Below are 56,691 nucleotides of genomic sequence, written 5' to 3'. Positions count from 1 at the left end.
CCTTGGTCTCCTTGACCCAGCGCAGGACGAACAGCAGCGACAGCACCGCGCACACGGCGTAGAAGCCGTACGACAGCCCCAGCGACAGTTCCTTCATGGCAGGGAAGCTCACGGTGATGACCCAGTTGGCCGCCCACTGCGCGCCGGCGGCGAGCGACAGTGCCGCCGCGCGGATCCGGTTGGGGAAGGCCTCGCCGAGCAGGACCCACACGACCGGTCCCCACGACATGCCGAACGCGACGACGAACAGGTTCGCGGCGATCAGCGCGATCGGTCCCTGCAGTCCGGTCAGGTGCGGGGTGGTCACACCGTCGACGACGGTGGTGGAGGCGGTGGCGAAGACGACGGCCATCGTGGTGAGGGTGACGGCCATGCCGGCCGAGCCGATGATCAGCAGGGGCCGGCGTCCGATGCGGTCGACGAACGCGATGGCCACGAGGGTGGTGGCGATGTTGACCACGGACGTGACGACGGTGATGACGAGGGAGCTGTTCTCGTCGAATCCCACTGCCTGCCAGAGGATGCTGGAGTAGTAGAAGATCACGTTGATGCCGACGAACTGCTGGAACACCGACAGCCCGATGCCGATCCACACGATGGGCAGCAGGCCCAGCGCGGGTCCCCTCAGGTCGCGCAGCGACGGGGTGCGCTCGTGGCCGAGGGTGGCGCGGATCGATTCGATGCGCAGGTCGATGCCCTGCTCGCCGAGCAGCGTGCCGAGGATGCCGCGGGCCTCCCCGATGCGGCCCTTCGCGACGAGATAGCGCGGGGACTCCGGGATGGTGAGCGTCAGGAATCCGTACACGAGGGCGGGAACGGTCATGGACAGGAACATCCAGCGCCACGCCTCGAGCCCGAACCACAGTTCCTCGCGGGAGCCACCCGCGAGGGCGGCGAGGGCGTAGTCGACGAGCAGGGCGGCGAAGATGCCGACGACGATCGCGAGCTGCTGCAGCGATCCCAGGCGACCGCGTACCCGGGCGGGGGAGATCTCGGCGATGTAGGCGGGGGCGATGACGGAGGCGAGTCCGACGCCGACACCGCCGACGATGCGGAACAGGACGAGAGTTTCGACGTTGAAGGCGAATCCGGTGCCCAGCGCGCTGACCAGGAACATCGCGGCGGCGACCTGCATGGTGGTGAGCCGGCCGTAGCGGTCCGCGATGCGGCCGGCGAGGACGGCGCCGCCGGCCGCGCCGAGCAGGGCCGAGGCGACCGCGAAGCCGAGGACGGCGGACGAGACGGCGAACCGGGATTCGATGGCCGACACGGCACCGTTGATGACGGCGCTGTCGAAGCCGAACAACAGGCCGCCGAGCGCGGCGATGGCGGCGATGCGGACCGGCACCGGGGCGCCGGCGGTGTCCGGTCCGGTGTCGGGGACGGTCGGGAGCGCGACGTGGTTGCTCATGGGACTCCTCGTGGGCGGCGGGACCCGGCCGCGGCGGTCCCGTTCCGGGAGGCGAGTGGCGGCGGTCACGCGAACTGTGTGCTGGACCACAGTAGGACGAAGCGGCGTCAGTCGTCAAGAAATGAATGAAAAAAGCGTCTTGAGACGCTACTTATGTTCGAATTTGAATCTAGTTCTGGACGTGAGTCGGCGCCGAAGCCTCGAAGATGATCTTCAGCGGGGGCTGGCCGCCCGCAGTCCGAGGGCGACCGCCCCGAGTACCTGGGCCCGGGCGCCGAGCGCCGCCGTCCGTACCTGCACGGTGCGCGCGGCGCTGGGCACCGCGTACCGCTCGATCGCGCGACGCAGGGGCTCGAGCAGCAGCTCTCCCGCCAGGGCGAGTTCGCCGCCGATCAGGAGGAGCTGCGGATTGAGCAGGTTGCACAGGCTCGCCGCCGCGACCCCGACGTGGCGGCCGGTGTCCGCGAGCACCCGGGCACACCCGGCGTCGCCGGCCTCGGCGAGTGCCACCACGTCCGCGATCGTCAGGCCGGGCCCCCGGCTCGGCTCGAGCAGCCCGATCACCACGTGCGAGGCCACCATCGTCTCTAGGCAGCCGCGGTTGCCGCACCGGCACACCTGGCCGAACTCGTCGAGGGATGTGTGGCCGATCTCGCCGGCCGTGCCGGCGCGGCCCCGGTACAGCCGCCCGTCCAGCACCAGTCCGGCGCCGACGCCGTCGGACAGCTTGATGTAGGCCAGGTCGTCCACGCCGCACCCGGCACCCCAGATGTGCTCGGCCAGCGCACCGAGATTGGCGTCGTTGTCGACGTGGACGGGAAGCGCGAGCCGCTCGGCGGCCAGTGCGGCCGGGTCGACGCCCACCCAGCCCGGCAGGATCGACGGCCCGCCGATCCGGTGCGTGGCGGACTCGACCGGCGCGGGCAGGCCCATACCGACGGCCGCGACGGCGTCGCGTCCGCACCCGAGTTCGACGAGGGCGTCGTCGAGAAGCGCACCGGCCCTTGTTATCCCGTCCTCGGCACGATGTCCGGTCGCCAGCTCGACCCGCTTCTCGGCGAGGATCTCGTGCGACAGGTCGGCGACGGCGACGGTGAGATGCCGGTGCCCGAAATCGATTCCGACGGCCAGGCCTGCCGACCGGGTGAGCTTCACGGCCCGCCCCCGCTGGCCCGGGCGCTCGGCCGCGGCCACCTCCACCAGGCCGCTGGTGGTCAGTTCCCGCACCAGATTCGACACCGTGGCCGGGGCCAGACCGGTGCGCCGGGCGATCTCCGCCTGGGTGAGTTCGCCACCGGACTGCAGAACCCGAACCACCCGTTGCTGATTGGCCGACCGCAGCGACGACTGCGAGCCGGGGTGGTCGGTGTCCTCACGCATCCGCCCAGGGTACCGTCCCTCGGCGCTCCGCTCGCTCCGGCCGGCGCGGAAGATCTGCGACCGGCCTGGTCGGATGCGCGCGTCACGCGCGCTGGTCGCGGCTGACGGCGAAACGCGCGCATCCAGCAACGCACGAGGGCTCGCCCCCGTCGCGTCCGAGTAGGACGGGGGCGAGCCCGGTCGGCCTACGCCTCGGCCAGGCGTAGTTTCGTGGTCACCTGCGCGAGGCGGGTGATCCGGGCCCAGTCCCGGGTCTGCACCGCATCGGCGGGGGTGAGCCACGAGCCCCCCACGCAGCCGACGTTGGGCAGCGCGAGGTAGTCGGGGGCGGTTGCGACCGAGATCCCGCCGGTGGGGCAGAACCGGGCCGCGGGCACGGGGGAGTGGACGGACGCGAGGAACCGGGTGCCCCCCGCGGCCTCCGCGGGAAAGAACTTCATCTCGCGGTAGCCGCGTTCGAGGAGCAGCAGCACCTCCGAGACGGTCGCGGCACCCGGCAGGTGGGGCAGTCCCGTGTCGGTCATGGCCTTCAGCAGCGACTCCGTCGCGCCCGGCGACACCAGGAAGCGCGCGCCGGCCGCCGCGGCCTGCGCGGCCTGGCCGGGTTCGACGATCGTGCCGGCACCGACGGTGATCTCGGGAACCTCGGCGGCGATCCGCTCGATCGCCTCGAGGGCGCACGGGGTGCGCAGAGTCAGCTCGATCATCGGCACACCGCCGTCGACGAGGGCCCGGGCGATCGGGACCGCGTCCGCGGCATCGTCTATCACGACGACGGGAACGACGGGGGTCACGTCCAGCAGGCTCATCGGGGTCTCCTTCACGCGGGGTTGGGTTGGAAGACGCTGGCGCCGAGGGTGGCCGGGCCCACGGCGGCCCGCAGGCCCGCGAACAGTTCCCGGCCCGTGCCCGTCCAGGCGTCGTCGGTGGGGGCGTGGCCGGTCGCCACGCGGTCGGCGAGTGTGGCGTCGGACAGGTGCACGGACAGCGAGCCGGCGACGGCGTCGACGGTGATCAGGTCGCCGTCGCGGACGCGGGCGAGCGGGCCGCCGGCCGCGGCCTCGGGCGTGACGTGGATGGCGGCGGGAACCTTGCCGGACGCGCCCGACATCCGGCCGTCGGTCACCAGCGCGACCCGGCGCCCGCGGTCCTGCAGCACCCCCAGCGCGGGGGTGAGCTTGTGCAGCTCCGGCATTCCGTTCGCGCGCGGACCCTGGTAACGCAGCACCGCCACGACGTCGCGGTCGAGTTCGCCCGCCTCGAAGGCCGCGAGGAAGTCGGCCTGGTCGTCGAACACCCGGGCCGGCGCGGTGACGATGTGGTGCTCCGGGGCGACCGCGGACACCTTGAGCACGGCCTCGCCGAGGTTGCCGTCGAGCACCTTGAGCCCGCCGTCCACGGCGAACGGGTCCACGACGCCGCGCAGCACGGTGCGGTCCAGGCTCTCGGACGGCCCGGTCTCCCACTGCAGCGTCCCGTCGCGCAGCCGCGGCTCCTGCGTGTACCGGTGCAGACCGGGGCCGGCGACGGTGGTGACGTCGTCGTGCAGCAGGCCCGCCGAGAGCAGTTCCGAGACGACGACACCGAGCCCGCCGGCGGCGTGGAAGTGGTTCACGTCGGCCGCGCCGTTGGGGTAGATCCGGGCGAGCAGCGGCACGACGGCCGACAGGTCCGCCAGGTCGCGCCACGTGAGCGTGATGCCCGCGGCTCGCGCGATCGCCACCAGGTGCATCGTGTGATTGGTGGAGCCGCCGGTGGCGAGCAGTGCGACGCAGCCGTTGACGACGGCCCGCTCGTCGACGACCTCCCCGACCGGGGTGAAGGCGGAGCCGAGCGCGGTGAGGCCGGTGACGCGGCGCGCGGCCTCGTCGGTGAGCGCGTCCCGCAGCTCGGTGCCCGGGTTGACGAAGCTCGCGCCGGGCAGGTGCAGGCCCATCACCTCCATCAGCAGCTGATTGGAGTTCGCGGTGCCGAAGAACGTGCACGTGCCGGCGCCGTGATAGGACGCGGCCTCGGCCTCGAGCAGGTCTTCGCGTCGGGCGCGGCCCTCCGCGTAGAGCTGCCGCACCCGGGCCTTCTCGCCGTTGGGCAGCCCCGACGTCATCGGCCCGGCCGGGACGAACACCGTCGGCAGGTGCCCGAAGCCCAGGGCGCCGATCAGCATGCCGGGGACGATCTTGTCGCAGACCCCGAGCATGAGCGCGCCGTCGAACATGTCGTGCGACAACGCGATAGCGGTGGACATCGCGATGACGTCGCGGCTGAACAGCGACAGCTGCATGCCGTCGCGGCCCTGGGTGATGCCGTCGCACATGGCCGGGACGCCGCCGGCGAACTGTGCGATGCCGCCTGCCTCGAGGACCGCGGCCTTCAGCCGCGCCGGGTACTCCTCGAAGGGCCGGTGCGCCGAGAGCATGTCGTTGTAGGACGAGACGATCGCGATGTTCGGCTTCACCAGCCCGCGCAGCGCGGACTTGTCGGCGGGCTCGGCCGCGGCGAATCCGTGGGCCAGGTTGGCGCACGCGAGGCGCCCGCGGGCAGGCCCCTTGTCGGCGGCGGCGCGCAGCCGCTCGAGGTAGGCGGCACGCTCGGCCCGGCTGCGCCGGACGATGCGGTCGGTGACCCGGGCGAGAACGGGATGGACGTGGCTCATGAGGAAGGTCCTTCGTACCAGGCGCGGCCGTCGCGCTCGATGAGGGTGATCGCGTCGGTGGGGCCGGACGTACCCGCCGGGTAGCGGCGCGGCACCCGGCCGGTGCGGTCCCAGGTCTGCAGGATCGGCTCGACCCATGCCCACGCGGTCTCGACCTCGTCGCGGCGCATGAACAGGGTCGGGTCACCCCGCACCACGTCCATCAGCAGCCGCTCGTACGCGTCGGGGGACGGACGGTCGAACGCGTCCACGTAGTTCAGATCCAGCGACACCGGACGCAGGCGGATCCCGCCGGGCCCGGGTTCCTTGGCGGTCATGTGCAGGCAGATGCCCTCGTCGGGCTGCAGCCGGATCACCAGGCGATTGGGTTCGGTGGCGCCCTCGGCCCGGGGGAACATCGGGTGCGGAACGTCCTTGAACTGCACCACGATCTCGGAACTGCGCTTCTCGAGACGCTTGCCGGTGCGCAGGTAGAACGGCACGCCGGCCCAGCGCCAGTTGCGCACCTCCGCGCGCACCGCGACGAAGGTCTCGGTGCGGCTGTCCGGGTTCTCCACCTCGTCGCGATACCCGGGCACGGCACCGCCGTCGACCAATCCGGGTCCGTATTGCCCGGTGACGGTGAATCTTTCGACGTCGTCGGGCGTCATCGGCCGCAGTGCCTGCAGCACCTTGAGTTTCTCGTCGCGCACGGTCTCGCGGTCGACGACCGTCGGCGGTTCCATCGCCACCAGGCACAGCACCTGCAGCAGGTGGTTCTGCAGCATGTCGCGCAGCGCCCCGGAGGTGTCGTAGTAGCCACCGCGGGTGCCCACGCCGAGGGATTCGGAGACGGTGATCTGCACGTGGTCGATCCACGTCGAGTTCCACAGCGGCTCGAGCAGGGTGTTGGCGAACCGGGTGACCAGCAGGTTCTGGACACTCTCCTTGCCGAGGTAGTGGTCGATGCGGAAGATCTGCGACTCGTCGAACACCTCGCCGACCGCGTCGTTGATCGCGCGGGCGGACGCGAGGTCGCGGCCGATGGGCTTCTCGAGCACCACCCGCGACGTCGGCTCGACGAGTCCGTGCCGGGCGAGGTGATGGGAGATCGGCCCGAACAGCGAAGGGGCGCAAGCGAGGTAGAACACGCGCACGGAGTCCGGGGCCAGGACGTCGCGCAGGGCGGACCAGTCGTCCCCGCCTGCGAAGTCGACGCTCACGTAGTCGAGGCGGTCCAGGAACCGCGTGAGGGTGCCGGCATCCAGCAGGTGGGCGGGTACGAAGCGCGCGAGCTCGCCGCGGACCTTGTCGCGGTAGCCGTCGGTGTCGAGGCCGGCGCGCGCGGCGCCGACGATCCGGCTGCCGGGCGGCAACTGGCCGTCGTGATCGCGCAGGTAGAGGGCGGGCAGGAGCTTACGGACGGCGAGGTCGCCGGTGCCGCCGAAGACGACGACGGTACAGGGAGCGGCGGGTGACATGGCTTGTCCTCCCGAATGAGGGGGTGAGGGCTGTCACTGGCAACCGTAGAACATCTTCCGCACTGAAACAACAAACTTACGCATTTCTAAGAACAAAGTCCGGTTCGACGCAGCACGCCGCGGCTGCACGAGGCGCTCTCGGGTGCGGTTCCTTGGTTCAATGGCGGTATGAGCCGATCCTCCAGCGCGCCCGCCACAGCGGGCGAGGTCTTCGCCCTCGTCCGCGCCGGCGCCGCGACCACCCGAAGCGAGATCGGGCACCACACCGGGCTCTCCCGCACCGCCGTCGCCGCCCGGGTCGCGGCACTCCAGGACCTCGGCCTCGTCGTCGAAACGGAGGAGGGGCCCTCCACCGGTGGGCGGCCACCGCTCACCCTCACCTTCGGGGCCGGCGCGGGCATCGTGCTCGTCGGCGCGATCGGCCGCAGCCGCACCCAGCTCGCCGTCTGCGATCTCGCCGGGGAACTGCTCCGGACCGAGGACCTCGAGCAGGAGATCGGGGCGAGCCCGGGCGAGCTGATGCCGAAGATCGCCGCGCACCTCGCCGACCTGCGCGACGCGCTCGGTCCCGGCGCGCCCCGCACCGTCGGCATCGGGGTGAGCCTGCCGGGCACGGTGGACACGGTCCGCGGCTGCAGCCTCGACTCGCCGATGATGGCCGGCTGGGACGGTGTCGAGCTGCAGCCCTTCCTCGCCGGCCTCGGTGCGGCGCCGGTGTTCGTCGACAACGACGCGAACGTCATGGTGCTCGCCGAAAGGCTCGGCGAACGACGGAAATTCGATGACATGCTCCTCATCAAGGCGTCCACGGGCCTCGGTGCGGGCATCGTGTCGGGCGGTGTGCTGCAGCGCGGCGCGGTGGGCGCGGCCGGCGAGATCGGGCACACCAAGACCGCCGCCGCGCAGGGCGTCCTGTGCCGCTGCGGCGACGTCGGCTGCGTCGAGGCGATCGCCGGGGGCTGGGCCCTGGTCCGCGACCTGCAGGAGCAGGGCCGGGACGTGACCCACATCCGCGACGTCGTAGCCCTCGCCGTCGGCGGGGATGCGGAGGCGCGCCGCATGATCCGGGACAGCGGCCGGCGGATCGGTGAGGTGATCGCCGGTGCCGTCAACCTCCTCGACCCGGCGGTGCTCGTCGTGGGTGGCGACATGGCCGAGGCCTACGACGTGTTCGTCGCCGGACTGCGCGAAACCCTCTATCGCGACGCGGTGTCCGTGGCCACCCGCGCCCTGCAGATCCTGCCCTGGTCGCACGGCGATCGCTCCGGGATGATCGGCTGCGCCTCCATGGCTCTCGACCAGGTGCTCAGCGTGCGCGCCGTGGACCGGATGGTGGCCGAGCGGGGCCGCTGATCCGGCTACTCCGCCGGTTGACGGCGGATGAAGTCGGCCATACCCGGGACGGTGAAGGCGATGCGACCGTGCTCCGGTGCCCAGATCAGGCCCTTGCGGATGGCCGAGTTGCGGACGTCGCTGACGCCGGTGGCGGTCGAGCCCATCAGCTGGGCGACCTTCCCGGACCGCGGGGTCTCCTCGCCGGTGGCGGCGAGCGCGGTGAGGTAACGGCGCTCGCGGTCGGTCGCCCGGTTCCAGCGGGACGGGAAGAATCCCTCGTCGAGGTGACGCCGGCCCACCTCGACGGCGAGTTCGGCATCCTCGAGCTGAAAGGGGCTGTGCGGAGCGATGTTCCAGATCGCCTTCCCGTACTCCTGGAGGAAGTACGGGTAACCGCCGCTGGCCTGGACGAGCACGGCGAGCGCGTCGTCGGTGAAGTCCCCGCCCTGACGGCGTACCGGGATGCGCAGGGCGTCGGCTGCGGCCGCCGGGGTGAGGGGGCCGATGGTGCTGTAGAGGAACTGTCGCTCCGCGTACGAGCGGTTGCCGGCCAGCACCGCGGGAAGATTGGGTAGTCCGGCGCCGATGAGGAAGAACGGCCATTCGCGCTGGCTCGCCCGGTGCTGGACGGCGAGCAGCGCCGACAGCAGATCGGAGTCGAGGTCCTGCATCTCGTCGATGAACAACCCGAATGCGCTGGATCTGGGCCGCAGTTCGGCGGTGATCGCTTCGACGAGTTCCTCGAGGTCGAGATCGATGTCGCCACTGGCTGCCGGACGCTGGTCGAGGGAGAAGCTTGCGGTCGCCGGGCCGAGGCCGAGGCCGAGGGAGAAGCCGCGGGCGAGGTCGATGAGCGGGTCGATCGCGTGCTGGATCCGGTGCTTGCGGCTGTAGCGGCGCAGTCCGACCGTCAGCTCCTGGGAGAGCTTGGCGCGGACCGCGGTGGTGCCGGCCTCGCTGGGGCGGGCCTCGATGGCGATGGTGAGCCATCCCTGCCGGTCGGCGTGCTCGACGAGGGTGTTGAGCAGGGTCGTCTTCCCGACCCCGCGCAGTCCCGACAGGATCGGGCCACGGTCGTAGTTCTGCCGTTTGCTGCGGGCGACCAGGAGTTCGAACGCCCCGATCTGCTCGTCGCGCCCCTCGAGCGCCGGCGGCCGGAGTCCGGAGCCGGGCTTGAACGGATTGAACTCGAGGTCCATGGGGCGAGTATAGAGACTTATGGAGTTCTATCTGAAGTTCTCCATAAATGACCATAACGTCCCATAGTCGCCCGCAGACACCAGGCTTCTTTGCACTCTCGGGACAATGGTGCAATCATGCACTCTATGGATGAAAGTGCAACAACTCCGTCCGGGCGGCGGAACCGCCGGATGGAGCGCACCAGAGCCGCACTCGTCGGCGAGGCGCGCGCGCTCACCGCCCGACATGGTCTTGCCGGGTTCACCGTGGAGGAACTCTGCGAGCGGGTGGAGATCTCCCGGCGCACCTTCTTCAACTACTTCCCGTCCAAGGAGGACGCGGTCCTCGGCGAGCCCCCGCTCAGCCTGACCCCCGAGGCGGAGAACGCCTTCGTGGCCGCCGGGCGGCACGACGGGGACGGCATCTCCCCCACGCTGCTCCAGGACCTCGTCGCGGTGATCCTCGCCCAGATCGGGCGCACCGACTTCACCCGCGAGCACGCGAAGCAGTACCACGACATCATCCACCGCGAGCCGCAGCTGCTGCCCCGCATCCTGCACAACGGCGAGGCCCAGCTCCGGCGGTTCGCCGAGGTCGTCGCCCGGAGAGAGAACCTGCCTCCCGACGATCCGCTGCCGCGGACCGTCGTCTACGCGCTCGCCGACATCACCCGGCACACCGCCGACGAGTTCTTCGGCGACGACACCGATCGACCCTTCGCGGAGCTGCTGCTCCGCAATCTCGACATCGTCCGGCGACTGTTCGGACAGCGACTCGACCCCATCGAAACGGCAGGAAACCCGTGACCGCAACGTCGTCCCGGCCCGCGGCACCACCGTTGGTGCTCACGCAGCGCCGGATCTGGCTCATCTTCTCCGCGCTGATCGCCGGCATGCTGCTGTCGAGCCTCGACCAGACCATCGTCTCCACCGCGATGCCGACCATCGTCGGGCAGCTCGGCGGCGTCGAACACCAGGCCTGGATCACCACCGCCTACCTGCTGGCGACCACCATCGTGATGCCGATCTACGGAAAGTTCGGCGACGTGTTCGGCCGCCGCACCCTCTTCCTCGTAGCCATCGCGGTGTTCACCCTCGCCTCCGCCGGCTGTGCCTTCGCCACCGACTTCTGGTGGTTCGTGATCTTCCGCGCGATGCAGGGCCTCGGCGGCGGCGGCCTGATGATCCTCTCCCAGGCCATCATCGCCGACATCGTCCCGGCCGACCAGCGTGGCAAGTACCTGGGTCCGCTCGGTGCGGTCTTCGGTGTGGCCGCCGTCGCCGGCCCCCTGCTCGGCGGCTTCTTCGTCGACCACCTGACCTGGCACTGGGCCTTCTACATCAACCTGCCCGTCGGCGTGCTCGCCTTCGCGATCGCCTGGTTCACCCTCACGCTGCCCACGAAGCGGCCCGAGAAGAAGGTCGACTTCCTCGGCGTGCTCACCCTCTCGGCCGCCACCACGTGCCTGATCCTGTTCACGGACTTCGGTGGCGACCGGGGCTGGACCGACCCGCTGACCCTCGCGCTCGCCGTCGGAGTGCTCGTCGCGGCAAGCCTTTTCGTCCTCGTCGAGTCCCGCGCCGAGGATCCGATCATTCCGCTGTCGCTGTTCCGCAATCCGATCTTCGTCAATGCCACCGCGATCGGCTTCACCGTGGGCCTCGGCATGTTCGCGGCGCTGGCCTTCATGCCGACGTTCCTGCAGATGTCGTCCGGCACCTCGGCCGCGGTCTCCGGCCTGCTGATGATCCCGATGATGGCCGGCCTGATGGCCACCTCGATCGCCTCCGGCATCGCGATCACGAAAACCGGTCACTACAAGGCGTATCCCATCGCCGGTGCCCTCGTCACGGCCGCCGCGATGTTGTGGCTGACCACCCTCGAAGGCAGCACGCCGCTGTGGCTGATCTGCACGATGCTGTTCACCCTCGGCCTCGGCCTGGGTCTGATCATGCAGGTGGTCGTTCTCGTGGTGCAGAACGCCGTGCCGCCCACCGAGATCGGGACCGCGACCAGCACCAACAACTACTTCCGGGAGGTGGGCGCGTCCCTCGGCGTGGCGGTCTTCGGCACGATCTTCACCAACCGGCTGGCCGAGCAGCTCACCGCCGTATTCACCGGAGCCGGGGCCTCCCCGGAGCAGGCTGGCCAGGCGACGGCGACGCTCGATCCCGCGGCCCTGAACCAGCTGCCGGACTCCGTGCGCACCGGCGTGGTCGACGCCTACGCCGACTCCCTCGCACCGGTGTTCTGGTACCTGATCCCATTCCTGTTGGTGGCCTTCGTCATCGCGTGCTTCCTGCGGCAGATCCCGCTGTCGCACGAGGCGGGCATGGTCGCCCGCGGTGAGGCGGTCACGGAGGAACAGCTGACGCACGCGGCAGGCGCGCGACCGCACCCCGCCGAGGCCGAGGCCGGGAGTCGCCCGGCCCCGTGACGGCGCCCATGCGCGCGGGGTCGGCCAGCGCCGCCCGAAGGCGGGACAACGCGCGATGCTGACCCACACGAACGGCGCCGGGCGTCGTCCGCAGGACGGCGGCGGACTCCTCCACAGACAACCCCTCGACCACCCGCAGGCGCAGGATTTCGCGTTGCCTGAGGGTGAGCGTCGAGAGCAGCGCGTCGACGTGCTGCCGCTCGCAGCGCAGCACGCGCAGCTCCGGACCGTCCCTCTCGCATACGGAGTCCGGCCGATTCCCGCGGGCGGTTGCGGTGTCGACGGCCTGGGTGGGAGTTGTCATCGAGTCGTGCCTTCCTTGCTGGGGCATGACGCATCGCGTCCGTTCACGCACCCACACAACCGGACGACCCTCGGGCGTCCATGGGAGTGAGCCGTGGATCTGCTGGGAAGTGCGCCTTCGGTGAACCCGACACGTGTCGGGGACACCGGTCACCGAGGTGTCGATGCCACTGCGGTGCCGGAGATCGTCACTGCGGTGCCGGAGATCGTCACTGCGGTGCCGGAGATCGTCACTGCGTACCGGAGATCGTCACTGCGCGCACGGGGATCCGCCGCCGAGTGCGCAGCGGTCCGTCCCGTCCTGCGTCAGCAATCCGAACACCCGGCTCTTCGCATCGTCGCGAGTGGTGACGACGACGTGGTCCCACGGACCCCCGGCCGGGGCGTCGTCCTCGCGGGTGAGGTGCGGTCGCAGAGCCGTCCACCGATGCCAGTGCCGCGCGAACGACGACTCGTTCACCACGCGCCCGCGAGCGTGCTGTCCGGCCCGCGCGACATCGCGGGGCACGTCGAGGAAGACCAGCACCGGCGTCCAGCCTCGTCGCCGTGCCAGGCGGGCCGTCCAGTCGCGTCGGCGCCTGCGCGTGGCGGTGTCGTGAACGGCCACAGGCCCTTCGCTCCGGTGCGGTCCGGCCAGGAGGGTGCGCACCACGTCGAGGGTGTGCATGAGATGGACCAGTGGCCGGTACCAGCGATACGGCAGGCCCGGCGGAAGCGCGGCGGCGAGGCGTTCGGCCCGGCGCTCCGGATCGAGAACGGTCAGACCCGGGATGTCGTGCTCGATCCGGCGAAGCAGGGTGCTCTTACCCGCTCCGGGAACGCCACCGGCCATCAGGAAGACGGCACCGGTGTCGCGCCCGGACGGGTGTCCCGGGTGGGGGACCGTCGGAGCTGAGGTGGTTATGACGATTCCTTTCCCTGCGGGCAGATTCGTGATCGATTCTGCCGTCTCCAGGATGCCGGCAGGGACTGGGCCGACGCTGAGTCCTTCCTGAGGTCCGGCTGTGAAACCGGGCCGCACCTCGCGCCCGGCGCTCGCGCCTCGTCCGGTCGACTGTCACGCAGCTCAGCTGTCACGCAGCTCCGCGAGCGCAGCGGTGCGCTGTTCGATCCAGGACCGCATCGAGTCCGCGCTCGACTGGAGGGAAGCGGCCGGGAGTGCGTCGCTGACAGGGACGGTCGAGACCAGGGTGTCGAGCACCTCGATGGCGCGTCCGCTGCCGTACATCTGTTCGTGGAGGTCCCGGTAGGCGTCCTCGTAGACCTGGGTGAAGGCGTCGGATTCGAGGAACCGTGTCTTCAGGCTGTTGCCGGACTGCACCCGGCCTGCCCCCTGCCCGCCCTGCGGTGCAGCTGCGCCCGGAGGCAGCATCCCACGCGGCTGGGGCATGGTGCCGGGGTCGGCCGCCGCGGTGCCGGCCTCGCCCTGCCCGGGGCCGCCCATCGCGCCGGGTGTCATCGAGACGGTGTCGTGCGGGCCGGTGGTGACATCGCCTTGCATGGCCAGGTTCAGGTCCCAGGACACGACGGAGAGCTTGCCCGTCTGCAGGTCGTACCAGAGGTAGTAGTTCTGGCCCGGCCCGCTCATGTCGTCACCGTTGACGAGCAGGTTCTGCGTGGCGACGTACCGCGCGAACGAGTCCACGTCCACCCACTCCGACAGGTGTGCGCCGAACTCCTCGTCGCTCGCCGAGTCCAGCCATTTCAGGAAGCTGACGACCGGCTGCAGGTTCCCCGTCCCGACCGCATTGATCTGCTCGAACTGGTCGGCGTAGTCCGACTGGTCGTCGCCGATGTACTCGAACCGCGACGACGCGTCCGCCTTGTACAGGTAGCCGTCGGAGTCGAACAGGGAGTTCGCATACGTGTCGTCGGGGTGTTCGAGCAGCAGGCGCGTGGTGGTGGCGCTGTCGTTGACCGAATAGACCGTGTACGCGTAGCGCTGCGTCGGCTGCCCGGTCTCCGCGGTCAGCGACAGGGCCATCGCCTCGTTGAGCACGGGCGAGCCGGGACGCACCGAGATTTCGGTCATGCCCTGGTAGGCGCGGCCGCCGGCGTTCTCGTCGAAGCTGATGAGCAGCGGCAGCGACGTCGGATCGTCCTCGGACGCCTGCGACATGCCGCCCGGGCCGCCCATGGCCGCCGGATCGAATCCGTCGGGCAGCTCCATCCCCTCCGGGGGCTCGAAGCCCTCGCCGCCGGGCCCGGCGTCCTCGCCGCGCACGCCCATGAGGGTGGAGTTGCCCTTCAACCGCACCGAGACGTCGGTGATCAGCGTGCCGTCGATGGTGACATCGGCGGTGACCCACTTCTTCTCGCCGGTGCTCTGGAAGGCGGTGATCATCTCGTCGTATTCCGCGTCGGTGATCTCGACCGACAGTTCGTGCGGGACCGAGGCGTCGAACAGGTCCACCGTGCCGGTGATGTTGTCGGTGATCTCCGAGGCGATGATCGTCGGGTCGCCGGTGATGTACGGGCGGATGCGGGTCGCCCCGAACACGGTCGCCAGGATCGTCACGAACACGACGAACACAGCCAGGAGTTTCCAGTGCCGGCGCAGCGACGTCGGGACCCGGTGCCGGAGCCGGCGCCGCGGCGGCGACTGCCCGGCGGTGGGTGTGTCGTCCATCAGATGTCCGTCTGGTCGTATCCGGTCAGGACGGTCACCCGCTGGCCGGTGTTGACCGCACTCAGGGCCGAGATCAGCTCGTTCGGCTTCGTGCCCTTCTTCAGCTGCGCGGTGTAGTACAGCTCGGTCAGCGCACCGGAGCGAACGGATTCGGTGGAGACCAGTTCGAACTCGGAGCAGTACCGGATGAGCACGTCCTCGACCAGCGCGTTGTACTCCTGCTCCGGCGGCACCTGCACCTTCACGACCTGACGCTGGACGTCGAGCTTGAACCAGTTGAACTTGTTCATGATCAGCAGCACCAGGCAGATCGCGATCGTCGCGGCGATCGCCAGCAGGTAGAAGCGGGTGCCGGTCGTCATGCCGACGGCCATCACCAGGAAGATGAAGCCTACATCGCGAGTTTCCTTGATGGCGTTGCGGAATCGAACCACCGACAGGGCGCCGACGAGTGCGAACGCGCGGGCGATGTTGGAGCCGACGACCAGCATGATCAGCGAGATCACCATGCCGACCAGCACGAGGGTCTGCACGTAGGACTGGCTGTAGGAGACGTTCCTGTGGGTGTGGCGGTAGACCCAGCCGATGATCGAGGCGAGCACGAACGACAGCGACAGCGACACGATGATGTCGAACGTCGTGAACGTCCCGCTGAGGTCTTGCAGGTCGAAATTCATGATGGTCCTGGTTCGGTGTAGGGACGGGAACGGCGCCCGTGCGGGGGACGCGGGCAGACGGTGCGGCGGTCAGCGCGCCATCGTCGAGGTCTCGAAGAGACCGGTCGGCACACGGTCGTCGAAGCCTTGCGGCAGAACGAGTTCGGGGGCGCCCATCCGGGAGCGCGGAGCGAGGCCGAACGCCTCGACGGACTGGCAGTACTTCGAGACGCGGACGACCGACATGTCCAGCCGGGCGGTCAGATCGGTCGCCCAGTACGGAACGCGTTCGTTGGCCTTCAGTTCGACGATCGCCAGCCTCGGCGGGACGACGAACCGGTTCTGTGCTCCCGAGGCGAAGTGGAAGTCGCGGTCGCGGCCGTGCACCTTGTGGTCGATCGTCACTCGCAGGCCGAGGTCGGCCTCGCGGCCGACGAACGCCTCCCGCAGGTAGCCGGTGGTCACGATCGGCCGCAGGTCGAGGTTGCCGATCAGCGTCGTCACCTCGTGGACGAACGGGCGTTGCGAGGGTTCGCAGTCGATCTCCTGCCGTCCGTCGAGCCAGCGTCGCGCGTTCCCGTACGGCACTGCGATGCGCCGTTTCTGGGTGACGCGGTTGACGCGCTGCTTGATCTCGATGTGCACCGGCGTGTCGTCGGTGCATTCGGAAGGGTTGCCGTACAGGCGCATCCGCAGCTTGCGCCGGAACCGCAGGCCCTCGATCTTCTCCCAGTAGAACCGCAGGTCCGGCGTGTCGTAGTAGAGCGAGGTGACCGGATACCCGCCGTGGGGCGAATACGGATCGGTGTCCATCCGCGCCGCGAGTTCCCGCCGCAGTTCGGGGACCTTCATCTCGTCGACGAAGTATTTGATCTCGTAGCGGTTGAAGGCGTGCAGCCTGCCGGCGGTCTGCTGGTAGCCGGTCGGTGCGGTGGGGACGTCCTCCGCCCGGTGCGTACCCTTCGCGGAGGACGTGCGGAATCGGTCGAACACTCCCATGGAACCGGCCTCTCGTCGGCGAACCGCTGTGCGGTGAACGCGATGCGAACGACACCAGTACAGCCGGTGACGCTCGAGGAACCTTGGGACGTTCCTGGCAGTCTGCTGGCAACGGGTACGCCGACCGGGACTGCACTTTCGTCTCCGCGACACGAACCGACGAACGCCCCGACAATCAGCGAATGGTGGTCGCGGACGGCTGTGGACCGCGCGGCTGTGCGGTCGTGCGGATTCGGGGGAGCGAACTCGTCGCCGCTCTGCGCCTCAGGTTCCGGCGGACCGGATTCCCAGGACTCGGTGCCACCAGCGCCGACGCGGCGGCTCGGGGGCGTACTCGCGCAGCACGGCGGCCGCTGCCGCGGCCCGCTCGGCGCGTTTCGACCGCAGTTCCGCCCGGTCCGCGGCCCACTGCCGGACCACCTCCTCCGGGTCGACCCTGTGGATGGGGACCAGGGGGCCGCTCGGTGCGCGCAGGCAGTCCACGATCCGCCGGTTCAGCTCCCGGACGATCTGCCGCACCGCCGGCTCGGAGGGTACGTCGAGCACGGTGCCGCGCAACCGCTCGATCTCCTTGCGCAGTTGCAGCGGGGGCGGCAGCAACGCCTCGGTCGACAGTCCTTCCCGGCGCAGATAGTCCTTCACCCACCACAGCTCGTCGTCGCTGCGATGCGGGATGGGTTTGCCGGCTCCCCTGAGGTTGTCGAAGTCGCCCCGCTCCTGCGCGACGCGGATCTGACGTTCGATCCACGACTCGAAGGTGATGTCCGGCCGCTTGCGCTCGGTCATGGAGGCGATTGTCCTCCGCGGGGCGCCGGGTTTCACGGTCGCGGGGTGACCGGGACCGTCGCCGACACGCCGATCGGATCGGCGACGAGGGGCGTCGCGACCATGTGCCAGCGGCCGCACGCGCAGCGCTGGTAGCGCACCACGCCTTCGCTCGTCGGGTGGCGGGAGACCTCGGTCCAGTGGTGGCGATGGGATGTCTGCATGCCACCCAGCGTGATGTAATGGCATTGTGCATCTCAACCCTTACGGCGAGTATGCCGTGCGGCTCGCCGCGGATCTGGTGAACGACCCGCCCGTGACCGTCGACGCGCTGGTGCAGCGCTGCGTCGAGGCGGGCCTGGTGATCGACTTCCCGGTCGGTGCCGACGACCTGCTCGGCGTCGGCGCGATGCTCGGACGCTGGTGCCGCGTCGTCGACGCGACCGGGGACGCCGAGCGCGCCGCGCTGGTCAACGAGATGCTTGCCGCCGCATCGGCGTACCCGCGCATGACGAACCACGCCGGCGACGGCTGGCACCTGCACTACCGGGACGACCAGCATTCCCTCGCCGGTGTCGTCGAGGCCCTCGTCTCCGTGGGAACGGCCCTGCACCTGGTGGGCCGGGGCATGCACCGCCTCGGCCGCTGCGCCCTCGACGAGTGCGACCACGTCTACGCGGACACCTCCCGCAACGGGCGGCAGCGGTACTGCTCGCCGCGGTGCGCGAACCGCGACGCCGTGCGCCGGCACCGGGCCGCGCACGTCGGGTGAGCCCGGACGATCAGCGCGGAGCGGTGCCGACGACGACGGTCGCGAACGCGTCGTCGCTGTGTACCACCTGCGGGATCAGCCCGCTGCGGGCGAAGCACTCGGCGATCCCGGCGGCCTGCCGCTCGCTCGATTCGACCAGCAGGTGCCCGCCCGGTGCCAGCCATCGCCCGGCCGTCGCGGCCACCCGCCGCAGCACGTCGAGGCCGTCGGCGCCCCCGTCGAGGGCGATGCGGTCCTCGTGGTCCCGGGCCTCGGCGGGCAGCAGCGCCAGGTCCGCGGTCGGTACGTACGGCACGTTCGCCAGCAGGAGGTGGACGCGTCCGCGCAGCACCTCGGGGAGCGGGTCGTAGAGGTCGCCCTCGTACACCCGGCCGCCGAGCGCGGCGACGTTGCGGCCCGCGCACCGCACCGCGGCGGGATCGAGGTCCGTCGCATGCAGGTCCACCCCGGCAACGGCCGTCGCCACCGCGGCACCCAGGGCCCCCGAGCCGCAGCACAGGTCGACGACGACGGCGCCGGGCACGGCGAGAGCGACGGCGCGATCGACGAGGAACTCGCTGCGCCGGCGCGGCACGAACACCCGGGGGTCCAGGAGGATGCGCAGGCCGTGGAACTCGGTCCAGCCGAGGATGTGCTCGAGCGGCTCGCCGGCGGCGCGCCGGTCCACCATGCCGGCGAGCTCGCCGGGCGTGCCGGCGGCCTCGACGAGCAGCCGCGCCTCCTCCTCCGCGAACACGCAACCCGCGCGCCGCAGGGTGGCCGCGACGGCGGAGGGATCCGGCGGAGTCGGCATGCGGCCGTGTCCCGGTCTCAGTCGGCGAGATCCTTGTATTCGGGGTGCTTGTCGATGAAGCCGTCGACGAACGGGCAGATCGCCACCACCCGCTTGCCGCGGGCACGCACGTCGTCGAGCGCGAACCGCACCAGCGTGCTCGACAGGCCCTGGCCCGAGTAGGCGCGGTCGACCTCGGTGTGGTCGAACACGAGTTGAACGTCGCCGTCGGGGTGGTACTGGGTGTAGCCGACGACGGTGTCGCCGTCGCGCAGTTCGTAGCGCTGTTGCTGCGGATTGTGGACGGCGACGACGGACGGGTCGCTCATGGCATTCCTCCGGCTGTTCAGGTGTTGTCGAGCAGGTGCGCGCGCATCGCGGTGTACGTGTCACCGAAGCGGGTCACGTCCTGAGGGCTGAGCAGGTCGAACACGTAGGAGCGTACGGCCTCGACGTGTCCGGGGCTGGCCTGGGCCAGCTTCGCGGCGCCGGCCTCGGTGAGTTCGGCCAGCATGCCGCGCTTGTCCTCGTCGCATTCGACGCGTTGCACCCAGCCGGCGTCGACGAGGCGGCTGATCGCGCGGGTGACGCCGCTGCGGGTCGTGACGACGGCGTCGGCGAGGGCGCGCATGCGCAGCCGCCGGCCGGGGGCCTCCGAGAGGGCGACCAGCAGTTCGTAGTCGGTGAGGGACATCCCGGAGTCCTGGGTGAGCTGCTTGTCCAGGGCGCTCATCAGCAGCCGGGTGCTGTCGAGGTAGGCGCGCCAGGTGCGCTGCTCGTCGTCGCTGAGCCACCGGGTCTTCGTCATCCGTCGAGAATAACCGGGTGGTTGCTCAGGAAATCAATTCGGCCGTCACTGTTGCGGGGGACGTACCGGGTGCCGGCTGACGATGGAGATCCGGTTGAACGCGTTCATCGCCACGGCAACCCACGCGATCGCGGAGAGTTCGTCCTCGGTGAGCCGGGCGCGCGCGAAGTCGTAGTCCCGGTCCTGCAGGTGACTGTCGGGCAGCGTGGTGATCGACTCGGCGAGAGCGGCCTGCTCCTGCTCGGTGAACAGGTCCGTCTCCCGCCAGGCCCGCAGCACCGCGAGTCGCTGGGTGGTCTCGCCCTCGCGCAGGGCGTCCCGGACGTGCACGTCCAGGCAGTAGGCGCAGCCGTTCATCTGGGAGACGCGTACGTTCACCAGCTCCACGAGCCGACGCTCGAGTCCGGCGTCGGCCGTGGCCTGGCGGATCGCTTTGGCTACCTCGATCTGCGCCCGGTACACCGGGCGGGTCTGCTTGTCGATCGGGACGCGCGCCTCGCTCACTCCGGCGGCGATACGTGCACGGAGATGTAGAGGGCTTCGCCGAGCTGCTCGAGCAGGCCCAGCTGGGTCTCCAGGTAGTCGATGTGTTCTTCCTCGTTCGCGAGGATCTCCTCGAAGATGCGGGCCGAGGTGATGTCGCTGACCGAGCGCATGTACTCGGAGCCCTTGCGGAGGCGGTCGCGGGCCTCGATCTCGACCTGCAGGTCGGCCTCGAACATCTCCTTGACCGTCTCGCCGAGCCGCAGCGTGCCGAGCCGCTGGTAGTTGGGCAGGCCCTCGAGGAACAGGATCCGGTCGGTGAGGGTTTCGGCGTGCCGCATCTCCTCGAAGGATTCGGCGCGGGTGTGCGCGGCGAGCTTGGTCCAGCCGTTGTTGTCCTGCATCTTCGAGTGCAGGAAATACTGGTTGATCGCCGTGAGCTCGGCGGTGAGCTGCTCGTTGAGGTACTCGATGACCTTCTTGTCGCCCTTCATGGCGCCTCCCGGGGACCGAACGCGGATCGACCGCCGGGTAGGGGTCTAGACGGCGGTCTCGAGTTCGATCCTCTCATCCCGCTCGCGGGATGCGCGAACGATCGCCGAGATATTTCGGACGCACCGTCCGCAGTCGGTGCCGGCGCGGCAGGCCGCGCCGATCTCGCGGGTGCAGCGCGCCCCGGCAGCGATGTGGGCCTCGATGTGCCGGTGCGAGAGAGCGTGGCAGCTGCAGACGATCATCGAGACCCTCCTGGACGTACTACTTAGGTTCACCAAACCTTACCTCAATGAGGTGTGGCTTACCTGTGAGCGTAGTCACAATCCGGCCTCGGGCGCCCCGGGCAAGTGCCCAGTCCCGGCCCGGGGTGCCCTGAGGCCGGTGCTGCCGGGCTCAGGGCTGCCGAGTTCAGTGCTGCTGTGACTGCAACTGCGACGCCACCACCTGGTTGATCCGCTGCAGACCGCCGGGGGTCAGACCCGGTAGCTGTCCCTCGATGGTCCGGACGATCGCGCTGTCGTCGATCACCTTCTCGCTGGACTGGATGAGCACGGTCCCGGCGCCCGTGAAGTCGAACTGCCGCTCCTCCCCGGACTGCACACCGAACATGCGCGCCCCCGCCGCCACGAAGCCGTTGACCCACGCCTCGTCGTAGTGGTGGCTCGGCGACGGGCAGTCCGCCCACCCGACGAGCGCCTCGGGATCGACCCGCAGCGGCGGCTCGGCGAACATCACGGGCCCGTTCGACGACGCGAGGAACTTGCCCGTCCCGATCAGCGTGAGGAAGCCCGGCACGATCGACTGGTTCAGCGACAGCCCGGGCTCGAACGCGAGCAGGTTCGCGGCCCGGATGGTGAGGTTGCCGTCGTCGAGGTCGTAGGAGTTGATGTCGTACCCACGGTCACCGAGGATCAGCTTCCCGTACCCCTCGGCGACGACGTAGTCGCCCATGTACAGCGGGGCCGAGAACTGGTGCGCCACCATCTGCAGCAGCTGCCCCTGCAGTCCGTGGGTGAGCGAGGTGAACTGCACCTGCCCGTAGTAGGCGATCATCGCGCCCTTGGACAGGAACCACGGGCTCTGCAGGTCGATGCAGAAGGCGTAGTGGTTGCCGGGCAGGTTGTCGCTGCCGACGAGGTGGGACGGGTTCAGGACGACGCTCACAGTTTCTCCTCCGACGCTTGCACGTAGACGATGCCCTGACCGGTGCATTCGAGCTGGAGGCCCTCGCCGCCGCTGCGCCCCGCGGTGCGCCAGCTCATCGCGGACTTCAGTTCCGTCCGCACCGGTCCGTGGGCGGCGATGAAGGACTGCGGGTCGACGACGACCGGGGCCGGCCCGCCGACCTGCAGCTCGAGGAATCCACCGTGCCCGAGCAGCACCGCGGCCCCGCGCCCGGACAGCTGGGTGGTGAACATGCCGGTGCCGGTCACCATGCCGGTGGCGGCGCTGCGCAGCGCGCCCAGGAAGCCGCCACCGCCCCCGCCGCCCCCGGCCGGGGGCGCCGACATCGACACCACCGAGCTCTGCAGGCTCGCGGTGTATCCCAGCAGCCGCGACGCCTCCACCCGCAGCTCGCCGCCCGCGGACAGGTCCACCACGTGCACCTCGAGGCCGCGGAAGCCGTAGTGCACCACGCCGTTGCCCTGCGCGAGCATCGTGCGTTCGTGCTCGCCCTGCATCATCCGTCCCGCCATCCCGGCGATCCCGCCCATGCCCGGCATCCCACCGGCCCCGGGTACCTGGTGCGGAGCGAACTGCACCATGCCGGTGTAGAACAGCATTGCGCCGCGACGGGCGACGACCGGCCCGGACTGGTTCAGATCGACCTTGACGACCTTGCCGTTGATCTTCGAGAACACCGCTGTCTCCGTCATCGCTGCCTCCCTCACCGCTCCGCCGGCTGGATGGACACGACGCCCATGCCGTCCCACCGCAGCGAGAACGCCTCGCCGCTGCCCTGACCGACGAACGTGCGCCACGAGACGTCGGTGACGAACGACTGGCTCAACTGTCCCTTCGCGCACACGAACGCGTCCGGGTCGACGACGAGCGGGTACTGCGGCGAGACCTCGAGGTGGATCAGTGGGCCACCGGCCGACAGCAGCGCGACCTGCCCGCTGCCGGTGACCGTCGTGGTGAACAGGCCCTGGCCGCTCATGTTGCCGCGCACCCCGGCGAACGTGACGTTCGTGGTGAGGTTGCCGTTCAGGGCGAGCAGTTGCTCCGACTCGACCTGCAGGGTCTCGTTGTTCAACTCGAGCACGGTGACGTCCTGCCCCTGGTGGGCGAGATAGACCACGCCGTTGCCGGCGCACTCCATCAGCGACAGGCCCTCACCCGTGGCCCGCTGCCGCAGGCCGGCCAGCACGCCCTCGCCGCCGCCGAATCCGGCCGACTTGAACTGCACCTGGCCCTCGTACGCCACCATCGACCCCGACAGTGCCCGGATGCTGGTGTTGTTCAGGTGCGCCTCTATGACCCGTTTCGATCTCTCGACCAGTCGCATGCGCGAACACGATAGACGCTCGGCCGCCGGTGTGCCCTTCCGGCTCGCGCCCGCCCGATGCGGACACCCCACAATGGGTGCGTGCCCGATGTTCCCGACCGGACCCTGCTCGGCCGCGCCTTCGCCGTGCTGGGCGCGTTCACCGCCGAGCGCCCGCGCCTGACCCAGTCGGAACTGAGCCGCCGGACCGGGCTGCCCCTGCCGACGGTGTTCCGGCTGTGCGGCCAGCTCGTCGACGCCGGGGCACTCGAACGCCGTGCGGACGGCAGCTATCAGGTCGGGGTGCGGGTGTGGGAGCTCGGCGCCCTCGCGCCCCGCGCGCACGGCCTGCGCCAGGTGGCGATGCCCTATCTCGAGGACCTGTTCGATGCGACCCGGGAGAACGTGCAGCTGGTCGTCCGGGAGGGGCTCGAGGCGCTCTACGTCGAGCGGTTGTCGGCGCGCGGTGCCGTGGCCGTGGTCGGCCGGGCGGGCGGCCGGCTGCCGCTGCACGCGTCGAGCGGTGGGCTGGTGCTGCTCGCCCACGGCGGGCCCGAGCTGCTGCAGGAGGTGCTCGATGCCGGGCTCGAACGGTTCACCCCCGCCACGATCACCGACGAGGCCCGGTTACGGCGCGTGCTCGACGGCGTCCGCCGCACCGGCATCGTGATCTGCCGCGAATACCTGAACGTGGGCACGATGGCGATGGCGGCACCGATCCGGGAGCGTTCCGGCCGGGTCGTCGCGGCGATATCGGTGGTGGTGTCGATCGATGCGGATCCCGCGCCGTTGATCCCGGCCATGCGAGCGGCGGCGAGCGGCATCTCCCGGCGGCTGACCTGAAAGCTGTCTTTCACTGAGTGAAAGTGGGGGGTGACGACGTGGACCTTCCTTCGGGACAGTGAGGGTCGTCACCGCTTCCCGATCCCGAGGAGTCCCCCATGAGCGAATCCCGCACCCAGGTCGCCGTCGTCGGCGCCGGCCCCGCCGGGCTGATGCTGTCGCACCTGCTGCACCTGCGCGGCATCGAGTCCGTCGTGCTCGAGGCGCGCTCGCGGGAGGACATCGAGGCCACCATCCGCGCCGGCGTGCTCGAGCAGAACACCGTCGACCTCATGGTCGAGACCGGCGTCGGCGACCGGCTGAAGGCCGAGGGTTACGAGCACCACGGCGTGGAGTTCCGTTTCGGCGGCAGGGGTCACCGCATCGCGTTCGACGAACTCGTCGGGCGCGCGGTCACCGTCTACCCGCAGCACGAGGTCAACAAGGACCTCATCGCCCGCCGTCTCGCCGACGGTGGCGACCTCCGCTTCGGTGTCTCCGACGTGCAGGTCCACGACCACCTCACCGATCGGCCGTACCTGACCTACACCGACGCGCAGGGCAACCCGCAGCGCCTCGACGCGCTGCTCGTCGCCGGCTGCGACGGCTCGCGCACCGGCACCCGCGGTCTGATTCCGGCCCCGCAGGTGCGTACCGACCACTTCCGGCAGTACCCGTTCGCCTGGCTCGGCATCCTCGCCGAGGCGCCCCGCTCGTCGGAGGAACTGATCTACGCCCGGCACGAGCGGGGCTTCGCACTGATCTCCACCCGCACCGCCGACGTGCAGCGGCACTACCTGCAGGTGGACCCGGACGACGACGTCGCCAACTGGTCCGACGACCGCATCTGGAGCGAACTGCACGCCCGGGTCGACGGGGAGGGTGCCGAGATCAAGGACGGCCGGATCTTCGAGAAGTCGATCCTGCAGTTCCGCAGCTTCGTGTGCGAGCCCATGCAGCACGGCAACCTGTTCCTCGCCGGCGATGCCGCGCACACCGTCCCGCCGACCGGCGCCAAGGGGCTCAACCTCGCGGTCGCGGACGTGTTCGTGCTGGCCCGTTCGATGGACGAGTACCTCACCCGCGGTGAACGCGGCCGGCTCGACGGTTACACCGCGGAAGTTCTGCCGCGCGTGTGGCGGGCCCAGCACTTCTCGTGGTGGATGTCGTCGATGCTGCACGCCCACCCGGGCAGCAGCCCGTTCGACAACAAGCGCCAGGACGCCGAGCTCGACGCGATCACCCGTTCCGTCGCCGGACGCACCCTGATCGCCGAGCAGTACACCGGGTGGCCCCTGGTCTGACGCGTCGACGCCCTCCGCGCGCAGCCTGCTCCGGGTCGAACGGGAGCTTGTCGCGCCGAGCGGGCCGGGACGGCGGCGTCGGCCGAGTAGCTCCGACGACAAGTTCCCGCTGGACGCGGAAACCTCCCGCTCGTCGGCCGAGTGCGGACCGTCAGTACGACGCGCGGCCGCCGCTCGCGTCGTACACGGCGCCGGTCGAGAAGCTCAGCGCGTCCGAGGAGAGCCAGGCGACGAGTTCGGCGATCTCGTCCGGCCGGCCCATCCGGGCCATCGGCGTCAGGCTCTGCGACCGCGCCAGGATCGCCGGATCCGTTCCGGCGTTCATCGGGCTCTCCACCGCCGCGGGCGCAACCACGTTGGCGAGCACCCCGGTCGTCGCGATCTCCTTGCCGAGCGACTTCGTCAGCGCGATCACCGCGGCCTTGGACGCCGAGTAGGCGCTCTGCTTCGGATTGCCGTCCTTGGCCGCGATGCTCGCCAGGTTCACGACCCGGCCCCAGCCGGCGCCGATCATCGCGGGAACGAAGGCGCGGCACGCGAGGAACGTGCCGTCGACGTTGATGCGGAACGTGCGGTGCCAGTCGGACAGCTCGGTGTCGACCAGCGGCGCCGACGGTCCCACGACGCCGGCGCTGTTGACGAGGATGTCGACCCGGCCCAGGCGTTCTCGCAGCCGTTCGACGGCGACGGGGTCGGTGACGTCGATGCGTTCGTCGGCGCCGTCCGCGATGTCGGCGGTGACGACCCGGACGCCCGCGGCGGACAGCCGCCTCGCGCAGGCCGCGCCGATTCCGCTCGCCCCGCCGGTGACGAGCGCGGTCGCGCCCGAGGGATAGGTCACCATACGGCTGCTCCTCGCCGGTGTGTGGATAGTAGTCTGAATCCATGTGCGAAATCGAAACAATCGGAGACGCACCATGTATGAATCTGGATATACGGCTGTAGGTGCAGTCGTCAAGTCCCCGAAGGGATCGACATGGAGATCCGCTGGCTTCAGGCCTTCGTCGCCGTCGCGGAGGAGCTGCACTTCGGCCGGGCCGCCGCCCGCTTGCAGATGGCGCAGTCACCCCTGAGTCAGACGGTGCGCAAGCTCGAGAAGGACCTCGGTGTGCCGTTGTTCGAGCGCAATACGCGCAGCGTCGCCCTCACGGCGGGCGGTCACGCCTTCCTGCCCCACGCCTACCACATCCTCGAAAGCGTCGAGACGGCACGGCAGGCCACGCGCGCGTCCGCCGGCGGCGTGTACGGCCGCATCAAGATCGGGTTCACCGGTGTGCTGAACCATCTTTCGCTCCCGCCGCTGACCCGGGCGCTGCGACAGCGTTACCCGGACATCGAGCTCGACCTCGTCGGCCGCATCATGACCCGCGACGCGGTCACCCAATTAGAGAGTGGCGCATTGGATCTCGCGTTCGTCGGGCTGCCGGTCCAGTCCACGGCGGTGGCCACCCGGCTGATCCGCCGCGAGTCGTTCGGTGCCGTGCTGCCCTCCGACCACCCGCTCGCCGGAGAGCCGGAGATCGACCTGCACGAACTCGCGGACGACGGCTTCATCACCACCCCGTTGTCGGCGGGGTCGGCCCTGCAGGAGAGCGCCATGCGTGCGTGCCTCGACGCGGGGTTCCGCCCGCGCGTGGTCCAGGAGATCACCGACCCGTACATGATCCTGGTGCTCGTCTCGGCCGGCGTGGGGGTGGCGTTGATGACGTCGAGCATCGCGACGATCACGCCGCCGGGCACGGTCTTCGTCCCCCTCGCCGGAGAATCCGTCTACATGCACCACGGGATCGGCTGGTCGCCCCGGCGCGTGTCGCCGGCGCTCGAGGTGGCCTTGAAGGTCGCCGAGGAGATTCTTCCGACGCCCGATTGAGATGATAAGGGTCTTTATCTGAGACTTTTTCAGTGTTGGACGCTGCATAGTGCGGCGTGTCACGCTCGTCTCGTTCCGGCGACTGTGAGGGCCATCACCGAATGGCCGACTCGGCGTCCGTCGGATCCTGGGACGAAAGGAACGCCATGGCGAACACGCACGCTGCCGGCCCCGACGGACGACCGAACGAGAACGCCCGCCGGGCGGCCATCTCCGGTTTCCTGGGCAGCACCCTGGAGTACTACGACTTCTTCATCTACGGCTCCGCCGCAGCCCTCGTCTTCGGGAAGATCTTCTTTCCCGGCGACGGAGCCACCTCGACGCTGCTGTCGATCAGCACCCTCGGCGTCGCATACATCGCCCGCCCGCTCGGCGCCGTGCTGTGGGGGCACTGGGGCGACAAGTTCGGCCGGCGCAACGCCCTCCTGGCCTGCCTGATGCTGATGGGCATCGCCACGTTCGTCATCGGCTGCCTGCCCACCTACGAGCAGATCGGCATCGCCGCGCCGGTGATCCTGGTGCTGCTGCGCCTGCTGCAGGGCCTGTCGGCCGGTGGTGAATCCCCGGGCTCGTCGTCCCTGACGCTCGAGCACGCCCCGGCGCACCGGCGCTCGTTCTTCACGTCGTTCACCATGAGCGGCATCATGTTCGGCATCGTCATCTCGAGCCTCGTGTTCATTCCGGTGGCATCGCTGCCCGACGAGGCGCTGTACTCGTGGGGCTGGCGGGTGCCGTTCTGGCTCAGCATCGTCGTCACGGTGGTCGCGGTGTGGCTGCGCCGCAAGCTCGACGAGCCCGAGGTGTTCGAGGAACTCCAGGAGAACGGCGAGACCGCCACCCTGCCGGTCGTCGAGATGTTCCGCTCGCACTGGCGCACCGTCCTGCGGATCAGCCTCAGCGCCACGTTCGCCATGATCAACACGATCGTCAATGTCTTCGCACTCGCCTACGCCGTGCAGGTCGAAGGCTTCGAGCGCTCCACGATGCTGTGGGCGATCGCCGCCGCCAACTTCGTGGCGGTACTCAGCCAGCCCGTGGCCGGGCTCCTCGCGGACCGGATCGGCCGCAAGCCGGTGTTCGTGTTCGGTGCCCTCGGCTCGGGCGCGATGGTGTTCGCCTTCTTCCACGCCATCGGAACCGGCAGCACGCCACTGGTGTTCGCCTCGGGGATCGTGCTGATCGGCTTCTTCTACGCCATGCCGAACGGTGTCTACCCGGCCTACTTCCCGGAGCAGTTCCCGGCCCGGGTCCGGTACACGGGCATGGCCGTGAGCCTCATGCTCGGTCTGCTCGTCGCCGGATTCACACCCGCCGTCGCGCAGATGCTCTCGGCGGGGGACACCAGCAACTGGGCCCCGGTCGCCTGGATGTGCCTGGGCTTCGCGGTGCTGTCGTCGATCGCCGCCCTCACCGGTCCGGAGACCTACCGCACCCCCACCGAGGACCTGGGCGAGCGTCGCCCGGCGCCGGCGGCGCGACCGGCGCAGGAACTCGTCCGCAGCGACGTCTGACCGGCCACCGAGCCCCGGCGCCCGACGCGCCGGGGCCACGGCCCGTCCCACCCCGTAGGAGTAACCGTGACCCCGTCCACCGCCCGCCACCGCATCCGGCTCGTGGGGGCAGGCATCGCCTCGTCCCTGTCGCCGGCCCTCCACGAGCGCGAGGCCGCCGCACTCGGTGTGAGCGACTACCGCTACGAACTGCTCGACCTCGAGGCGGAGAACGTTCCCGTCGAACGCACCGGCGACCTGGTGCGCGCCGTCGTCGCCGGCGGCTGCACCGGCCTGAACATCACCCACCCGTGCAAGCAGGTCGTCATCCCGGCCCTCGACGGCCTGTCCGACAACGCCCGCCTGCTCGGCGCGGTCAACACCGTCGTCGTCCGGGACGGGCGCCTGATCGGCCACAACACGGACCACAGCGGATTCCTCACGGCGCTGCGCCGCGGGCTGCCCGATGCCGCCCTGGATGCGGTCGTGCTGGTCGGTGCGGGCGGTGCGGGCTCGGCGGTGGCCTACGCGCTCGCCGCCGCGGGTGTGGCGGACCTGCGGATCGCCGACGTGGACACCGCCCGCGCCGCGGACGTCTGCGCGCGACTGTCCACCGCCTTCCCCGCGACACGGGCCACGGCTCTGCCGGCGGAGGCGATCCCCGCCGCCCTGCGCACGTGCACCGGGGTGGTCAACGCCTCGCCGATCGGCATGGTCGGCCACCCCGGAACGCCGTTCGACACCGGCGCCCTGCACCCCGGGCTGTGGGTCGCGGACATCGTCTACCGGCCGATCCGAACCGAGCTGATCGCGGCCGCAGCGGTTCTCGGCTGCGACGTGCTCGACGGCGGGCAGATGCTCGTCGCCCAGGCCGCCGACACGTTCGCGCTGCTGACCGGGATCCGTCCGGACGTCGACCGCATGCGGAAGCACCTCGACGAGGTGATCTCGGACCGGGTTCTCGTGGCCGCGCCGGTGGACCGTGCGCCGGCCGGACGTCCCGATGCCCACCAGGAGATGGAATGAACACCACCGCGTCCTTCGCGCAACCGCTGGACATGGGTTCGGTCCGTTTGCGCAACCGCTTCGTGTCCGCGCCCATGGAACGCAACTACTGCGAACTCGACGGCACGATGACCGACCGCTACATCGCCTACCTCGAGCGACGTGCCGCCGGAGGCGCCGCGCTCGTCTTCACCGAGGCGAGCTACGTGCGGGCCGACGGCAAGGGCCGCATCCGCCAGATGGGTGTGGACGTCGACGAACGCATCCCCGGCATCGCCCGGATGGCGGAGGCGGTGCACGCCCACGGCGCGCTCGTCGGTGTCGAACTCAACCACGGGGGCCGCACCGCGCAGGGCGCGGTGAGCGGATTCGTCCCGGTCGCCCCCACCCCGATCCCGTGCGCGGTCGTCGGCGGCGAGATGCCCGAGCAGCTCGACAGCGACGACATCGAGCACCTCGTCGAGTGCTTCGGTGAGGCTGCGGCACGCTGCGCGGAGGCCGGCGTCGACGTGATCTCCCTGCACGGCGGGCACGGTTATCTCATCCACCAGTTCCTTTCGCCCGCATACAACCACCGCGACGACGAGTGGGCCGAGCCGACGCTGTTCGTCAACCGGGTCATCGACGCGGTCCGCACCATGGCGCCGGGTATCACTCTGGGACTGCGCTTCTCGGCCTTCGAGGCGGTCGACGGCGGGCTCGACGCGGAGACGACGCGCGAGCGCATCGACGCGATCGACACGCACCGGCTGGACTTCCTCGACGTTTCGGCGGGCAACTACGAGTCGGGGCAGTGGATCATCCAGCCGGGGGAGTGGCAGCGCGGTCTGCTCGCCCCGTACGCCGAACCGTATGCCCGCGACTTCGACATCCCGGTGGGCGTCGCCGGCCGGATCAGCTCACCCGAGACGGCGGAGCAGATCATCGCCTCCGGCCGGGCCGACTTCGTGAGCATGGCCCGGACCCTGCACGCCGACCCGGACTTCCCGAACCGTGCCCTCGACGGGGGCCGGTACCGGCCCTGCATCGCCTGCAACTACTGCATCGACAGCCTGGCGGCCGGGCCGATCCCGTGTTCGGTCAACCCGTGGGTCGGTCGCGAACTCGAGCAGCCCTCGAAGCCGGCCGGGACCGCGGTGCGCGTCGCCGTCGTGGGCGGCGGACCGGCCGGCACGGCGGCCGCACGTGAGCTCGTGCTGGCGGGCCACAGCGTCGACCTGTACGACGAACGCGGCAGTCTGGGTGGCGATTTCGCGTTGGCCTCCCGGCTGCACGAGTACCCGGAATACCACCGGATCGTCGACTGGTACCGCGACGAACTCGCGGACCTGAATGTCACCTGCCACACCGGTACGAGAGTCGATGCCGCCACGCTGGCCCCGCTCGACTTCGACGCGATCGTCCTCGCGACCGGCGGGCGCGGACCGGCGATCGACCTTCCCGGTGCCGGCACGCGACGGATCCGCGACGTGCGGGAGTTCCTCGCCTCCGGGGACCCCGCGCCCGAGTCGATCACGATCTTCGGTGCCGACCGGGAGGCCGCGGCGGTGGCCGACGACCTGCTCCAGCACGGCACGAGGGTGGTGATGATCGGTCCGCAGGAGACGATCGCGCACGATGTCGGCCGTCGCGGCAAGATCGTCCTGCTGCCCCGGCTGGCGGCGAGCGAGAACCTCACCACGTACCTGTCGTCCGTCGTCACGCACATCGAGGCCGACCGGGTGGTCATCTCGACGAACGGGCAACAGCGCACCGTGCCCGCGCCCGGGGAACTGCTCGTCTCGCACGGCGTCGAGCCACGCGCCGGCCTGCTGACCGAGCTGCGGCGGCTCGCGCCGCGGCTCGGCGTCCATTCCGTCGGGGACGCGAGCGGCGACGGCGGCTCCCTTCATGCCGCGCTCGTCACGGCCGCCGACGTCGCCGTCCGCATCACCGCGGCCGCCGATTCGCGCGTGGGGGCCGACGCGTGAACCCGGAGACCACCGCGCCGGCACCGGATTCCGTGCGCACCGCGCTGCCGCGCCTCGGCCTGGGCACTTGGCCCCTCGTCGGGCCCGACGCCACGCGCGCCGTGCTCGCCGGTATCGAGGCCGGATACCGGTTGATCGACACGGCAGCGATCTACGGGAACGAGGACGCCGTCGGCGCCGCCCTCGCCACCTGCGGCGTGCCCCGCGACGACCTGTTCGTCACCACCAAACTCCGCGGCAGCGACCATGTTTCCGGCGACGTTCGCGGTGCCGTGGAGCGGAGCCTCGAGCGCCTCGGCCTCGAGCGGCTCGACCTGTTCCTCATCCACTGGCCGCTGCCGCGGTTCGACCGGTACGCCGCGGCTTTCGAGGCCATGCTCGAGTGCCGCGACGCCGGGCTCGTCCGCTACGTGGGGGTTTCCAACTTCCTCGGCCACCATCTGCGCAAGGTGGTGGCCGAGACCGGGGAGGCTCCCGCCGTCAACCAGATCCAGATGGACCCGTCGCTGGCCCGCCTGCCCGTCCGCCGCGCGAACGACGAGCTCGGGGTGTTCACCCAGTCGTGGAGCCCGCTCGGCCGCGGCGAGGTGCTCGGCGCCCCCGTGGTCGCCTCGATCGCGGACCGCGTCGGCTGCACGCGCGCGCAGGTCGTGCTGGCCTGGCACCTCGCGCAGGGCGTCGTGCCGGTCGCGCGGTCGGCGAACCCGGCGCGCCAGTCCGAGAATCTGGCCGCCGTCGACGTGGAACTCACGGCGGCGGACGTCGCCGCGCTGAACCGTCTCGACCGCGGCGAAGCCGCGGCCCGGGACGTCGAACGAGAGGAACACTTCTGATGCCCCTTCGTGCAGGCATCGTCGGATGCGGAAAGATCGCGGGCAACCACGCGCACGCACTGCAGCAGGTGCCCGGCGTCGAGGTCGTCGCGTGCTGCGACCCCGACCTGGAGCGCGCTCGCGCATTCGCCGCCCGGCACGGCATCGCCCACGCCGTCGGATCGGTGGCGGAGTTGTTCGCTCTCGGCCTCGACGCCTGCACCGTCTGCACACCACACCCCGTGCACGAACAGATCGTCCTCGCCGCCGCCGAGGCCGGGATCCACGTGCTGTGCGAGAAGCCGATCGCGGTGGACGTGGCCGCGGCCGACCGGATGATCGCGGCCGCCGACCGCGCGGGCATCACCTTCGGGGTGTTGTTCCAGCGCCGATTCTGGCCCGCGGCGCGCCGCATCAAGGCGGCGATCGACGACGGCCGCCTCGGCGTTCCCGTCCTCGGGGAGGTGTCGGTGATCCTGCACCGCCCGTCGACCTACTACTCGGCCGACGCGTGGCGCGGGCGGTGGGACACCGACGGCGGGGGCGTCCTCATGACGCAGGCCGTACACCAGATCGACATGCTGCAGTGGTTCATGGGTGCGCCGGTCCGCGTCAGTGGCTTCGTCGGCACCCGCTTCCACGGCGAGCACATCGAAACCGAGGACAGCGCCTCGGCCGTCGTCTCGTTCGCCTCCGGTGGCACCGCGACGATCACCGCCACCACCGGCGCCAACCACAACCTCGGCAACCGCGTGACGGTGATCGGCGCAACCGGGGCGATCGCGAGCGTCCTCGAGTTCCCCGAGGGGCGTGAGGGCGTCAACGAGCTGTGGACCGCGCCGGGCGAGGTGGAGCTGCGAACCCCGTATTCCCCCGAGGTCGACGCCAATCTCGACGTCCGCGACGTCAATGCCGGCCTCGCCGACTTCCACACCCTGCAGGTCCAGGACTTCGCCGAGTCCGTGCTGACCGGCCGCCGGCCCGCGGTGACCGGGCGGGACGCCCGCGCCTCCCTGGCCGTCGTCGCCGCGATCTACGAATCCTCCCGCACCGGCCGGGTCGTCGACCTCGCGCCCGCACCCACCCTCGTCTCGTCCGGCAAGGAGCTCCGATGACCCCCGACACAGTGTCCGAATCCCTCACCTACGACGTGGTTGTCGTCGGGTCCGGCGCGGGCGGCCTGTCCACGGCCGTGGCTGCCGCCCACGGGGGCGCCTCCGTGCTCGTCGTCGAGAAGGCGGACGTGTGCGGCGGCGCCACCGCCTGGTCGGGCGGGTGGATGTGGACGCCGCGGACCCTGTTCGCCCACGCCGACGGGGTGCACGAGGACCGCTCGGAGCCGCGCCGCTACCTCGAACACCGGCTCGGGGACAACTTCGATGCCGCCAAGGTGGACGCGCTCCTCGACGGTGCCCCCGAGATGGTCGAGTTCTTCGAACACCACACGGCGCTGCAGTTCGTCCCCGGCGCCGCCATCGCCGACATCCACGGTGACACCCCCGGCGCCGGCACGGGACACCGCTCCGTCGCGCCGAAGCCCGTGAGCCTGCGCCGCCTCGGACCCGACGTCGCCGCGCTGCTGCGTCGGCAGCTGTACGAGACCTCGTTCCTCGGCATGGGCATCATGGCCGGCCCGGACCTGCAGGCCTTCCTGCACTCGACCCGCTCGGGCCGGGCGTTCCTGCACTGCGCGCGCCGCGTCTCGACCCACATGTTCGACCTCGCCACCAGGCGTCGGGGCCAGCAACTGGTCAACGGGACGGCGCTCGTGGGCCGGCTGCTGCGCTCCGCACTCGATGCCGGCGCCGACATCCGCGTCGCCACCGCCGCCACCGCACTCGTCACCGACCCGTCCGGCCGTGTCGTCGGTGTCCGGCTCGACGGCCCCGACGGCGCCTACACGGTGTCCGCCCGCCGGGGTGTCGTCCTCGCGACCGGCGGGTTCACCCGCGACCTCGACCGGCGGCGAGAGCTGTTCCCCCGCACCCCGACCGGACGCGAACACTGGACGCTCACGCCGTCGACGACGACCGGTGACGGCATCTCGCTGGGCGAATCCGTCGGTGGCCGCCTCGACCGTTCGCTCGCCTCGCCGGTGGCATACTGTCCCGTATCCCTCGTCCGGTACCGCAACGGCAGGCAAGGCGTGTTCCCGCACATCCTGGACCGCGGAAAGCCCGGTGTCATCGGGGTGCTGGCCGACGGACGCCGTTTCGTCAACGAGGCGCTCGGATATCACGACTACACACTGGCAATGGTCGAACAGGTGCCGGACGGCGAGGAGATCTGCTCCTGGCTGATCGCCGACCAGCAGTACCTGCGGTACTTCCCGCTCGGCATGGCCAAGCCCTTCCCGATCCCGACGTGGCCCTACCTGCGATCCGGATACCTCTCGAAGGGCCGGACGCTCCGCGAACTCGCGGAGCGGATCGGCGTCGACCCGGACGGGCTCGAGAAGACCGTCACCGCGTTCAACGAGAGCGCACGCCTCGGGGAGGATCCCGAATTCGGTCGCGGCACCACCCCGTTCAACGTCAAGTCCGGGGATGCGGACAACCCGTGGCCCAACCCGTCCCTCGCGCCGCTCGAGCGCGGACCGTTCTACGCCGTCAAGGTCGTCCCCGGCAGTTTCGGCACGTTCGCCGGCCTGGTCACCGACTCGTCGTCCCGGGTGCTGAACCGCGAGGACCGGCCGATCGACGGGCTGTTCGCGGTCGGCGTCGACCAGTCCAGCGTGATGGGCGGTCACTACCCCTCCGGCGGAATCAATCTGGGCCCGGCAATGACCTTCGGGTACCTGACCGGACGCCGCCTCGCATCGACCACAGGAGCCACCCGATGAGCACCCCGCTCGGCCTCGCCGCCCTCACCGTCCTCGACACACCGCCGCTGCAGCACGTCGATCTCGCCGAACGGCACGGATTCGACACGATCGGACTGCGTCTGCTGCCCGCGGCGCCCGGCACCACGGCTTACCCGCTGCATGAGGACGACGCCGCGCTCTCCGCGCTCGTCCGCCGTCTCGCCGATTCCCCGGTCCAGGTGTTCGATCTCGAGATCATCCGTCTCGGTCCGGATTTCGACCCGTCCGACTACGCTCCGCTGCTCGAGGCGGGCGCGCGGCTCGGGGCGCGGGCCGTCCTGGTCGGCGGCGACGACCCCGACCGGGCCCGTCTCACCGACTCCTACGCGCGGCTGGCGGAGCTGTGCGCCTCCTACGGCATCGTTGCGAGCCTCGAATTCATGCCGTGGACAGCGGTTCCCGACGCGAAGACGGCCGTCGAGATCGTCGCCGGGGCCGACGGTCCGGCCCGCAGCGTGCTCGTCGACGCGCTGCACGTCGCGCGCTCTTCCACGACCGTCGCCGACCTGGCGGCCATCCCGCGCGAGTGGTTGCACTACGCCCAGATGTGCGACGGCGCCACCCCCGCCCCGCGCGATCACGCCGAACTGATCCGGCACGCCCGGGAGGAAAGGCTCGTGCCCGGCACGGGCGGCATCGACCTCCCGGCGATCTGGTCCGCCCTGCCGGAGGGGCTGCCGGTGAGCATCGAGCTGCCGAACGAGCCGCTGCGCCAGGCGATCGGCACGGACGCCTGGCTCGAGCAGCTGGTCACCGCCACCGGGGCCGTGCTCGGACGTGTCCCGGCCACCGCGATCGTCGAGTGAATCCGGAGCGCAACCGAATTCGCTCGCAGTACCGGAATCCGCCCACGCCGTGGCATGGGCGGATTCCGGTTCGCCGCACGGATCCTGTGCGGGCGGCGGTCAGAGCCCGAGATCCTTGGCGATGATCGTCTTCATGACCTCGCTGGTGCCGCCGTAGATGCGGGTGACGCGGGTGTCGGCGTAGAGCCGCGCGATCGGGTACTCGGTGATGTAGCCGTAGCCGCCGTGCAGCTGCAGGCACTTGTCGATGACCCGGCCGGCGGCCTCGGTGCAGAACAGCTTGGCCTTCGCCGCGTCCGCGACGGTCAGTTCGCCGGCGTCGTGCAGGTCGAGGGCACGGTCGACCATGAGCCGGATCGCCTCGACCTCGGTGGCGCACTCGGCGAGGACGAACTTGGTGTTCTGGAACGACGCGACCGGCTTGCCGAACACCTTGCGGTCCTTGACGTACGCGATCGCGTGCGAGAGCGCCGCGGCCGAGGACGCCGATGCGCCGAATGCGATGGTCAGCCGCTCCTGCGCGAGATTGTGCGTCAGGTACGAGAATCCGGATCCCTCCTCGCCGAGCCGGTCCGTCACGGGCACCTTCACGTCGGTGAAGGACAGCTCGGCGGTGTCGGACGCCTTGAGGCCGATCTTCTCGATCTTGCGGCCCACGGCAAAGCCCTCGGAGGTGGTGTCGACGACGAGAATGCTCAGCCCCGCGCGGCGGTCCTCCGGCGTGGCGGGCGCCGTGCGGCACACCACGAGGATGCGGTCGGCGAGCGCACCACCGGTGATGAAGGTCTTCGCGCCGTTGACGACGTAGTGGCTGCCGTCGGCCGACAGCTTCGCCGTCGTCGAGATGTTCGCCAGGTCCGACCCGGTGCCGGGCTCGGTCATCGCGATCGCGAACATCAGTTCACCCGAGGCGAATCCGGGCAGCCAGCGCTGCTTCTGCTCCTCGGAAGCGTACTCGAGCAGGTACGGCAGGATCAGGTTGGAATGCACCGAGTAGCTGCCGAAGGACACGCCCGCGGCGGCCGTCTCCTCGGCGACGACGGCGTTGAACTTGATGGACTTCTCGCCGCCCCCGCCGAACTCCTCGGGCACCTGGATGCCGAGCACGCCGAGCTCACCGAGACGGCGGTAGAAGTCGCGCGGCGGATGCCCCTCGACCTCCCAGTCGTGGTGGACCGGCGCGACCTCCTTGGCGATGAAGTCGCGGACGAGCTTGCGGAAGGCCTCGTGGTCCTCGTTGAACACGGTTCGCTGCACGGAAAGGTTCTCCTTCGAATGGGGTCGATGCGGATCAGAGTGCGTAGCTGCGCAGTACGCCCTTGCTGATGATCGTCTTCTGGATCTCGCTGGTGCCCTCGCCGATGAGCAGGAACGGTGCCTCGCGCATGAGCCGCTCGATCTCGTACTCCTTGGAATAGCCGTAGCCGCCGTGGATGCGGAAGCTGGCCTGGGTGACCTCCGAGCAGTACTCGCTGGTGAGGTATTTCGCCATGCCGGCGGCGACGTCGTTGCGCTCGCCGGAGTCCTTCAGCCGCGCGGCGTTGACCATCATCAGATGAGCGGCCTCGACCTTCGTCGCCATCTCCGCGAGGGAGAAGGAGATCGCCTGGTGCTGCGCGATGGGCTTGCCGAAGGTGGTGCGCTGCTGCGCGTACCGGGCGGCGAGTTCGAACGCGCGGATGGCGACGCCGCAGGCGCGGGCGGAGACGTTCACGCGGCCGACCTCGACGCCGTCCATCATCTGGTAGAAGCCGCGGCCGGGAGTGCCACCGAGGACATCGGTCGCCTTGGCGCGGTAGTTGTCGAAGATCAGCTCGGTGGTGTCGATCCCCTTGTAGCCCATCTTGTCGATCTTGCCGGGGATGGTGACGCCGGGGACGACCTCGCCGAAGCCGGCGGGCTTCTCCACGAGGAACGTAGTGAGATTCTCGTGGGGCTTGGCGGCACCCTCCTCGGTGCGCACCAGCGCGGCCACGAGGGTCGAGCTGCCGCCGTTGGTCAGCCACATCTTCTGGCCGTTGATCACGTAGTCGCCGTCGGCGTCACGCTTGGCCTTCGTGCGGATCGCGGCGACGTCCGAGCCCAGTTCCGGCTCGGACATCGAGAAGGCGCCGCGGGTCTCGCCGGTCGCCATCTTCGGCAGGTAGTAGTTCTTCTGCTCGTCGGTGCCGTGCTGGCGCAGCATGTAGGCGACGATGAAGTGGGTGTTGATCACGCCGGACACGCTCATCCAGCCGCGGGCGAGTTCCTCGACGCACAGGGCATAGGTGAGCAGCGACTCGCCGAGCCCGCCGTACTCCTCGGGGATCATCAGCCCGAACAGGCCCATCTCCCGCATCTGATCGACGATGGCCTGCGGGTAGGTGTCCGAGTGCTCGAGTTCCTGCGCGTTCGGGATGATCTCCCGGTCGACGAACTGCCGGACGGTGGCGAGGATCTCGGTCTGGAACTCGGTGAGGCCGAGGGTCTGGGCGAGACGGGTCATGCGAAGTCCTTCTCGAGGGCGGGGAGGGTGCCGGCGGGGACACCGACGGTCCCGTCGGTGGCGAGACGATCGATCTCTTCGGGCGTCAGGCCGAGGTGTTCGCTGAGGACGGCGGCGGTGTCGTCGCCGTTGGCCGGCGCCGGCCGGGGTGCGGGGTGGAGGCCGTCGAACGACATCGGCAGGCTGGGGGCCAGGTGCCCGCCGACGCGGGGCTGCTCGACGTACTGGAACATCGGATTGGCGGTGACGCGAGGGTCTTTCGCGATCTCGGCGAAGGTGCGGTACCGCTCGTGCAGGATCGAGGTGCCCGACAGGGCGGTCTCCACCTCGGCGGCGGTGTGCTCGCGGAACCACACGGCGAACAACGCGTCGAGTACCTCGCGGTGGCGGTAGCGGGCGCCCTCGTCGCGGAAGTCGGCGCCGAGGGCGGCTTCGAGCGCGTCGACCGCGGCCGTCGTGCCGGTCAGTTCGGTCAGGTCGCGGAAGTGGCGCGGGGTCAGCGCGACGACCATGAAGGACGCGCCGTCGGAGGTGGTGAAATCGCGACCGTAGGTGCCGTAGACGGCGTTGCCGATGCGGTCGCGGTCGGGCCCGCCGAGCTGGGCCTCGGCGAGGTAGCCGAGGTTGCCGACGGTGGCGAGGGCGACGTCTTCGAGGGGGAGCACGATCTTCGCGCCCGCACCCGTGACCTCGCGGCGGTGCACCGCGGACGCGACCGAGAGCGCGGCGTAGAGACCGCATGCGACGTCCCACGCCGGCAACAGGTGATTGACCGGTCCGGCGTGGCCGACGGGGCCGGTGGCGAGCGGGAAGCCCGCGGCGGCGTTGACGGTGTAGTCGACGGCGGAACCGCCGTCCGCACGGCCCAGGACCTGCACGTGGATCAGATCGGGGCGGATCGTGGCGAGCTCGTCGTAGTCGAGCCAGTCGCGTCCCGCGGCGTTGGTGACGAGCACCCCGGCGTCGGTGATGAGGTCCCGGATCAGCTTGTGCGCGTTCGGGTCCCGGAAATCCGCCGCGAGGGAGCGCTTGCCCTTGTTCAGTCCCGCCCAGTAGATGGACTCGCCGTCCTCGGTGACGGGCCACCGGTGGTAGTCGGCAGCGCCGCCGATCGGGTCGACGCGGACGACCTCGGCGCCGAGCTGCGCGAGCGTCATGCCGCACAGTGGGGCTGCGATGAAACTCGAGACCTCGATGACCCGCACACCGGCCAGGGGCGCGGTGGACGAGGGAAGCTCGTCGATGGAAGCAGTGGAGTTCATATCGCCTGTCCTCATCCGGGCGGACGCCGGAGCCCAGGGCGCGCCGGCGAAGCTGTCCGAGCAAATATGCAGCACCGCCGGGCCACAGGGCCAACACCGTTCGGCTATAGGTCGGTTAGCGCCGATCAATGGCCCTCGCATTGGAGGGCCGGAAGTCCATAGGTTTCGACGATCGATCGATTCGTCGACGGGACATTGCCTCAGTGACCTAGACCACGTTGAATGGATCCCGAGCGCCTGATCGGTGCATCTCCTTCGATCGCCGACGCACCGTCCGATCGATATATCCCTTCGAGCCATTAAGGGGACACTCCGGTGACCACTGGCGAAATCTCGCACGACGCAGCGCACGGCGCCCCGCCGAAGGGGGCGGCACCACTCGTCAGCGGCAAGCAGGCATGGGGCATGACCGGCCTCGTGATCTTCTTGTACGTCGTCAACTACGCCGACAAGGCGGTGCTGGGCATCATCGCGCAGCCGCTGGCTCGCGAGCTGGGACTGTCCTCGTCCCAGATCGGCCTCGTCGGATCCCTGTTCTTCGTGACCTTCACACTCGGCGGCTTCCTGGCCGGCCCGCTCAACAAGTACCTCACCCTGCGGTGGGCGCTGCTTGCGCTGGGCGCGATGTGGTCGGTGGTCATGCTGCCGCTGGTCGTCTCGGCGAGCCTGGTGATGCTGATCGTCACCCGCATGCTGCTCGGCCTGGCCGAAGGCCCCAGCTCGGCGCTCATGCACACCGCCGCGTACTCCTGGCATCCCCCGGCCAAGCGCGGCCTGCCCGGCGCCTTCCTCGCCGGCTCGGCGTCGGTTGCCAAGATCGCTCTCGCCCCGATCCTCGCCTACATCACGGTCGAGTGGGGCTGGCGGGCCGCCCTGGTCTCCCTGTCGATCCTCGGCGCCGTGTGGATGGCCTCGTGGCTGACCGGCTGGAAGGAAGGCCCGTTCACCGCGACGGCCGTGAAGAAGGGGACCGGCACCGCATCCACCGAACCGTCGGTGCCGTGGAAGAAGATCTTCCTCACCCGCACGTTCATCAGCTGCGCTGTCCTGATCATGGTCGTCTACGCGCTCACCACCGTCGTGCTGACCTGGCTGCCCTCCTACTTCGAGGTGGGCCTCGGCTACAGCGCCCTGCAGGCCGGTTCGATGTTCGCCCTGCCGTCGATCGTCGGTCTCGTCCTCATGGTCACCTCCGGTTCGGTCACCGACCGGCTCGCCCAGCGCGGCTACCGCTCCCGGGTCGTGCGGATCATCGTTCCCGGCATCGGCGTCCTCGTCTGCGGTTCGGTCCTGGTCTTCCTGCCCAGCATCGGCACCCCCGGCCTCGCCGTCGCGGCCGTGTCCATCGGCTACGGCTTCGGCGCGATCGTCTTCCCCCTGATCAACGCCGCCATCTCGGAGCTGTGCCCGCCGCAGCAGACCGCAGGCACGATGGGCGTGTTCCTCGCACTGATGGCGGTCGGCGGCCTGGTCGCCCCCTACGGCACCGGCGTGCTCGTCGACAACGCGGCCACCCCGGCCGAGGGCTACGCGACCGCCTTCCAGGTCATCGGTGCACTCGGCATCGTCGCGGCGATCCTCGTCCTGATCTTCGCGAACCCGGAGCGCGACCGCGCCGTCATCCGGGGCGAGTCGGACGCCACCGCGAAGGCATAGCTTCCGCCTAACGGAGTCATCCACCGAATGTCCTTTCCCCACCGGCCGGGTGCGTGATCGACTCGATATCGAGGACCACCACCCGGCCGGTCGTCGTCTCCGCTCCTCGCTCTTCTACTGCAGTAAGGAATCCCCATGCGCGATGCCGTGATCGTCGATGCCGTCCGTACTCCGATCGGGCGCCGTGGCGGTGCCCTGTCCGAGATCCATCCCGCCAACCTGTCGGCACACGTGCTCGGGGCCCTCGCCGACCGCACCGGGCTCGATCCCGCGTCGGTCGAGGATGTCGTGTGGGGTTGCGTGAGCCAGGTCGGCGAGCAGGCCGGAATCGTCTCACGCAGTGCCGTGTTCGCCGCCGGCTGGCCCGAGACGGTTCCGGCCACCACCGTGAACCGCGCCTGCGGGTCGAGCCAGCAGGCCGTCTCGTTCGCCGCGGCTACCGTGATCTCCGGTCAGAGCGACGTGGTCGTCGCCGGTGGCGTGGAGTCGATGAGCCGCGTCCCGATGGGCAGCGCGAGCAAGAACGGTGAGCACTTCCCGGCCGAGGTTCTCGAGCGGTTCGGTGTCGAGGGCTTCAGCCAGGGCACCGGCGCGGAGATGATGGCCGAGAAGTGGGGCCTGTCCCGCACCGCGCTCGACGAGTACTCGCTGCGCTCGCACGAGCTGTCCGCGGCCGCGGCCGACGCCGGCGCCTTCGCCGGGCAACTCGCCCCGATCGCCGGCCTGAGCGCCGACGAGGGCATCCGCCGCGGGGGCAGCCTCGAGTCCCTGGCCAAGCTGAAGACCGTGTTCAAGGAGGACGGCGTGATCCACGCCGGCAACTCCTCGCAGATCTCCGACGGCGCCGGTGCCCTGCTGATCACCACGAGCGAGTACGCCGCGGCGCAGGGCTGGACCCCGATGGCCCGCATCCACACCGCCGTCGTCGCCGCCGACGATCCGGTCATCATGCTCACCGGTCCCATCGCGGCCACCGAGAAGGCGCTGAAGCGGTCGGGCCTGTCCATCGATGAGATCGGCGCCTTCGAGATCAACGAGGCGTTCGCCCCGGTGCCGCTCGCGTGGCAGATCGAGACCGGCGCCGCGATGGACCGGCTCAACCCCCTCGGTGGCGCCATCGGCGTCGGCCACCCGCTCGGCGGCTCCGGCGCGATCCTCATGACCCGTCTCGTGCACCACATGCGCGACAACGGCATCCGTTACGGCTTGCAGTCGATGTGCGAGGCCGGCGGCATGGCGAACGCCACCATCCTCGAACTGCTCTGACACCCCGCTTCGCATTTCACGAAAAGGAACGAAAGATATGGAACTGAAGGGTCTTTCCGTCGCGATCACCGGCGGCGCCTCCGGTCTCGGCCTGGCCACCGCCCGCCGCGTCCTCGACGCCGGCGGCACCGTCACCCTCATCGACCTGCCTGGCTCGCCGGGTGCCGACGTCGCGAGCTCCCTCGGTGACGGCGCGGCCTTCGCCGCCGCCGACGTCACCGACGCCGAGCAGTTCGCCGCCGCCCTCGACGTCGCGCACGAGCGCGGCGGCCTGCGCGGACTCGTGCACTGCGCCGGCGCCGGCCGGAAGATGCGCGTCCTCGACAAGGAGGGCAAGGCCGGTTCGCTCGAGGACTTCGAGTTCGTGATCCGGCTGAACCTGATCGGCTCGTTCAACGCGCTGCGTCTCGGTGCCGAGCGCATGGCCGCGCTCGAGCCGGTCGACGGCGAGCGTGGCGCCATCGTCATGACCGCGTCGGTCGCCGCCTTCGAGGGGCAGATCGGCCAGATCAACTACTCGGCGTCCAAGGCCGGCATCGTCGGCATGACCGTCGTCGCCGCCCGCGATCTGGCCAGCAAGAACATCCGCGTCAACACCATCGCGCCGGGCATCATGGACACCCCGCTGCTCGCGCGCCTGCGCGACGATGTGCGTGCCTCGCTCGAGAAGACCGTGCCGAACCCGGCGCGCCTGGGCCGCCCCGACGAGTTCGGCCGGCTGGCCACCAACATCCTCGAGAACGGCTACCTCAACGGTGAGACCATCCGTCTCGACGGTGCCATCCGCATGGCCCCGCGCTGAGGTGGGACGGATGACCATGAACCTGCCGGATCCGTCGACGATGTCGCTGTCCTACCCGGACGTGACGATGGGCGTGTGGGCGCCGAGCATGGCCGCCCTCTACGGCGACCGCCCGGCGATCGTCGACGGGGAACGGGTGTGCACGTACCGCGAGCTCGACGAGCGCTCCGCGCAGTTCGCCTCCGCCCTGCAGGGAGCCGGTGTCGCCCCGCGCGACGTGGTGCTGCTGCACGTGGGCAACTGCATCGAGTTCATCGTGGCCTACTACGGTGCGCTGCGGGCCGGCGCCACCGTGACGCTGGTCAACCCGCTGCAACCGGAACCGGGCCTGCGCAAGCAGATCGAGGAGACGGGCGCCGTGGCGGCGGTGACCCAGCCGCAGCAGCTCGGTGTCCTCCTCGGCGCCGCGGCGGGCACCACGGCCGTGACGATCGTGGTGGTCTCCGACGAGCCGGTGGAGGTGGCCCCCACCTCCGCGGCCGTCGTGCGGTACGACGAGTTCCTCGCCGGGCAGCCCACGGCGTTCACGCCGGCGGAGGTCGCCGGAACGGACGTCGCGCACCTGGCCTTCACCGGCGGTACCACCGGCATCTCCAAGGGCGTGCGCGTGCTGCACCGCAACGTGGTCGCCAACGTGACCCAGATGTGCGGGTGGCGGGCCGCCCACCAGGTCGTCACCACCGACGACGGGCTGGTCGCGCTGCGCCCGATCGAGGGTCTCGATGTGCACGGGGTGATCCCCGGCGAGGGCGCCACCGTCGTCGTGTCGCCCCTGTTCCATGCCCACGCGCTGATCAACACGTCGTTCCTGCTGCTGTGCGGCCTCACCCAGGTGCTCGCGGGCCGCTTCGACCCCGCCCGCATGCTCGAGCTCGTGGAGCGGCACCGCGCCAGCTACATCACCGGCAGCCCGGCCATGTGGCATGCGCTGGCCACCCACCCCGACGTCGCCCGCCGTGACACCACGTCGGTGCGGGTCGTGTCGTCGGGGGCGGCGCCGATCGACCACGTCACGCTCGAGGCGCTCGGTGCGGCGTTCCCGAACGCCCGCGTGGCCGAGGGCTACGGCCTGACCGAGGGCACGTGTGTGGTCACCGCCATGCCGCTGATCATCGGGTCCACCTATCGTCTCGGCAGTGTGGGCCTGCCCGTCTTCGACACCGAGATCGAGATCCGGGTCCAGGACGATCCGAGCGTCGTCCTCGGCGAGGGCGAGCGCGGCGAACTGTGGGTCCGTGGGCCTCAGGTGACCGACGGCTACCTCGGCCATCCCGAGATCACGGCCCAGCAGTACGTGGACGGCTGGCTCGACACCGGCGACATCGCCTACCGCGACGCCGACGGCTACGTCTATATCTGCGACCGCGCCAAGGACATGCTGATCTACAAGGGCTACAACGTGTATCCGCGTGAGCTCGAGGAGATCCTGGTGTCCCATCCTGCGGTGTCGACGGCGGCGGTGGTCGGCCGCGAGGCCGGCAACGTCGGGCAGGAACCGGTCGCCTTCGTGGTGCCGGTGCCGGGCGCGCAGCCCGACCCTGCCGAGCTGATGGCATTCGTTGCCGAGCAGGTCCTGCCCTACAAGAAGATTCGCGAGGTCGTGCTCGTGGACGCGCTGCCCACCTCCGCGGCGGGCAAGGTGCTCAAGACGGATCTGCGGGCCCGGATCGAGCAGGCCGCGGCCTCACGCTGAACCGGCAGCCGGGTACCGCGACGGTGCCCGGCTGTCGCCCTGTCGCCCTGTCGCCGTGTCGCCGTGTCGCCGTGTCGCCGTGTCGCCGTGTCGCCGCGTCGCCGCGTCGCCGCGTCGCCGAGCGAATGGACCATGCTGTCGGTCTGACGAGGTGAGCGATACATTCGCTCGGACGAACAGACGAAAAGGGGCGGTGCCTTCGACAGGCACCGCCCCTCGTCGCGTTCCGGGGTCAGCCGCGCTGGGCCTGCTTGACCAGTCCGCCGCCGATGATCAGACGCTGGATCTCGCTGGTGCCCTCGTACAGGCGCAGCAGCCGCACGTCCCGGTAGATCCGCTCGACCGGCACCTCCCGCATGTACCCGGTGCCGCCGTGGATCTGCACCGCCAGGTCGGCGACCTTGCCGACCATCTCGGTGCAGAACAGCTTCGCCACCGACGGCGCGATCCGCCGGTCGGTGCCCTCCACCCACGCCCGCGCCGCGTCGCGCACCAGCGCCCGCCCGGCCATCACCCCGGTCTGCTGATCGGCGAGCATCGCCTGCACCAGCTGGAAGTTGCCGATCGCGGTGCCGCCCTGCGTCGCGGTCGCCGCATACGCCACCGACTCGTCCAGCGCGCGCTGCGCCTGCCCCACCGACAGCGCCGCGATGTGCACCCGGCCGCGGGCCAGGGAGGTCATCGCGGCCTTGTAGCCGACGTCCTCGCTGCCGCCGACCAGCGCCGCGGCCGGCACCCGCACGTCGGTGAAGTGCACGTCCGCCGTCCAGGACCCCTCCTGGCCCATCTTGCGGTCCTTGGCGCCGACCTGCACCCCGTCGGTGTCGGCCGGGACCAGGAACACCGCGATGCCGGTGCCGTTCTCGTCGGCGGGGCGGGTGCGGGCGAAGACGACGAACAGGTCCGCGAGCGGGGCGTTGGTGATGAACCGCTTCTCGCCGGTGATGATCCAGTCGTCGCCGTCGCGCACCGCCTTGGTGCGCAGCCCGGCCGGGTTCGAGCCGGCGCCGGGCTCGGTCAGCGCGAAGGACGCGACGACCTCGCCGGAGGCGATCTTCTCGAGCCACTGCGCCTTCTGCTCGTCGGTGCCGAACCCGACGAGGACCTGCCCGGCGATGCCGTTGTTGGTGCCGAACATCGACCGCAGCGACAGCGTGGTGTAGCCCAGCTCCATCGCCAGCTCGGCGTCCTGCGCCAGGTTCAGGCCCAGCCCACCCCACTCCTGCGGGATGGCGTACCCGAACAGGCCCATCTCCTTGGCAGCGGTGCGGATGTCGTCCGGAATCGCGTTGGTGTCGGCGATCTCCTGCTCGCGCGGCACCACCACGCCGCGCACGAACGCGCGGGTCTGGGCGAGGATTTCCTGGAAGTCGTCGTCGTCGACCTGGGCAGCCGGCGTCGCAGTCGAGGTTGTCATGAATCCACCATCGGTTTCCGGGGCGGCGGGTGTCCAATACGAATCACCCCATCGCCACATAGGCACTGTCGATGAATGGGGCGGGGTCGAATCACCGGTCCTCTCGGTATATTCGGAGCATCAGCCGACGGGCGTCGCCCGCGTCCTCGATTCATCGGTGCCTTCCCACCGTCCCCGGACCGGGTGGGCTCGTGCGAAAGGAACCTCATGTCACTGCTGGAGAACCGAACCGCCGTCATCACCGGAGGCGCTCAGGGCATCGGTTTCGCGATCGCACAGGAGTTCGTCGACGCCGGCGCCCGGGTCGTCCTCGGCGACCTCGACCTCGATGCCGCGACAGCCGCCGCCGAGAAGCTCGGTGGCCGCGAGGTGGCCCGGGCGGTGCGGTGCAACGTGGTGAACGCGGAGGAGTGGGACACGCTCCTCGCGGAGGCCGTCGACGGGTTCGGCTCGCTCGACGTCGTCGTCAACAACGCCGGCATCACCCGCGACGCGACGATGCGCACCATGACCGAGGAGGACTTCGATCTGGTGATCGCCGTCCACCTCAAGGGCACCTGGCACGGCACCCGCAAGGCGTCGGCGATCATGCGCGATTCCAAGCGTGGCGCCATCGTCAACATCTCCTCGCTCTCCGGCAAGGTCGGCATGGTCGGCCAGACCAACTACTCGGCCGCGAAGGCGGGCATCGTCGGCCTCACCAAGGCGGCCGCGAAGGAGATGGCGCACCACGGCGTGCGGGTCAACGCGATCCAGCCGGGCCTGATCCGTTCCGCGATGACCGAGGCGATGCCGCAGAAGGCCTGGGATCAGAAGATGAGCGAGATCCCCATGGGCCGGCCCGGCGAGGTGTCCGAGATCGCGTCCGTGGCCCTCTTCCTCGCGTCCGACATGTCCTCGTACATGACCGGTACGGTACTCGAGGTCACCGGCGGCCGATTCATGTGAGTCCCTGTCTCACAGTCTCTTTCACAATCACTCTCCTCTCCCGAAGGTCGTCATGCGCGAAGTAGTCATCTGCGAGCCCGTCCGCACTCCCATCGGCCGCTACGGCGGAATGTTCAAGTCCCTCAACGCCGTCGACCTCGGTGTCGCCGCACTGAAGGGTCTCCTCGACCGCACCGGAATCGCCCCCGACGCGATCGAGGACGTCATTCTCGGCCACTGCAACGGCAACAGTGAGGCCCCCGCCATCGGCCGCGTCGTCGCGCTCGACGCGGGCCTGCCGATCACGGTGCCCGGCATGCACATCGACCGTCGCTGCGGCTCCGGCCTGCAGGCCGTCATCCAGGCTGCGCTCCAGGTGGGCAACGGCGACAACGAGGTCGTCGTCGCCGGCGGTGCCGAGTCGATGAGCAACGCCTCGTTCTACTCCGTCGACATGCGCTGGGGCGGCGCCCGCACCGGCGTGCAGATGCACGACAGCCTCGTGCGTGCCCGGGCCACCGCCGGCGGCCGCTTCTACCCGGTGCCCGGCGGCATGATCGAGACCGCCGAGAACCTGCGCCGCGACTACGGCATCAGCCGGCTCGAACAGGACGAGCTCGCGGTGTCCTCGCACGCCCGCGCCGTCGCCGCGCAGAAGAACGGCATCCTCGCCGAGGAGATCGTCCCGGTCACCGTCACGACCCGCTCCGGTGACGACGTCATCGACACCGACGAGCATCCCCGCCCGGACGTCACCGTCGAGTCGCTGGCGAAGCTGAAGCCGATCATGGGCAAGCAGGATCCCGAGGCCACGGTCACCGCCGGTAACGCCAGCGGCCAGAACGACGCCGCGTCCATGTGCCTCGTCACCACCCCCGAGCGCGCCGCGGAGCTGGGCCTGACCCCGCTCGTGCGGGTCGTGTCCTGGGGCCTGGCCGGTGTGGCTCCGAAGATCATGGGCATCGGCCCGGTTCCGGCCACGGAGAAGGCCCTCGCCAAGGCCGGCATCACGCTCGCCGACGTCGACGTGATCGAACTCAACGAGGCCTTCGCGGCGCAGGCACTCGCGGTGACTCGCGAATGGAAGTTCGGCGCAGCCGATTTCGAGCGCACCAACGTCCACGGGTCCGGCATCTCACTGGGCCACCCGGTCGGCGCGACCGGCGGCCGCATGCTGGCGACGCTCGCCCGGGAACTGCACCGCCGCGACGGCCGCTACGGCCTCGAGACGATGTGCATCGGCGGCGGTCAGGGTCTGGCCGCGGTGTTCGAGAGGGTGTAGGCCGCTTCGCGGCCGGTGCGTCCTTTGGGCTGTGGGAGCAACTCAAAGGACGCACCGGCGCGGCAGCGCCATGGCGCGTCAGCGCCGCCGTACCAGGTCGACGAACGCCTGACCCACCGCAGACAGGGTCGCCGGATCGAACGCGAGCCCGTACGTGCCCACCAGCCGCGGCTCGCATGCGCGCACCACGAGCCGGTCCCCGGCGGCCTCCGCCGGCACCCGATCCACGATCGACCCGCCGAGTCCGGCTGCCACCATCGGCAGCCGGACTTCGCGCTGGCCGACCAGGACGGAGATCTCCGGACGGGCACCGGCCGCGCGCAGCGCCGACTCCACCGCATCGACCATCGACCCACCGGTCGGCGCGAACACCATGGGGATGTCCGGCAGCTCGGACAGGTGGATCGGGCCCTCCGGCAGCTCGGATCCCGGCGGATACGCCAGCCACCACTCCTGCTCGCCCAGCTCGATCACCTCGAGTCCGTCGCCGCCCTCGAGCGGCAGGTGCGCAACGACGAACTCGCAGTGACCGTCGCGGATCAGCGACGCGACCAGCTCCTCGTCCTGCAGGGCCGAGAACCGCACCGCGACCTTGGGATATTCGCGGCGGAACCGCGCGATCAGCTCCACCAGCGGGCCGGCGGACAGTGCCGGGAAGGCCATGATGTCGAGCCGGCCCGCCACCGCGCCGTCCGACGTGGCGAGCAGCTCCTCGACCGCGGTCACGTCACGCAGGATCTGCCGGCTCGGGCCGATGAGGCTGCGGCCCGCCGCGGTGAGAACCATGCCGCGACCGATGCGGTGGAACAACTCGACGCCGAGCTCGCGTTCGAGGCTGCGCAGGGCCTGCGACACCGTCGGCTGCGCGACGCCGAGCGCGGTCGCGGCCCCGTTGATGCCGTTGTTCTCGACGACCGCGAGGAAGTACTCCACCTGCCGGAAATCCACAGTCCTACACCCCCTGCCGCAGTGTCGAGGCGACGTCGAGGAACGCCGCCGCGGCCGGCGACGGCTCGCCCGCCCGCAGCACGAGTCCGACGGGCCGGGTCAGCGGCGGCTCCAGCGGCCGCACCGTCACCGTGGGCATCTGCTGTTCGGCCACCGGCCTGGGCACCACCGTTGCGCCGGTGCCCAGGCACACCAGTTCCCACGTCGCCGCCGGGTGGGCGCAGTCGACGACCACATTGGCGGCGTTCTCGGCGAGCAGCCCGCCCGCCTTCGCGGCGTTGGTGCGGTCGCCGAGATCGACGACGAGGGGTACGTCCCGCACACGGGTGCGCGGGATCGGGTCCGGCAGGTCGGCCGCGAGGTCGTGGTGGAGGGCGAGCACGAGTTCCTGCTCGAACAGCGGCACGGTGATCATGCCCGCGTGCTCGACCGACAGGTCGGTCACGCCGATCTCCGCCTCGCCGCGGCGCAGCGCGGTGTGCACCCCGGCGGGACCGTCCGTGTCGACGATCCGCACCAGGATGTGCGGGTAGCGGTCACGGAAGCGGCGGGCGAGCTCGATCATCGGGTCGAACGAGAACGACGAGTACGTCACCACGTCGACGCGGCCCGAGGCGAGTTCGCGTACCGCGGCGACCTTCGCCTTCGCCCGCTCGACGTCGGCGAGGATGCGGCGCGCCGCTACGTCGAGCCGGCGGCCGTCCTCGGTGAGCGTGAGCCGGCGCCCGGTCCGGTCGAACAGGGTTGTGCCGAGCCGACGTTCGAGTGTGCGGATGGCCTGCGACAGCGACGGCTGCGAAATGTAGAGGGACTGGGCGGCCTTCGTGATCCCACCCCGGTCGACGACCGCGACGAAATAGGTGATGAGGTGAAGGTCCACCGGCTCATCGTACGGGGACGGCGGTTGCCGGCATCCAGCGGTCCGGGTCGGTACCGCACCCGGTGACCACGTCCCGGTCGGCGAGAACCAACAGGTGGGCGTCGGTCTCCCGCACCGCGAGCCGGCACAGACGCGGCGACATCGTCTCGAACGGACGGGACCACGAGATCCGCGTGGCGACCTCCCACGCCGTGGAACCGGGGTGCCGGGACACGGCCTCGGCGATCTCGGCCAGCCGTTCCTCGTGGTGGCCGAGCAGCGCCTGCGCGCGGGAAGCGACACCGCGGAAGCGGTATTCGTGGGCGGGGAAGACCTCGCCGTCGGGCAGGCTCGTGGTGGCGTGCAGCGACAGCAGGTAGCGGTGCAACGGATTCGGCAGTTCGCCCGGGACGGTGGAGATGTTGGGACTGATGCGGGGGAGCATGTGGTCGCCGCTGAACACCAGCTCGTGGGTGCGATCGACGAAGCACAGGTGGCCGGGGGTGTGGCCGGGCGTCCACACGGCGTGCAGGTCCCAGCCCGGCAGATCCAGGGGGGTGCCGTCGTCGAGCACGACGTCGAGCGACTCGCGCGGCCCGAACCGGACCAGTTCCATGACCTCGCCCGATCGGACCTCTTCGGGGGCTCCGAGCCGGGCCAGCTGCCGGGCCCAGGCCGCGGTGAACCCTTCCCGATCCGTGGCGGTGTGGTGGCCGAGCAGCGACGCGTCGGCGGCGTGCATCGCCAGTGCGGCACCGCTGACCTCGCGCAGCCGCGGCGCCAGGCCGAAGTGGTCCGGGTGCAGGTGCGTGATCGCCGCGAACCGGACCTCGGTGATGTCGTGCCCGGTCTGCCGGATTCCGTCGACCAGGGCCTGCCACGACTGTTCCGAGTCCCAGCCGACGTCGATCAGGGCCAGGCCGTCGGGCAGGGCCAGCGCGTAGACCAGCACGTAGCGCAGCGGGTTCTTCGGCATGGGCACGGGAATCGACCACAGCCCGGGCCGGACCTGCTCGACCGGTGGCAGCTCGCCGCGCCGCCACGCCTCCTGCTGCACGACGCCGACGACCTCGACCGCGGTCACGACACCTCCCCCGCGAGGGTGTCGCGCAACGTGCGCTTGAGGATCTTGCCGCTGGCGTTGCGCGGCAGCTCGCTCACGAAGTGGATGCGCTGCGGCTTCTTGTAGGAGGCGAGCCGGCTGGTGGTGAACGCGACCAGTTCGCTCTCGTCCGGCACGGCGGCACCGTCGGCCACCCGCACGACGGCGGTGACGGCCTCGCCCCACTTGCGGTCGGGGACCCCGACCACGGCGACCTCGGCGACGGCGGGATGCTCGGCGAGCACCGACTCCACCTCGATCGGGTAGACGTTCTCCCCGCCGGTGATGATCATGTCCTTCACCCGGTCGGTGACGAACAGGTAGCCGTCCTCGTCGAGGTGGCCGGCGTCGCCGGTGCGCAGGAATCCGTCGTGGGTGAACAGCGCCGCGGTCTCCTCCGGGCGCCGCCAATAGCCGGACGTGTTGTGGCGGGAGCGGCACACGATCTCGCCGGACCCTCCCACCGGCAGGTCCTCCCCGGTCGCCACGTCGCGGATGGCGATCTCCACACCGGGCATGGGGCGGCCCGCCGAGCGCAGCAGGTAGGAGCGGGGACCGGTCGGGTCGTGATCCTCGACGCGCAACGCGGTGACGGAGCCGCTCGTCTCCGTCATCCCGTAGCGCTGGACGAATCCGCATCCGAGGGTGTGCACGGCGCGGCGCAGCATCGACGGGGTGACGGGGGAGGCGCCGTAGAAGATCAACTGCAGGCTCGACAGGTCGAACCTGTCCAGGCCGGGCAGGTCGAGCAGCATCTGGACGGTCGCGGGCACCAGGAACGCATGGGTGATGCGATGGCGTTCGACGAGCGACGCGACGGTGCTTGGCTGGAACTCGCCGAGCAGGACGGCGTGCACACCGGCGGACAGGCAGGTGCTCAGCCATCCGGCCCCGGCGATGTGGAACAGCGGCATCGCGTTCAGCGCCACCGAGTCGGGCCGCCAGTGGTAGATGCGCTGTCCCTCCTCGTCGTTGTGGAGGTTGCGGTGGGTGATGAGCACCCCCTTCGGCGTGCCGGTGGTGCCGGAGGTGTACAGCTGCAACAGCGTCGTGTCGGGGTCGTTGCCGCGGCCGGGATCGGTGTCGGCGCCGGTGGCGGTGAGCCGTTCCCACGTCCACGCCCCGGGCAGCAGGTCGTCGCCGGGCTCGGTGTCGACGAGGACGACGGGCAGGCCGGGCAGTGCGGCACGGATCGCCTCGGCTGCCGCTGCGAACCCGGATTCGACGACGAGCACGTCGAGTTCCGCGTCCTCGGCGATGCGGGCGGCCTCCGCCGGGGTGAGCCGCCAGTTCAGGGGGACGAACACCAGCCCCGCTTTCCCGCAGGCGACGAACGTCTCGGCGGCCTCGAGCCGCATGCGCAGGAGCGCTCCGATCCGACCGCCGCGGCGGGCCAGACCGCTCAGGGCGGTCGCGAGCCGATTGGTGCGCCGATCGAGTTCGGCGAAGGTGACGGTGGTGTCGCCGCAGGTCAGTGCAAGTGCGTCCGGCCGTTCCGCCGCGTGCTGCCGGACCCGCTGCGGAAGGTGCAGACCGCTCACATCCCACTCCTCGTTCCGTTCGGCGAGCGCCTCGATGTCGGGCCGCCGTGCCCGATCAGTCGATCACCAGCGCCTCGGCGGAACAAAGTCCAAGATCCACAGCGACCGATAGCGAGTGCCTATGTCGGGACCGGCGGCGCGCGACTGTCCTTGCGCGCAGAGGTGCTTCCTGCGCGGGTACGGCCCCCGACGGACGCGCGCAAGGAGCACGGCCGCGCGCGGATGTTCGGCTCAGCCCGAGGCTCAGCGCCCGAGCGCAGCGACGACGCGGCGGAGCCCGTCGCGGTCCGGCGCAGTGTCCAACGTGAGCTGCCAGTCGGTGCCGGTCCACGGATCGGCCATGTGGGTGCCCGGCGCCACCGGTAGGTGCTGAGCCTCCTGCGAGAGCAGGTCCAGCAACGGCTCGTCCGTCACACCGTCGTCCTCGCCGACGATGATCACCGAAACCGGCTGTGTCGCAGACGCCTCCACGATCCGGACGACGTGCATCAGATCGTCACGGGTGTAGCCGTGCGGGATACCCGCGAGCACCACGATCCGTGGCGCCGGTGGCTCGGCACCCGGATCCGCGGTCGCGGCCAGGGCGGCGAGATCGACCGCGTGCGCCACGTCGCGCAGCCGGGGTCCGATGTCCGGGACGTCGCGGACGACCGGGCTCGTCACTGCGAAGGACACCACATCGGTGAGGGCGGACAACGCACCGGCCGTGTCGACGATGTCGAGGCGCGCCGCCGGGTGCGCCGCGAGGAGCCGCACCACGAGGGCCGACACGATCGGGGCGGCGGCGACGGAGTCCCCGTCGACCCACAGCGGGCGCCGCAGCGGCAACGGGAGGCACAACGGAAGTGTCGGCGAGTCGCGATCCGGGGCCCCGAGTTCGCCTATCCGCAGCCCGTTTCCGCCGAGACCCGGCCGCTGCCACGCCGGTGCGTCCCACGAGGCCATCGCCGCGGGCAGGGCCGCGCCGACGGCGCGCAGTTCCTCGGTCAACAACGCGGTGTCGGCGGCGTGCCGGGCGCGAGCCGCGGCGATCAGCTCGTCGCATCGCCGATTCGCCTCGGCCCGAGCCTGGTCGGCGGCCGGTCCGGTGCGGCAGGCCGGGTCGGAGACGGCTGCGGACAGTTCCTCGTCGAGCCGGTGCAGTGCGTAGTCGTGTGCGGAGACGAACGCGGCGGCAGAGCGGGATGCGTCCTCGAAGATCTGCCAGGTCCGCTCCCACGCCTGCTCCGGTTCGACCGGCACCGTCGCCGGGGTATCCGGCGAAGGCGGAGCCGGCTCGTCGTCGACGTCCACTCCGTGAGCGCGGAACAGTTCGGCGAGTCCACCGGTATACCCCTGGCCCACCGCCCGCAGCTTCCATCCGCCGTCGCGGCGGTACAACTCCCAGCAGATCACCGCCGACTCGGCACCGCCGGCGGGCGCGTCGAACGTCGCCGGCCCGGATCCGGGCGGCCCGGTCAGGTCGGTGGACAGCGCGCCCACCGGCCCTCGGTCCGAGGAGACCGCCAACAGCACCGCGGCGGCCTGCGGGCACACCCGGTCGAGATCCACGACGACGGCGTCGCCGGCCAGGTCCACGCCCGGCGCCGCGGGCTGGTTGTAGAACACGGCGTCGGCGGAGGTGCGTACCTGCAGGTTCGTGTCGACCACCAGCGCGCACACGTCCAGCGGCCCCGCCGCGCGCGCCGTGAAGCGGACCCGGCGCGCCGTCAGCGGGGCGTTCTGCCCCGCCGCGAATCTCCCCGTCACGGCGTCAGGACACCAGGAACCGGCCGAGCTGCGGCGCGGCCTCCCCGGGATGCTTGGCCTGGATGCCCTCGCCGATCGCCTGAAGCTTCCAGTCCTGCCCCTGCCGGTACACCTTGGCCATCACCATGCCGGTGAACGGCATACCGCCCTGCATGGTGTAGCGGGCCAGCTCGGCGTTGTTGGTGCCGTCCACCAGCCGGCAGAACGCGTTCGCAACCTGCTCGAAGGTGTGCCCCTTGTACGAGGTGACGATGAACATGACCGTCGTGATGTGGGCCGGGACCCGGGTGAGGTCGACGAGCACGACCTCGTCGTCGCCGGCGCCCTCGCCGGTGAGGTTGTCGCCCTGGTGCTGGACCGAGCCGTCCTTGGACCGCAGCTGGCCGTAGTACGCGACGTCGACGAGGTTCTGGTCGGCGAACAGCACAGCCGACGCGTCGAGGTCGATGTCGGCGGCACGGTTGCCGAACAGACCGCGCTTCGCGATCGGATCCCAGCCCAGCCCCATGCGCAGGTAGGTCAGGGCCACACCACCCTCCTTGCGGAGGGTGACCTTCTGGCCCTTGACGAGGCTGACCGGCCGGCTCTTGGTGAGGCTGACCTCGGGCTGGGCGTCCTGCGCCGGCTGCGGCGCGGAGGCCTGCACGTACGGCTGCGGCGGGGCCGGCTGCTGGTAGGGCTGCTGAGCAGAAGGCGGCGGCGTGGAGTAGGCCGGCGGTACGGGCGGCGCGGCCGGGGCCGACGGCGGCACGGGCTGAGCCGTTTGCGGCGCCGCCGCGGGCGCGTCGTCGACGCTCACCCCGTGATCGGTCACGAGCGCGGCGAACCCGCCCGCGTATCCCTGGCCGACGGCCCGCACCTTCCACGCGCCCTGCCGCCGGTACAGCTCGAGGGCGATCACGATCGACTCGCTGCTCAGCCCGTCGATCCGGTACTCGTAGAGGACGTTGCCCGCGGTGTCGGAGACCCGCGCGGACGGCGGGGCGAAGCGACCGAAGCTGCTCGACGCGTCGTCGAGGGTGATGACCGCGCGCACCTGGTCGATGTCTGCCGGCACCTGGTTCAGCGACACGGCCAGCGACGCGGCCTGCCCGGGAGTGCCCGGCACGAGCCGCACCCCCGGCCCGCTCGGCTGGTTGAAGAAGACGAAGTCGGCGTCGGAGCGCACCTTGCCGTCGGCCTTGACCAACAGGGCGGACAGGTCGGCCGGGGTGGTCAGCTCGAGCGAGACGACGACGTCGGTGGCGGTGAGGGGGCCGTTCTGACCCTTGGCGAGAGATACGGGCACGGGAGGGGTCCTCACTGTTACTGGAAACTCTGTCTTGGGGAACATGGAGCGTCACTGCCACTGTACGAACCCGCGCCGATCCGGGCGTATCGGGCGAACCAGGCCAGGATCTCCTCGCCGGCCCGGATCCCCGTTTCCCGGGTCACCGTCACCGTCGGGTGCCGCCAGTCCAGCGCTTCGAGTTCGCCGTGCCGCGGCCGGATCGCGGCGTCGGCGGCGACCAGCATCTCGGCGTCGAGCGCTCCGTCCCCGGCGGCGAGTACCGCGGCATCCGGGGCGAGCGTTCCGTCGGCGACCAGGCGCCGGCGGACCTCGGCGACGGCCTTGCTCTTGCACACCGCCGACGGCATCGTGTACAGCTTGCGGCCCTGCTGCGAGGCGCTCCATCCGCGGCCGCGGCACCAGTGGTCCCATTCGTCGAGGAATCCGACCGGCTGGGCGGCGACG

54 protein-coding genes (2 of these 54 only partly in view) are annotated in these 56,691 nt (G+C 70.4%); 20 read left to right on the top strand and 34 right to left on the bottom strand.

The genetic code is table 11. From position 1 onward, the window contains the following. The 5 genes from G6039_RS05050 to zwf form a co-directional block, all read right to left on the bottom strand. On the bottom strand, positions 1-1,411 hold the 5' portion of the coding sequence (locus G6039_RS05050) for a sugar porter family MFS transporter (protein WP_006944106.1). It extends 32 nt beyond the left edge of the window; only the first 1,411 of its 1,443 coding nucleotides appear in the window; its start codon is at positions 1,409-1,411; its stop codon lies beyond the left edge, outside the window. 213 nt (positions 1,412-1,624) lie between these two features. Continuing rightward, a complete protein-coding gene (locus G6039_RS05045) occupies positions 1,625-2,791 on the bottom strand; it encodes an ROK family transcriptional regulator (protein WP_006944105.1) in 1,167 nt (388 codons plus the stop codon). Positions 2,792-2,976: 185 nt separating this feature from the next. Next, the gene (gene eda, locus G6039_RS05040; protein WP_043799984.1) at positions 2,977-3,600 is read right to left on the bottom strand and encodes a bifunctional 4-hydroxy-2-oxoglutarate aldolase/2-dehydro-3-deoxy-phosphogluconate aldolase; all 624 of its coding nucleotides are present in this window, start codon (positions 3,598-3,600) and stop codon (positions 2,977-2,979) included. Between the two features lie 11 nt (positions 3,601-3,611). Beyond that, the gene (gene edd, locus G6039_RS05035) at positions 3,612-5,444 is read right to left on the bottom strand and encodes a phosphogluconate dehydratase (protein ID WP_043799981.1); all 1,833 of its coding nucleotides are present in this window, start codon (positions 5,442-5,444) and stop codon (positions 3,612-3,614) included. Next, complete coding sequence (gene zwf, locus G6039_RS05030; protein ID WP_029546630.1) at positions 5,441-6,904, bottom strand: glucose-6-phosphate dehydrogenase; 1,464 nt, start codon at positions 6,902-6,904, stop codon at positions 5,441-5,443. Before zwf ends, edd begins: the two co-directional genes overlap by 4 nt. A gap of 168 nt (positions 6,905-7,072) precedes the next feature. On the opposite strand from zwf, the gene G6039_RS05025 reads away from it, so the two are divergent. Beyond that, the gene (locus G6039_RS05025; RefSeq protein WP_043799978.1) at positions 7,073-8,257 is read left to right on the top strand and encodes an ROK family protein; all 1,185 of its coding nucleotides are present in this window, start codon (positions 7,073-7,075) and stop codon (positions 8,255-8,257) included. A gap of 5 nt (positions 8,258-8,262) precedes the next feature. On the opposite strand, the gene G6039_RS05020 is transcribed toward G6039_RS05025, so the two are convergent. Continuing rightward, complete coding sequence (locus G6039_RS05020; protein WP_043799975.1) at positions 8,263-9,438, bottom strand: ATP-binding protein; 1,176 nt, start codon at positions 9,436-9,438, stop codon at positions 8,263-8,265. 171 nt (positions 9,439-9,609) lie between these two features. Between G6039_RS05020 and G6039_RS05015 the strand changes: the two genes are divergently transcribed. After that, positions 9,610-10,224: a TetR/AcrR family transcriptional regulator gene (locus tag G6039_RS05015; protein WP_051446064.1), complete on the top strand. Its 615-nt coding sequence runs from the start codon at positions 9,610-9,612 to the stop codon at positions 10,222-10,224. Continuing rightward, positions 10,221-11,855, top strand: a complete 1,635-nt coding sequence (locus tag G6039_RS05010; RefSeq protein ID WP_043799969.1) for an MDR family MFS transporter — start codon at positions 10,221-10,223, stop codon at positions 11,853-11,855. Before G6039_RS05015 ends, G6039_RS05010 begins: the two co-directional genes overlap by 4 nt. Here the strand turns inward: G6039_RS05010 and G6039_RS30970 are convergent. The 7 genes from G6039_RS30970 to G6039_RS04975 form a co-directional block, all read right to left on the bottom strand. Further along, positions 11,773-12,159 carry a sigma factor-like helix-turn-helix DNA-binding protein gene (locus G6039_RS30970; protein ID WP_043799967.1) on the bottom strand — a complete coding sequence of 129 codons (387 nt, stop codon included), beginning with the start codon at positions 12,157-12,159 and terminating at the stop codon, positions 11,773-11,775. The genes G6039_RS05010 and G6039_RS30970 overlap by 83 nt on opposite strands. A 249-nt stretch (positions 12,160-12,408) precedes the next feature. Continuing rightward, positions 12,409-12,990 carry a P-loop nucleotide/nucleoside kinase family protein gene (locus G6039_RS05000; protein WP_043799963.1) on the bottom strand — a complete coding sequence of 194 codons (582 nt, stop codon included), beginning with the start codon at positions 12,988-12,990 and terminating at the stop codon, positions 12,409-12,411. 234 nt (positions 12,991-13,224) lie between these two features. Then, positions 13,225-14,787: a CotH kinase family protein gene (locus tag G6039_RS04995; RefSeq protein ID WP_206530740.1), complete on the bottom strand. Its 1,563-nt coding sequence runs from the start codon at positions 14,785-14,787 to the stop codon at positions 13,225-13,227. Next, on the bottom strand, positions 14,787-15,464 hold the full coding sequence (locus G6039_RS04990) for a DUF4956 domain-containing protein (protein ID WP_006944084.1): 678 nt from the start codon (positions 15,462-15,464) through the stop codon (positions 14,787-14,789). Before G6039_RS04990 ends, G6039_RS04995 begins: the two co-directional genes overlap by 1 nt. Positions 15,465-15,533: 69 nt before the next feature. Further along, positions 15,534-16,442 (bottom strand): polyphosphate polymerase domain-containing protein, encoded by a 909-nt coding sequence (locus G6039_RS04985; RefSeq protein ID WP_043799960.1) that lies wholly within the window; start codon positions 16,440-16,442, stop codon positions 15,534-15,536. Positions 16,443-16,706: 264 nt separating this feature from the next. Next, positions 16,707-17,228 (bottom strand): DnaJ family domain-containing protein, encoded by a 522-nt coding sequence (locus tag G6039_RS04980; RefSeq protein ID WP_029546623.1) that lies wholly within the window; start codon positions 17,226-17,228, stop codon positions 16,707-16,709. Between the two features lie 32 nt (positions 17,229-17,260). Next, positions 17,261-17,431: a hypothetical protein gene (locus G6039_RS04975; RefSeq protein WP_155951819.1), complete on the bottom strand. Its 171-nt coding sequence runs from the start codon at positions 17,429-17,431 to the stop codon at positions 17,261-17,263. A gap of 26 nt (positions 17,432-17,457) precedes the next feature. On the opposite strand from G6039_RS04975, the gene G6039_RS04970 reads away from it, so the two are divergent. Continuing rightward, a complete protein-coding gene (locus G6039_RS04970; RefSeq protein WP_006944073.1) occupies positions 17,458-17,979 on the top strand; it encodes a CGNR zinc finger domain-containing protein in 522 nt (173 codons plus the stop codon). Positions 17,980-17,989: 10 nt separating this feature from the next. Here the strand turns inward: G6039_RS04970 and G6039_RS04965 are convergent, their stop codons facing one another. The 9 genes from G6039_RS04965 to G6039_RS04925 all read right to left on the bottom strand — a co-directional run bounded on the left by G6039_RS04965 (position 17,990) and on the right by G6039_RS04925 (position 23,046). Then, positions 17,990-18,772, bottom strand: coding sequence for a putative protein N(5)-glutamine methyltransferase (locus G6039_RS04965; protein ID WP_006944068.1), 783 nt, complete (start codon positions 18,770-18,772; stop codon positions 17,990-17,992). Between the two features lie 17 nt (positions 18,773-18,789). Continuing rightward, positions 18,790-19,080, bottom strand: a complete 291-nt coding sequence (locus G6039_RS04960; protein ID WP_006944067.1) for a GNAT family N-acetyltransferase — start codon at positions 19,078-19,080, stop codon at positions 18,790-18,792. A gap of 17 nt (positions 19,081-19,097) precedes the next feature. Beyond that, on the bottom strand, positions 19,098-19,559 hold the full coding sequence (locus G6039_RS04955) for a MarR family winged helix-turn-helix transcriptional regulator (RefSeq protein ID WP_006944066.1): 462 nt from the start codon (positions 19,557-19,559) through the stop codon (positions 19,098-19,100). 45 nt (positions 19,560-19,604) lie between these two features. Next, positions 19,605-20,063 (bottom strand): carboxymuconolactone decarboxylase family protein, encoded by a 459-nt coding sequence (locus G6039_RS04950; protein WP_043799956.1) that lies wholly within the window; start codon positions 20,061-20,063, stop codon positions 19,605-19,607. Next, positions 20,060-20,536 (bottom strand): bacterioferritin, encoded by a 477-nt coding sequence (bfr, locus tag G6039_RS04945; protein WP_006944064.1) that lies wholly within the window; start codon positions 20,534-20,536, stop codon positions 20,060-20,062. The genes G6039_RS04950 and bfr overlap by 4 nt, the downstream gene beginning before the upstream one ends. 45 nt (positions 20,537-20,581) lie before the next feature. Beyond that, positions 20,582-20,779 (bottom strand): (2Fe-2S)-binding protein, encoded by a 198-nt coding sequence (locus tag G6039_RS04940; protein ID WP_006944063.1) that lies wholly within the window; start codon positions 20,777-20,779, stop codon positions 20,582-20,584. A 166-nt stretch (positions 20,780-20,945) separates the two neighbouring features. Continuing rightward, positions 20,946-21,701 (bottom strand): AIM24 family protein, encoded by a 756-nt coding sequence (locus tag G6039_RS04935; RefSeq protein WP_006944062.1) that lies wholly within the window; start codon positions 21,699-21,701, stop codon positions 20,946-20,948. After that, on the bottom strand, positions 21,698-22,414 hold the full coding sequence (locus tag G6039_RS04930) for an AIM24 family protein (RefSeq protein ID WP_206530738.1): 717 nt from the start codon (positions 22,412-22,414) through the stop codon (positions 21,698-21,700). Before G6039_RS04930 ends, G6039_RS04935 begins: the two co-directional genes overlap by 4 nt. Before the next feature lie 11 nt (positions 22,415-22,425). After that, positions 22,426-23,046 (bottom strand): AIM24 family protein, encoded by a 621-nt coding sequence (locus G6039_RS04925; protein ID WP_006944059.1) that lies wholly within the window; start codon positions 23,044-23,046, stop codon positions 22,426-22,428. 57 nt (positions 23,047-23,103) lie between these two features. On the opposite strand from G6039_RS04925, the gene G6039_RS04920 reads away from it, so the two are divergent. Both G6039_RS04920 and G6039_RS04915 read left to right on the top strand, forming a co-directional pair. Then, complete coding sequence (locus G6039_RS04920) at positions 23,104-23,868, top strand: IclR family transcriptional regulator (RefSeq protein WP_044476359.1); 765 nt, start codon at positions 23,104-23,106, stop codon at positions 23,866-23,868. A 98-nt stretch (positions 23,869-23,966) separates the two neighbouring features. Next, positions 23,967-25,151, top strand: a complete 1,185-nt coding sequence (locus tag G6039_RS04915) for a 4-hydroxybenzoate 3-monooxygenase (protein ID WP_043799955.1) — start codon at positions 23,967-23,969, stop codon at positions 25,149-25,151. Between the two features lie 151 nt (positions 25,152-25,302). On the opposite strand, the gene G6039_RS04910 is transcribed toward G6039_RS04915, so the two are convergent. Next, complete coding sequence (locus G6039_RS04910; protein WP_043799954.1) at positions 25,303-25,995, bottom strand: SDR family NAD(P)-dependent oxidoreductase; 693 nt, start codon at positions 25,993-25,995, stop codon at positions 25,303-25,305. A 132-nt stretch (positions 25,996-26,127) separates the two neighbouring features. Between G6039_RS04910 and G6039_RS04905 the strand changes: the two genes are divergently transcribed. The 8 genes from G6039_RS04905 (at position 26,128) to G6039_RS04870 (ending at position 35,967) form a co-directional block, all read left to right on the top strand. Continuing rightward, on the top strand, positions 26,128-27,021 hold the full coding sequence (locus G6039_RS04905) for a LysR family transcriptional regulator (protein WP_043799951.1): 894 nt from the start codon (positions 26,128-26,130) through the stop codon (positions 27,019-27,021). A 146-nt stretch (positions 27,022-27,167) separates the two neighbouring features. Then, entirely contained in the window at positions 27,168-28,532 is a 1,365-nt protein-coding gene (locus G6039_RS04900) for an MFS transporter (protein ID WP_006944053.1), read from the top strand. 66 nt (positions 28,533-28,598) lie between these two features. Further along, positions 28,599-29,537, top strand: coding sequence for a shikimate dehydrogenase (locus tag G6039_RS04895; protein WP_043799949.1), 939 nt, complete (start codon positions 28,599-28,601; stop codon positions 29,535-29,537). After that, positions 29,534-31,486 (top strand): oxidoreductase, encoded by a 1,953-nt coding sequence (locus G6039_RS04890; protein WP_043799946.1) that lies wholly within the window; start codon positions 29,534-29,536, stop codon positions 31,484-31,486. Before G6039_RS04895 ends, G6039_RS04890 begins: the two co-directional genes overlap by 4 nt. Further along, on the top strand, positions 31,483-32,319 hold the full coding sequence (locus tag G6039_RS04885) for an aldo/keto reductase (protein ID WP_029546614.1): 837 nt from the start codon (positions 31,483-31,485) through the stop codon (positions 32,317-32,319). The genes G6039_RS04890 and G6039_RS04885 overlap by 4 nt, the downstream gene beginning before the upstream one ends. Then, entirely contained in the window at positions 32,319-33,413 is a 1,095-nt protein-coding gene (locus tag G6039_RS04880) for a Gfo/Idh/MocA family protein (RefSeq protein WP_029546613.1), read from the top strand. The genes G6039_RS04885 and G6039_RS04880 overlap by 1 nt, the downstream gene beginning before the upstream one ends. Then, on the top strand, positions 33,410-35,140 hold the full coding sequence (locus G6039_RS04875) for an FAD-dependent oxidoreductase (RefSeq protein ID WP_043799943.1): 1,731 nt from the start codon (positions 33,410-33,412) through the stop codon (positions 35,138-35,140). The genes G6039_RS04880 and G6039_RS04875 overlap by 4 nt, the downstream gene beginning before the upstream one ends. Further along, positions 35,137-35,967 carry a sugar phosphate isomerase/epimerase family protein gene (locus G6039_RS04870; RefSeq protein ID WP_006944035.1) on the top strand — a complete coding sequence of 277 codons (831 nt, stop codon included), beginning with the start codon at positions 35,137-35,139 and terminating at the stop codon, positions 35,965-35,967. The genes G6039_RS04875 and G6039_RS04870 overlap by 4 nt, the downstream gene beginning before the upstream one ends. A gap of 99 nt (positions 35,968-36,066) precedes the next feature. Here G6039_RS04870 and G6039_RS04865 read toward each other — a convergent pair whose 3' ends face one another. Genes G6039_RS04865 through G6039_RS04855 form a run of 3 tightly spaced genes read right to left on the bottom strand, consistent with a single transcriptional unit; the run spans position 36,067 to position 39,714 of the window. Continuing rightward, positions 36,067-37,224, bottom strand: coding sequence for an acyl-CoA dehydrogenase family protein (locus tag G6039_RS04865; RefSeq protein WP_043799942.1), 1,158 nt, complete (start codon positions 37,222-37,224; stop codon positions 36,067-36,069). Positions 37,225-37,258: 34 nt separating this feature from the next. Next, entirely contained in the window at positions 37,259-38,452 is a 1,194-nt protein-coding gene (locus G6039_RS04860) for an acyl-CoA dehydrogenase family protein (RefSeq protein ID WP_006944025.1), read from the bottom strand. Continuing rightward, a complete protein-coding gene (locus G6039_RS04855; RefSeq protein WP_006944023.1) occupies positions 38,449-39,714 on the bottom strand; it encodes a CoA transferase in 1,266 nt (421 codons plus the stop codon). Before G6039_RS04855 ends, G6039_RS04860 begins: the two co-directional genes overlap by 4 nt. Before the next feature lie 315 nt (positions 39,715-40,029). On the opposite strand from G6039_RS04855, the gene G6039_RS04850 reads away from it, so the two are divergent. The 4 genes from G6039_RS04850 to G6039_RS04835 all read left to right on the top strand — a co-directional run bounded on the left by G6039_RS04850 (position 40,030) and on the right by G6039_RS04835 (position 45,131). After that, positions 40,030-41,370 (top strand): MFS transporter, encoded by a 1,341-nt coding sequence (locus G6039_RS04850; protein ID WP_043799938.1) that lies wholly within the window; start codon positions 40,030-40,032, stop codon positions 41,368-41,370. Positions 41,371-41,505: 135 nt separating this feature from the next. After that, positions 41,506-42,636 carry a thiolase family protein gene (locus tag G6039_RS04845; RefSeq protein ID WP_043799936.1) on the top strand — a complete coding sequence of 377 codons (1,131 nt, stop codon included), beginning with the start codon at positions 41,506-41,508 and terminating at the stop codon, positions 42,634-42,636. Between the two features lie 37 nt (positions 42,637-42,673). Then, entirely contained in the window at positions 42,674-43,438 is a 765-nt protein-coding gene (locus tag G6039_RS04840; RefSeq protein WP_006944010.1) for an SDR family NAD(P)-dependent oxidoreductase, read from the top strand. Positions 43,439-43,448: 10 nt separating this feature from the next. Further along, entirely contained in the window at positions 43,449-45,131 is a 1,683-nt protein-coding gene (locus G6039_RS04835; RefSeq protein WP_043799995.1) for a class I adenylate-forming enzyme family protein, read from the top strand. Positions 45,132-45,363: 232 nt separating this feature from the next. On the opposite strand, the gene G6039_RS04830 is transcribed toward G6039_RS04835, so the two are convergent. Then, positions 45,364-46,548 (bottom strand): acyl-CoA dehydrogenase family protein, encoded by a 1,185-nt coding sequence (locus G6039_RS04830; protein ID WP_029546608.1) that lies wholly within the window; start codon positions 46,546-46,548, stop codon positions 45,364-45,366. Positions 46,549-46,755: 207 nt separating this feature from the next. Between G6039_RS04830 and fabG the strand changes: the two genes are divergently transcribed. Further along, positions 46,756-47,496, top strand: coding sequence for a 3-oxoacyl-ACP reductase FabG (fabG, locus tag G6039_RS04825; RefSeq protein WP_006944004.1), 741 nt, complete (start codon positions 46,756-46,758; stop codon positions 47,494-47,496). A 52-nt stretch (positions 47,497-47,548) separates the two neighbouring features. After that, positions 47,549-48,757, top strand: coding sequence for an acetyl-CoA C-acetyltransferase (locus tag G6039_RS04820; protein WP_043799934.1), 1,209 nt, complete (start codon positions 47,549-47,551; stop codon positions 48,755-48,757). A 78-nt stretch (positions 48,758-48,835) separates the two neighbouring features. Here the strand turns inward: G6039_RS04820 and G6039_RS04815 are convergent, their stop codons facing one another. The 7 genes from G6039_RS04815 to G6039_RS04785 form a co-directional block, all read right to left on the bottom strand. Then, a complete protein-coding gene (locus G6039_RS04815) occupies positions 48,836-49,705 on the bottom strand; it encodes a LysR family transcriptional regulator (protein ID WP_043799932.1) in 870 nt (289 codons plus the stop codon). 4 nt (positions 49,706-49,709) lie between these two features. Further along, positions 49,710-50,585, bottom strand: coding sequence for a LysR family transcriptional regulator (locus G6039_RS04810; RefSeq protein ID WP_006941753.1), 876 nt, complete (start codon positions 50,583-50,585; stop codon positions 49,710-49,712). A 4-nt stretch (positions 50,586-50,589) separates the two neighbouring features. Beyond that, the gene (locus G6039_RS04805; protein ID WP_006941752.1) at positions 50,590-51,648 is read right to left on the bottom strand and encodes an MBL fold metallo-hydrolase; all 1,059 of its coding nucleotides are present in this window, start codon (positions 51,646-51,648) and stop codon (positions 50,590-50,592) included. Further along, entirely contained in the window at positions 51,645-53,207 is a 1,563-nt protein-coding gene (locus G6039_RS04800; protein ID WP_043799930.1) for a long-chain-fatty-acid--CoA ligase, read from the bottom strand. The genes G6039_RS04805 and G6039_RS04800 overlap by 4 nt, the downstream gene beginning before the upstream one ends. Positions 53,208-53,450: 243 nt before the next feature. Further along, on the bottom strand, positions 53,451-54,956 hold the full coding sequence (locus G6039_RS04795) for a TerD family protein (protein ID WP_043799928.1): 1,506 nt from the start codon (positions 54,954-54,956) through the stop codon (positions 53,451-53,453). 4 nt (positions 54,957-54,960) lie between these two features. Continuing rightward, the gene (locus G6039_RS04790; protein WP_043799926.1) at positions 54,961-56,244 is read right to left on the bottom strand and encodes a TerD family protein; all 1,284 of its coding nucleotides are present in this window, start codon (positions 56,242-56,244) and stop codon (positions 54,961-54,963) included. Between the two features lie 17 nt (positions 56,245-56,261). Continuing rightward, a protein-coding gene (locus tag G6039_RS04785) for an HAD family hydrolase (RefSeq protein WP_050036473.1) crosses the window boundary here: on the bottom strand, positions 56,262-56,691 show its 3' portion. Its footprint extends 413 nt past the window's final position; the window shows 430 of its 843 coding nt (coding positions 414-843); its start codon lies off the right edge, out of view; its stop codon occupies positions 56,262-56,264.

It is taken from the genome of Rhodococcus aetherivorans (genome assembly GCF_011058165.1).
Lineage (GTDB): Bacteria > Actinomycetota > Actinomycetes > Mycobacteriales > Mycobacteriaceae > Rhodococcus > Rhodococcus aetherivorans.
Note: the sequence above shows the minus strand (reverse complement) of the source record. Positions and strands in the feature narration are given on the sequence as shown.

Excerpts from the sequence above, each read along its gene's own strand:
- G6039_RS05045 (WP_006944105.1), bottom strand. The coding sequence starts at position 2,791 with ATGCGTGAGGACACCGACCACCCCGGCTCGCAGTCGTCGCTGCGGTCG.
- eda (WP_043799984.1), bottom strand. The coding sequence starts at position 3,600 with ATGAGCCTGCTGGACGTGACCCCCGTCGTTCCCGTCGTCGTGATAGAC.
- edd (WP_043799981.1), bottom strand. The coding sequence starts at position 5,444 with ATGAGCCACGTCCATCCCGTTCTCGCCCGGGTCACCGACCGCATCGTC.
- zwf (WP_029546630.1), bottom strand. The coding sequence starts at position 6,904 with ATGTCACCCGCCGCTCCCTGTACCGTCGTCGTCTTCGGCGGCACCGGC.
- G6039_RS05025 (WP_043799978.1), top strand. The coding sequence starts at position 7,073 with ATGAGCCGATCCTCCAGCGCGCCCGCCACAGCGGGCGAGGTCTTCGCC.
- G6039_RS05020 (WP_043799975.1), bottom strand. The coding sequence starts at position 9,438 with ATGGACCTCGAGTTCAATCCGTTCAAGCCCGGCTCCGGACTCCGGCCG.
- G6039_RS05015 (WP_051446064.1), top strand. The coding sequence starts at position 9,610 with ATGGAGCGCACCAGAGCCGCACTCGTCGGCGAGGCGCGCGCGCTCACC.
- G6039_RS30970 (WP_043799967.1), bottom strand. The coding sequence starts at position 12,159 with ATGACAACTCCCACCCAGGCCGTCGACACCGCAACCGCCCGCGGGAAT.
- G6039_RS05000 (WP_043799963.1), bottom strand. The coding sequence starts at position 12,990 with ATGGCCGGTGGCGTTCCCGGAGCGGGTAAGAGCACCCTGCTTCGCCGG.
- G6039_RS04995 (WP_206530740.1), bottom strand. The coding sequence starts at position 14,787 with ATGGACGACACACCCACCGCCGGGCAGTCGCCGCCGCGGCGCCGGCTC.
- G6039_RS04990 (WP_006944084.1), bottom strand. The coding sequence starts at position 15,464 with ATGAATTTCGACCTGCAAGACCTCAGCGGGACGTTCACGACGTTCGAC.
- G6039_RS04985 (WP_043799960.1), bottom strand. The coding sequence starts at position 16,442 with ATGGGAGTGTTCGACCGATTCCGCACGTCCTCCGCGAAGGGTACGCAC.
- G6039_RS04980 (WP_029546623.1), bottom strand. The coding sequence starts at position 17,228 with ATGACCGAGCGCAAGCGGCCGGACATCACCTTCGAGTCGTGGATCGAA.
- G6039_RS04975 (WP_155951819.1), bottom strand. The coding sequence starts at position 17,431 with ATGCAGACATCCCATCGCCACCACTGGACCGAGGTCTCCCGCCACCCG.
- G6039_RS04965 (WP_006944068.1), bottom strand. The coding sequence starts at position 18,772 with ATGCCGACTCCGCCGGATCCCTCCGCCGTCGCGGCCACCCTGCGGCGC.
- G6039_RS04960 (WP_006944067.1), bottom strand. The coding sequence starts at position 19,080 with ATGAGCGACCCGTCCGTCGTCGCCGTCCACAATCCGCAGCAACAGCGC.
- G6039_RS04955 (WP_006944066.1), bottom strand. The coding sequence starts at position 19,559 with ATGACGAAGACCCGGTGGCTCAGCGACGACGAGCAGCGCACCTGGCGC.
- bfr (WP_006944064.1), bottom strand. The coding sequence starts at position 20,536 with ATGAAGGGCGACAAGAAGGTCATCGAGTACCTCAACGAGCAGCTCACC.
- G6039_RS04940 (WP_006944063.1), bottom strand. The coding sequence starts at position 20,779 with ATGATCGTCTGCAGCTGCCACGCTCTCTCGCACCGGCACATCGAGGCC.
- G6039_RS04930 (WP_206530738.1), bottom strand. The coding sequence starts at position 22,414 with ATGACGGAGACAGCGGTGTTCTCGAAGATCAACGGCAAGGTCGTCAAG.
- G6039_RS04925 (WP_006944059.1), bottom strand. The coding sequence starts at position 23,046 with ATGCGACTGGTCGAGAGATCGAAACGGGTCATAGAGGCGCACCTGAAC.
- G6039_RS04920 (WP_044476359.1), top strand. The coding sequence starts at position 23,104 with ATGCGGACACCCCACAATGGGTGCGTGCCCGATGTTCCCGACCGGACC.
- G6039_RS04915 (WP_043799955.1), top strand. The coding sequence starts at position 23,967 with ATGAGCGAATCCCGCACCCAGGTCGCCGTCGTCGGCGCCGGCCCCGCC.
- G6039_RS04910 (WP_043799954.1), bottom strand. The coding sequence starts at position 25,995 with ATGGTGACCTATCCCTCGGGCGCGACCGCGCTCGTCACCGGCGGGGCG.
- G6039_RS04905 (WP_043799951.1), top strand. The coding sequence starts at position 26,128 with ATGGAGATCCGCTGGCTTCAGGCCTTCGTCGCCGTCGCGGAGGAGCTG.
- G6039_RS04900 (WP_006944053.1), top strand. The coding sequence starts at position 27,168 with ATGGCGAACACGCACGCTGCCGGCCCCGACGGACGACCGAACGAGAAC.
- G6039_RS04890 (WP_043799946.1), top strand. The coding sequence starts at position 29,534 with ATGAACACCACCGCGTCCTTCGCGCAACCGCTGGACATGGGTTCGGTC.
- G6039_RS04880 (WP_029546613.1), top strand. The coding sequence starts at position 32,319 with ATGCCCCTTCGTGCAGGCATCGTCGGATGCGGAAAGATCGCGGGCAAC.
- G6039_RS04875 (WP_043799943.1), top strand. The coding sequence starts at position 33,410 with ATGACCCCCGACACAGTGTCCGAATCCCTCACCTACGACGTGGTTGTC.
- G6039_RS04870 (WP_006944035.1), top strand. The coding sequence starts at position 35,137 with ATGAGCACCCCGCTCGGCCTCGCCGCCCTCACCGTCCTCGACACACCG.
- G6039_RS04860 (WP_006944025.1), bottom strand. The coding sequence starts at position 38,452 with ATGACCCGTCTCGCCCAGACCCTCGGCCTCACCGAGTTCCAGACCGAG.
- G6039_RS04855 (WP_006944023.1), bottom strand. The coding sequence starts at position 39,714 with ATGAACTCCACTGCTTCCATCGACGAGCTTCCCTCGTCCACCGCGCCC.
- G6039_RS04845 (WP_043799936.1), top strand. The coding sequence starts at position 41,506 with ATGCGCGATGCCGTGATCGTCGATGCCGTCCGTACTCCGATCGGGCGC.
- G6039_RS04840 (WP_006944010.1), top strand. The coding sequence starts at position 42,674 with ATGGAACTGAAGGGTCTTTCCGTCGCGATCACCGGCGGCGCCTCCGGT.
- G6039_RS04835 (WP_043799995.1), top strand. The coding sequence starts at position 43,449 with ATGACCATGAACCTGCCGGATCCGTCGACGATGTCGCTGTCCTACCCG.
- G6039_RS04830 (WP_029546608.1), bottom strand. The coding sequence starts at position 46,548 with ATGACAACCTCGACTGCGACGCCGGCTGCCCAGGTCGACGACGACGAC.
- fabG (WP_006944004.1), top strand. The coding sequence starts at position 46,756 with ATGTCACTGCTGGAGAACCGAACCGCCGTCATCACCGGAGGCGCTCAG.
- G6039_RS04820 (WP_043799934.1), top strand. The coding sequence starts at position 47,549 with ATGCGCGAAGTAGTCATCTGCGAGCCCGTCCGCACTCCCATCGGCCGC.